Below are 57671 nucleotides of genomic sequence, written 5' to 3'. Positions count from 1 at the left end.
CCCGAAGCCGTCGCCGCGATCTCCGAGGTGCTAAGAGAAATTGAGCGCGAACGATCCGACGCGTGACCTCCTGCTAACCAACCCGCGGCAAGCTGCACGACTCGCCTTCGAGCTGGTGAATAAGAGCGCCCATCCCACGATGCGGTCCTTGACCGAGGACGTAGCCGCAATGACGGGGAAGCGGATCGACTTCCGGGAGTTGCCCGAGCTCGGCGGGTGGGCCGCAGCGCTCTGGTTGGAACTCGACGACCGCCAGGTGATCTTGGAATCCACGCCCGCATCGGAGTATCACAAGCGATGGGTGCGGACACACGAATATGGACACATCGTGTTCTCCCATCTCGGGTGGGTCGTTCCCCCAACACATTCTTCGCACGACCCTCGCCTAAAAACACCGGAACTCGTCGAAGCAGCACGGACGCATCGCATGAGGCTCTGTCTACCGTTGGAACAGGCCGCTGAAGAGTTCGCGCGTCACGCGAACCGGGCTATCAGAAGCAGCAACGCCGGTGCTCTCGAATCCGGCGTCTCAGAGGTGCTCTTTTGATTTCCGTCGGCGCGCTACCGGTTCTTTTCCTCTGGGGCGTCACGAGCGTTACCGGCATGCGGCTCGTCGTTCCCTTGCGCGCTGTCGGCAGACGCAGTCCGGTCGCATTCTTTGCTTCGCTCTTCGGAGCTCTCGCCCTCACTTTCAACTTCGCGCCGGTCTACCTCACTGTGGACTCTGCCTTTGGCGGCGGCAACGTCGCCGCCTGGCTGCAGCACAGCTGCCTGGTGATCGCAACATTCTTTGTGATGCGGCTGCTTCTGCGTTGTGTGGGACGGCTCACATCACGGGCCAACCGGGTACTAACCGCCAGCGTCGCGGTCGCGCTCACGTCTCAGACAGTGGCGTTCGCACGCATTAGACGCGTGCCCACGACCGTCGATTTGATGTTTGCGTCCCACACGCAACCGGCCGCTTTCGCGTTCTCGATGTCGCACTTCCTGTACTTCGGAGTCGCGTGCATTGTCGCCATATGTACAGGGAGCGTCCTGCTTCGAAACCAACGGAACGTCGCCGCACTCATCTCAGCGATCGCCATGGTAGTCGCTGGGGTATCCGGCGCTTTAAACTCGGGAATCATTCTCCTGCGCGATCTAGCACGTCTCCGCGACGACATGGAGTTCGAATGGCTTGAGCCGATCTTTCGCGGTCTGATTGTAACGGTGGCGGTGTTCTTCTGCATCGCGCTGTCCGTGCCCGCTGCTACGGGCATCATACGTCGACAGCGGATTGTGCGCGTACTGACGACGTTAGAGCGAGTAATCGCGCGATCGGAAATCAAAGGCGGGTCTCCGATGAACTTTGTCCAGGGTCCGCCGTCCGACAAGTTTAGGAACAGTTCAGCCGATTCTTTCGGCATGCTCAGCGAAGCAGTCATCGAGCTGCGCGATCGGCAGATGATCGGCAAAGGGCCGGATCTCACCCCCAAGGAAACGAAGGCACTCACCATGGCCGAACGGCTGCTGAGTGGAAGCTGACCCGCCTGCACCCGTGACCCCATGGCCCAGCACAGTTGGCGCTGTTCCAGACGAGCGATGGCGCTCAAGGCTGCGATGGAACGGGCGCCCCGGTTCGTTGCGGGAAAGGTGACCTCCGGCGCCGAAACAACGCGGGGGGCGTGCTTGGGCTCGCTATCGCTGGTGAGAAGTTCGCAAGTGCAGTTCCGGGTAACCCTTGGGCATCTGTCCCATGTCGTCGGCCAGATCGTCGAGGCAGAGGTGGCGCTGGCCGCCAGCTCCCCGAGGTGGTCGGCAGGGCATGTCTGCTTTCGATCCATGTTCGCCGTCGCGCGAGTGCATCACCGGCGACTTCGGCATGAGCATGCGCAAGGTGTGGTCTCATCAGCTTCGTCCTGGGTTCATCTCGATCGGCGCTCTGTGTTCCGACTGCCTCGGCAAGCCACACCAGATGGAACCTATCCGTGCGCAAACCCGTCCAACAGCTCCAAACGCAGCAATCTCGAAGCGGCACGCTGAACAGCGGCTGCTGAACAGGCTCGTTCACAACGACGACTGGGTGAACGGAATCACGGTGGCTTCCGGCCGATTCTCGATGCGGCCAAGGAGTTCCTCGACCTGTTCAGAGTTACTGCTGGCTCGTCGCGTGAGTTGATACGGGTAGTCAGGATAGTTGGTACTGCCGTTCAGGGGAAGGCGCTACTGGCTCCTGCCCGATGCTGCAGGTAGCTAGCACCGCCGCCGGCTCACTCCCCGAGGATGTTCAATCGACGAGAGCAAGCGTGTCGGGCCCGACGATCTCCGAACTGCCCCGGTTTCGAGGTTCTCGGTGCACCCCCCCTCGTCGATGCCGGAATGTGCCGCTACCCGGCACGCTCACTGGCGAACGCGTGCACGCCTTCGGTCGCGATGGCGAAGCGCACCCGACTGCCCGCGGTGAGAGCCTCTGCCTGATGGGAGAGCATCGTGACGGGGATGCGAAGATCGCCCGCATCGATCTCGGCACGCGCGAACGGACCGAAGAAGTCGATCGAGCCCAGGTTTCCGACGCCTGAGCCATCAATCGAGGTCGCGTCGTCCGCCAGGATGCGCACTCGCTCAGCCATCACGAGCAGATCGACCCGATCACCGTCGCGAAGGTCGTCCTGCGACGTCGTGAGCAGGAGTCCGCCGATCTCGACAGCGGCCGATGGACCAGATCCCCGGACAATGCCGGTTCCGAGCAACTGACCGCCGAGGAACTGCGCGACGAAGCGGTTCTCGGGCGCGCGATACATCGAGTGCGGGTCGTCGTTCTGCTGCACCACGCCATGGTCGAGCATCATGACCTGGTCGCCGAGATCCATGGCCTCTTCCTGGTCGTGCGTGACCATGATCGTGGTCAGCCCGGTCTCGGTGTGGATGCGCTTGAGTTCGCGTTGCATCTCGCCGCGGATCTTCTTATCAAGGGCAGACAGTGGTTCGTCCAGCAGGAGCAGGTCGGGGCTGGTGACAAGGGCGCGGGCGAGGGCGACGCGCTGCTGCTGTCCGCCGGAGAGGTTCGCTGGTGAGCGGCCACCGAAGTCGCCGAGGCCGACCAGGCCGAGCATGTCCTCTGCCTTGTTCTTCGCGACCGCACGTGGAGTACGACGCGTACGGAGCCCGTACATCACGTTCGAAAGCACGCTCAGATGCGGGAAGAGAGCGTAGTTCTGGAATACGAAGCCGATGTTGCGTTTCTCCACGGACAAGCGGGTGACATCGCGCGCGCCGACCCGGATGGATCCCTCGTCGGGAACCTCCAGCCCTGCGATGATGCGCAGCAGGGTTGACTTGCCGGATCCGGACGATCCGAGCATGCAGCAGAAGGCGCCATCGCCGACTGTCAGGTCCAACGGCTCGAGGACTCGAGTGTCATTGAAGCTCTTGGAGACGCGTGAGACTGTGAGCTCCGCCATCAGTTTCCTTTGTTCGTGGGTGTGAAAAGTTTGGCGGCACTGCCCGAGAGCCAATTGAGGATCACGACCAGCAGCACCGTGGTGATCAGGATCATCGTGGCGAGCGCATCCACGTCCGGGGTCACGCCGAGGCGCACCATCGAGTAGATCTGCACGGGGAGGGTGGAGATGCCGATAGGGGCGAGGAAGAGCTGGATAGCGAAGTTGTTGAAGGTGACGACGAACGCCAGCATCGCTCCCGCGATGACGGATGGCGCGATGAGCGGAATCGTGATCGTGAGGAAAGTCCGCAGCGAGCTGGCCCCGAGCGAGTGCGCGGCCTCCGCGTAGTTTGGGTTCAGGTCGCGCAGCCGTCCGCTGACGATGAGTACGACCAAAGGCAGGGAGGTCACGATCGAGGCCAGAACCAACCCGAGCGTGCTCGATCCGAGGCCCAGCCAGCCGAAAACGATGACGAATCCGGCCGTGAGGATCAGGGCGGGCACTGTCATCAGGGCGAGCAGGAGGCTGTTGATCGGGAGATTAACGTAGACCTTTGACCGCGCCATACCCAACGCGAGCAACGTGCCGACGATCACCGCGAAGAGCGTCGCCTGCGTCGCCAGGTTGAGGCTGGTGGCCAAGGCATCCAGCAGTGCGCCGTCGGACGACAGCTTCGCATACCAGTCGAACGTGAAGCGGAACGGCAATGTGCCGTATCGGGACTCGTTGAGGCTCAGCATCACCATGGCGAGCAGCGGCAGCGCGAGGATGAGGAGTATCACATACAGCCAGATCTTCATCAGCCGGGGCAGAACGGCGGTCTTCATCGAAGCACCCTTTCGCTCCTCGTCGTGTGTTCTTCCGTTCGCGCCTGCCCGACCGGCCGGGGCTTTGGAGCACCAGCTCTGGTGACGCCGGACAGAGCGTACTTGCCCCAGGCCAGCAGGACGGTGACTGCCCCGACGATTGCGAGAGAGGCTACGAGCAGCAGCAGCGACATCGCAACGGCGAATTGCTGATGCACTCCTGATGAGAGTTGCGCGGCAATCGCATTGCCCACCATCTGCCCGGTCGGGCCGCCCAGGATGGTCGGCTCAGCGAATGCGCCGACGGTCTGCACGAACGTGAGCGCGAAATTCACACTGATCATCGCGGTCGACAGTGGCCAGATCACACGGGTGAACGTGACGCGCCTGCTCGCGCCGAGGGTGCGGGAGGCTTCAAGCACCGATGCGCTGATCTGCTCCGACGCCGAGTACATCACCAGGATCGCCGTCGGGAGGCTCTCGATGATCAACATCAGGAGGCTGGCGGCAGGCGTGTACATGATCGATGCCTGCGCATCGGCGAGGCCGACCGCTGCCAGTAGGGACATCACCGGTCCACCCGCCTGGATGAGGCTGACGTATCCGTAGATCAGCAGTAGTTGCGAGGTGACGTACGGGACGATAACCAAGCCCAGGATGATCGACTTCGACTTCGGGCTGGTGTAGCGGGCAAGCGCCCAGGCGGCCGGCCAGGCGAGCGCGATGCTGGTCAACGTCACCAAGAAAGCGATCACCAGTGTGCGCGCGAGGAGCGACATGTATACCGGGCTGGAGAACATCTGCCCGAAGTTCGTCAGGGTCACCTGGCCGGTGTCATTCGTGAAACCTATGACGAGGAGCGCGACCAACGGGAGTAAGGCGAAGAAGCCGAGGAGAAGGCCGCCGGGCGTGAGGAGGAAGGCCGTGCCGAGCGCTCCCCTGACCCGCCGAGGCCGGCGGGGCAGGAGAGTGAGTGCTGTGGTCATCACGAGGCGGCCTTCACCTGCGTCCAGGCATCCACCCACGACTGCAGCCGCTCCGCCGGCATCGGGAGCTGCAGGGTGAGCTTGGAGATCGTGGATGGATTGGTCTGCAGACGTTCCTTCGTCGCGGGCGAGAGCGAATCGACGACCGACTGGTTAGCCGGGGCTGGCGATGAATCTGCCGGGGAGTTGGCCCACTTTGAGAGGAACTTCTTGCCGGTCATGTAGTTGAGCCACTGGTACGCGAGGTCCGTGTGCTTGCTCTTCGCCGAGATCGCCCAGTTGTCGATCCATCCGACCGCGCCTTCCTTTGTGACCTCGTACTTGAGGTTCTGCGCGCCGGAGTCCGGGGTCAAAACCAGGCTGCCGATCCCGGAATCGGATCCGATACCAGCGACGACGGAGCCGCTGCTAATCGCTTTCGCCAGGTCGTCGCCGGACGTGTAGATCAGCTTCGCGTTGTTCTTCAACGCCTGGAGCGCCGGGGTGACCTTCGTCATGTCAGGGTTCTGCGGGTCCTCACCGAGGTAGAGTGCTGCGATCGGGATCAGCAGGGTCGGGTCATCGAACAGGGCGATCTGGCCCTTGTACTTCGGGTCCCACAGCACACTGAGCGAATCGGGATTCGGCGTCACCTTCGTGCTGTCATAGAACAGCCCCGAGCTGCCCCAGGTCCAAGGGACACCGTAGAGCTTGCCGTCCTTGCGGATCTCCTTGCGGCCGGAGAAGTCCGAGTAGATGTCGTTGAGGTTGGTCAGCTTGGTGGAGTCCAGTGGCAGGAAGGTCCCCTTATCAATGCCCTGGCCGATGTACTGGATGTTCGGCAGTGCGACGTCGATGGCACCGTTTGCCTTGTCGACCAACTGGAGCATGTTCTGCTCGGAGTCGATGTACTGGAACTTGACAGTGGCGCCGGTCTCCTTCTCGAAGTCGGAAACGACCCACGGCAGGTCGGCGCCGTAGCCCTTCCATGTCGCCACGGTGAGTGTCTTGTCGCCGGCGTTGCTTGACGCCGGCGCGAGCGAGCAGGACGTCAGGGCAACAGCGACGACGACGGCTGCGCCTGCTGCGCTGATCACCCGTCGGGCCGTGGAGCTGCTCCGTTGCCGTGTTGTGGTGCGCGAGATGTGCACGTTTTCTCCTTTGAACTGCGTCTAATTGGTGTTACGTCGGAGTTGGATCCCGCACTCATCGATGAGTGAACAGGTCGACCGGCACGCTCCTGGCCTTTCGGGTGACCGAGTGAGCGGGCGAATTCGATACCGGTAACGATTCCAGAATGAATACTGGGAGAGTATCTGCTGCTCGATGCCGTAGTCAATCCGAAGTTCTTCCAAGATTTCGAGGCCGGATTGGAAGATAGACAGGACGCTGTTGATCCTGATGTTGTGACGGCTATCGGCTCGGTTCACTCCCTCGTCGTCAACGCGAGGCCGTGGCCGAACGCGTACAACGGTTCGGCGGTGTCGAAGGGGACGTCTTCGCGGGATGCCTTGATCGCATCCATGGAACGTGGCAGATCGAACGGAAGGGTACCCGTGAACGGCGTGTGCCCGAGCAGGGCCTCGAGGATCACGCGGTCGCTTGCGCCGTACTCGCCGACCAGCGCGACCGCGTGCGGTTCGAGATCCGCCAGGACGGCAGGCCGCTCCAGGTAGACGACGACGATGGTCGGCGCGAGATCGGAGAGTTCGCGGAGGTGGTTCACAACATCCGCGGTGAAGTCGAGACGACCGTGGTGGAAGAAGTCGCCGAGCGCGCCATCGGGGTCCGGTTCATAGGGAGCGGAGAGTCGGATGACGTTTACGTCTGCGTGCTCGGGGTGCATGACGTGGGTGAGCGGAGCGTGGACATCGTCCCAATCGATGTTCTCCGTGTAGAACCGCGTCGCGGGAGCGAGGGGGAGTGCATTCTCGTTCTTGAGGAGCGTAAGCGCTGCAGCCTGCGCGTGCTCGCCAAGTCTGTGGTTCTCCGGGTCCGCGCCGACGACGCGTGCCTTCTCGATGTCGACATAGCGATGCTCGAAGAGACCGAGCCGGAACTTCTCGAGGAGGAGGCGGCGCGCGGAAGTGTCCAGTCGCTGCTCGGACAGGTGCCCGGACGAGACGAGGTCGACGACACGTTCGGGGCAGTCGTCGCCGCCGAATTGGTCGACACCGACGTCGACGGCAACCTTGAGGCGCTCAGTCGGTGTGAGTTCTTCGAGACCGTACCCGTTAGGCCCGAAGGTGAGGTCCTCAACGACGGCGGGCTCCAACAGATACCAGTCGGTGCAGACGATGCCGTCGAAGCCGTACTTCTCGCGCAGGAGTCCCTTGATGACCGGCGCGTTGAAGGCGAAGCCGCGTTCTTGCCAGTCGGTGCCGATCGGCATTCCATAGTAGGGCATGACCTGGGTCACCCCTGCCGCGAATGCGGCCTCGAACGGACGCAGATGGAGCTCTTGCTGGTGGCCTGGGTAGACCTGTTCCCGGAATCGCTTGTCGTGGGCGTCCATGCCGCGAAGCTGAGGACCGCCGCCCGGGAAGTGCTTCACGATGGCGGTGACGCTCTCCGCGGTGAGTTCGGGACCGCCGCGAAGCCCCTTGATGAATGCGGCGACCATATCCGAGGCGACCTGCGGGTCCTCGCCGAAGGTTCCGAAGCCGCGTGACCAACGCGGTTCGGAGAAGATGTCGGCCATGGGGCCGAGGTACACGCGTATTCCCATCGCGAGCATCTCGCGGCGGATCACGTCCGCGTACTGTCGCACGAGCTCGATGTCGCGGGTTGCGGCCAGACCGGTGTGCTCCGGCCAGCGAGAGACCGCGTCGGCAGTCTTCCCGGTGAACGGTGAACTGTGAAACCCGCTGCGCGGGTCAGTAGAGAAGCTGATCGGTATACCGAGGCGGGTGTTTGCGGCGATCTCTTGCAGCCGGTTGAGCCATTGCGCGATCTCGGCGGTGTCGTCGCCATCCATCACATGGATGTGGGAGATGTTCTTGGCGGTGATCTTCTTCTCGGCATCGGCTAGGGCAGTTTCCGCACTGACGATGCGTCCGGGGATGTTGATTGCGGGCTGGAACATCAGACCCGCCTTCTCCTCGAGGGTCATGCGCGAGAGAAGGTCCTCCGTTCTCTCTTCGGGGCTGAGAGCGGGGTTCAGGTACGCAAGCTGGGTCATCTGGGCTCCTTCTGGATGGTGGGCACAACAGCAAGATGAGTCATCACTCAGATCGGATCCCGAACAGGGGAACCGCTGCGACGGCCATAACGGCGGTACCGGATACGAGCCAGCCGACGCCGGGCGCGATCGAGTGGCTGGTCGCTTTCCCCTCCGGGCCGATCTGAGAGATTCGGAGCGCCAGGGTGACGGGCTCGGGCAGACTAATCGCCATCCAGACGTCAAACATTGCCAGCACGTAGACGGCGAAGAAGGCGGGGCCGACTCGTGCAGGTCTGACGTGTTCGGTGGTCGGCGCGTGCTCGAACACTGAATATATCCTCTTCGCTGAGCCTGATCGGAAGCGTTACCGGAAACGATTGCGGGTACGCTTCCGGTAAGCTAGACGGATTGTTACTCCGAGTCAAGTTGAACGGCGAGAATGAGGAACGATGACGTATAGGGTGACGCTCAGGGACGTGTCTGAGGCCGCCGGGGTAGGAATCGCAACGGTTTCGCGTGCGCTCGCCGATCACCCTGACGTCAGCGACGAAACCCGAGACAAGGTACGCACGATCGCGCAACGACTCGGCTATCGGCCGTCGATCGCCGCCCGAGCCCTGCGTCGCGGCGGCTTTCGGGCCATCAGCCTCATCGTCCCCGATAACGGGTGGGGTTGGTGGGAGCCTGTGGTGCACAGCGCCTTCGCTTCCGCATCCGCCGCCGGCTACCAGATGCTCGTCCATCCGATTGCAGGTACAACCGGCGGCGTCGCTGCGGTGGTCGAGAGCCTGGAGAACGTGCATACCGAAGGAGTGATCGTCATCAGTGTTCCCGACCAGCGCGCGGTGCGTGTCGCATGCGATCGCATCGGGATCCCCGGCGTGGCCATCGATGACGCCAGCCCCGATATCCATTTCCCGTCGATCTCGCCCACGAATCGAGGAGGAGCGTTCGAAGCCGTCGAACACCTCATCGGCCTGGGTCGCTCTCGAATCGTCTTCATCCGGCCATCAGAATCAGAGTTCACAGCCGAACAGGGAGGCGGGCTCTATATCGGCGAACGCGAACAGGGTTACAGAGACGCACTCGGCGCCAGCGGCATCCCGGTCGATGAGCGGTTCATTGTGGAAGTCGAGAACGTGGACGATGCGCTGCTCGGATGCGTCGAACTGGGCGAGCTGCTCGATTCGGATCATGCGCCCGACGGGATCTTTTGCGCATTCGACGGTCTCGCCGCTCCCGTTCTCCGTGAGCTGACGGCTCACGGCCTAAGTACTCCGGGCGACGTCGCTGTCGTCGGCTTCGACGACGAACGGGCCGCGATTCTCCTGAACCCGCAATTGACGACTGTCCGTCAGCCGTATGGTGCGATGGGGCAGGCGGCCGTCGATCTGCTACTTCAAGCCATCGGGGGGGAGCCCGTGGAGGTTGCACGTCACGAGTTCGCAACAGAACTTATCGTCCGGTCCTCCACCGCGGGCTGATCGGGCGGCTCACATCAAGAGGCGACCGGTCCACGCCGCGCGAGCCGCTAACGGCTCGGTTGCGCGCTAGGCGCGGCCAACCCGTGCGATTGCCTCGACCTCGAGTCGCATCCCCGGCGTGCCGAAACGCGACACCTCGACCATGACACTCGCGGGACGCGCATCGCCGAGGAACTCCCGTCGCGCGGGCGCGAGAGCGGCGACATCGTCGATGTCGGCGAGGTAGACCGTCAGACGGATGATCTCCCGGGGGGAAGAGCCGCTCGCCGCTAGAAGGCGCACGAGCCGGCCGAAGACGTACCGGGCCTGCTCGGCGACGTCCGTCGAAACGAGGTTCCAGTCGGCATCCAGTGGCATCTGCCCAGTGGTGAAGACCAGGCCGTTCGACACGACGGCGTCGGAGTACAGCTGCAGGTCCGTGGGGGCGTCGATGTTGATGTTCTCGATGTTCATGATTTCTCCGATAGGGCGATCGAGCGACTCGAGGTGCACGCGTCGGTGGGGGACACGGGAAGTCTAAGAACGATCGCAGGGCCGGCCGACGGAATACTTCTGAATCTCCGAGGATGCATCTGGGAGGAATACGAATCGCGCACGAATGCGCGGACCTAGGCTGAGCGGCAGACAGACGCAGAGGAGCGAACTGATGCTGCAGGTATCACCTTCCGACGATGAGCGACGGTACTGGCAATCGTCGGTGAGTCGGGTCGAGGCGGACACGGTGCGGGTCCGCGGCTACGACCTCACCGAGCTCATCGGAGGCCTGACCTTCACTGAGGCGACGTATCTGCTCGTCAGGGGAGAGCTTGGCACGCCGCAGCAGATCGTGGTGCTCGACGCGGTGCTGAACGGCGTGCTGGACTACGCGCTGCAGAAGTCAGGCACCGTCGCAGCCCGGTACATCGCGTCGGCCAATCCGAACATGGCGGCCAGCCTTGCCGGCGCCATCCTCGCGATCGGGAAGAACACGCTCGCCCCGGAGGATACCGCCCAGTTCGCGCTCGACGCCCACCGGCGGCTCGTCGACGCGGGCATCGACCTCGAGGATCGCGAGCGGGTGGATGCTCTCGCCGACGAGATCGTCGCCGAGTGCCGGGCGGCGCGGGTCCGCATCCCTGGCCTGGGACACCCCGTCTTCACGTACGAGGATCCGCGCGCAGTGAAGTTGAAGGCCATCGCCCAGCACAACGGTGTCTGGGGGCCCGTCGGAGACTTCTACGAACGCATTCACGCCGCCTTCACCCGGCTCCCCGGCAAGCAGACCATCCCGCTCAACGATGTCGGCATGATCGCCCTCATCCTCGTGGAACTCGGGTTCACGCCCGACGAGACTACGGGCGTGATCGCCATGTCGACGCTCCCCGGGGTCGTCGCACATGTGTCCGAGGAGCTGCGGTCCGGTCGGCCGATCCGGGTGATCGACCCGTCGCAGGTCGACTACGAGATCGACGAGCGCGACTTTTCCGTGGATCGGAAGCACGCGGGGTGGTGAGCCGTGAACGGCAGGCAGCTGCACGATCCGGCCGCAGCACGCGGATAGGAGTGGCTCGGGGCTGAACTCACCCACCCGTTCGGCGAGGAGTGGGACGATCGCCAAACATTCGCTCGAGACCGCTGAAACCCGCCACCCCCTCTGATCGGGGGTGGCGGGTCTTCAGCGTCGTGATGCTCAGACCGTTTCCGGCGTCGCGTGCCGGTAGAAGGCGACCTGCTCGGCCGGAAGCGGAGCATTCCCGAGGATGGCATCGGCGGCCTTCTCCGCCATCATCATCAGCGGCGCGTACAGGTTGGCGTTGGGGATCGAGGGCATGACAGATGCATCGACGACACGGAGGCCCTCGACGCCATGCACCCGGAACGTGCGGGGGTCGACGACGGAGAGCTCATCGCTGCCCATCTTGCAGGTGCCGCACGGGTGGTACGTCGTCTCGGCGTCCTGGGCGACCCAGTCCAGAATCTCCTCGTCGGTCTGCACCGCAGGACCGGGTGAGAGCTCCCCTCCATTGAAGCGGTCGAAGGCCGGCTGATTCATGAGCTCGCGCGTCGCTCGGACTCCGTCGATCCACTCCTGGCGGTCGTGTTCCGTCGATAGGTAGTTGAACGTCGCGACCGGCTGCTCGAACGGGTCGTTGCTGCGGAGCTTGATGTGCCCCTTCGACTGCGGCTGCTGCGGGCCCAGGTTGATCTGGTATGCGTGGGGCGTGGGGGCGGGGGTGCCGTCGTTGCGCACTCCGAGGGTGAGCATCGTGAGCATGAGGTTCGGCATCGGAGCGTCCGGCGTGGAGCGCACGAAGCCCCCGCCCTCGAAGTGATTCGATGCGCCGGGCCCGGTCTTGCCGAGCATCCACTTCAGACCGGTCATCGGGTAGCTGCGCTTGCGGACGATGCTCTGGTTGGAGACGGGGAGCTTGCACTCGTACATGATGAACGCCTCGAGGTGGTCCTGGAGGTTCTCCCCGACGCCCGGAAGGTCGGCCACGACATCGATCCCGTGCGCCTTCAGTTCGGCGGCGTTCCCGATCCCGGAGAGCATCAGCAGCTGTGGCGAGTTGTACGCACCGCCGCTCAAGATGATCTCACTGCCACGCACGACGGTCCGGCGGCGGCGACGACCGATGGCGTATTCCACACCGACGGCACGCGTTCCCTCGAAGACCACTTTGGTGACCCGGGCACCCGTGACGACGTCGAGGTTCTTGCGCTTCCTCACGGGGGCGTAGTGGGTGCGGGCGGCGTTGTAGCGCTCGCCGTTCTCGATGTTGGAGTCGAAGGAGGCGAAACCCTCCTGCCGGTAGCCGTTGACGTTGTCGACGAGCTGGTAGCCGGCCTCGCGGGCGGCCTCGAAGAGCGCGTCGAACAGTGGGTTCCGCTTGCCCGCGTGGTGGTGCTGGTGCACCGGGATCGGGCCCGACGTACCCCGGTACTGTCCGGTCGGGTCGGAGCCTGTGAACGTCTCGATGCGCTTGAGATACGGCAGCACGTGGGCGAAGTCCCACCCCTGGTCACCGGTATCCTTCGCCCAGCGCTCGTAGACGAGGGGGTTGCCGCGTTGGTAGAACATGCCGTTGATCGAGCTGCTGCCGCCCATGACCTTGCCGTGATAGTGGTCGATGCGACGGCCGTGCAGTCCTGGTTCTGGCTCGGACTTGGTCCGCCAGTCGTACAACGGGTGTCCCATGAGGAAGAGGAAGGCGGCGGGCACACGGATGGGCACGTCGAACCAGGAGTAACGGTGGCCCGCCTCGAGGACCAGCACTTTCGTGTCGGGGTCTGCGCTCAGCCGGTTGGCGAGCACGCAGCCGGCCGATCCTCCGCCGACGATGATGTAGTCGTAGGTCTCGAGGTCCACTGCAACTCCCGGTTTGTTCTGTCGTTCCTGCCGACCGGCGCTGTCGCACAGCGCGGCTCCTGTGCAGTCCACTCTCCGGCACGGGCTCGCGGCGCGTGATTGGGAAGGCGCCCCGTTTTCTCGGCCCGGTTCGGAAATTCTCCAAGGGCGGATGCAGAGACGGGAAGGGCAGGATTTCACTATGACTCAGAACAGCAAGGATTTCCTGACCTTCGCGGAGCCGTACCTCGCCGACGAGAACGACGCCGACGCGTCGAAGGTGTTCGACCCCGCGACCGGAGAAGTGATCGCACGCTTTCCCGTCGCGAGTGAGTCCGACGTCGACGCGGCTGCGCAGCGAGCCGCCGAGGCGTTCAAGAGTTGGGGCCGCACCTCTCCCGCCGAGCGGTCTGCGGTGTTGCTGAAGATCGCGGATGCAGTAGAGGCCGAGGCCGAGGACTTCGCGCGCATCGAGAGCCTCAATGTCGGCCTGCCGATCGGTGACGTACGCGATTTCGTCGTGCCGAGCGTGGTGGACGTCATCCGCTTCGTGGCCGGAGCCGCTCGCATCTCGATCGTGCCCGGCGTCGACGAGTACGACAACCAGAGCACCTCCTGGGTCCGGCGTGAGCCTCTCGGCGTCGTGGGGCTGATCACACCATGGAACTACCCGCTGCTGATGGGGGCGTGGAAGCTCGCCCCGGCGCTCGCCGCAGGGAACACGATGCTGATCAAGCCGGCGACGGTCACCCCGCTCAGCACGATCAAGCTGGTCGAGGTCGCCAACCGGTTCCTTCCCGAGGGGGTCGTCAATCTGATCCTCGGCAGCGGCGCCGCAGGAACGGCGATGGCGAAGAATCCCGAGATCAGGAAGATCGCGTTCACAGGGGCGACGGAGACCGGCAAGTTCGTCGCGTCCGTCGCCGCCGGCACGGTGAAGAAACTGGGTCTCGAGCTCGGCGGCAAGGCGCCCGTCCTGGTGTTCGCGGACAGCCCGCTTCGTGAGACCGCCAGGGACCTGGTGGCATTCGGGTACTCGGGTGCTGGCCAGGACTGCACGGCGGCGTGCCGCATCATCGTCGAGGAGTCCGTGTACGACGAGTTCGTCGAGGCGTATCTCCAGGAAGTCGGGAAACTCGTGATCGGCGATCCGTCGGACCCGGCCACGACCCTGGGCCCGGTGATCTCCGAGAAGCAGCTGGCCTCGGTGCTCGGATTCGTCGAACGCGCCCGAGTAGCCGGCAACACCATCCGGACCGGTGGGCGCCGCGCCGACCGCCCGGGTTTCTTCATCGAGCCCACGGTCATCACCGATGTCGCGCAGGCGGACGAGGTCGTGCAGAGCGAGGTGTTCGGTCCGGTGGTGACGATTCAGTCCGCGAGCGGCGACGACGAGATGCTGCACCTTGCCAACGACGTCAACTTCGGCTTGTCGGCCAGCGTCTGGACGACGAACCTCGCACGCACGCTGCGCTTCAGCCGGGAGCTGCGGTTCGGCACGGTGTGGGTGAATCAGCACACGCCGTGCGTGTCCGAAATGCCCTTCGGCGGCTATGGAGAGTCGGGATACGGCCGCGAGCTGTCGCTGCACGGGTTGGACGAGTACTCCCAGCTGAAGCACGTGATGGTCAAGCCGGCGCTCGACGCGTAGCAGGAGGACGACCGCGACATGGAGAGACTGGTGGAGACGATGACAGTTCCGTCGACGATGGCCGCGGTGCAGCTGGTCGGGCACGGCGGGCTCGATCAGCTGGTGTACCGGACCGACGTGCCGACCCCTGAACCGCGGGCCGGAGAGGTGCTCATCAAGGTGGGGGCGTGTGCGCTCAACAACACCGAAATCAACACACGGACCGGGTGGTACGACCGGGTGGTGCAGGAGTCCGTCTCCGAGCAGCTGGGGCAGGCGGGTCGCGACGACGATGCCGGCGCGACGTGGAACAACACGGCCATGTCATTCCCACGCGTCCAGGGGGCGTCGGTGGCGGGAACGATCGTGGCGGTCGGCGAGGGGGTGGATCACGACGTGATCGGATCACGAGTCGTGGTCGATCCGTCCGTCCGGGATCCCGAACTGCCTCGCCACGCGCAGATCGCCGAGTATCTGGGCGGAGACCGCGATGGAGGCTTCGCCGAGTATGTGCGGGTTCCCGCGGTCAACGCTCACCCGGTGAGCACTGCACTCACCGACGCCGAGTTGGCGACTTTCCCGTGCTCCTACGACACCGCCGAGGAGATGCTCGCACGCACGCGTCTGGGCAAGGGTGAGACCGTCGTCGTCACCGGTGCGGCCGGGGGAGTGGGCACCGCGACGATCCAGCTCGCGCAGGCACGAGGTGCTCGCGTCATCGCGATCGCCAGCGCGTCCAAGGAGGCCCGGTTGCGAGAGCTCGGCGTGGACGGCTTCGTGTCACGGAGCGAACCGGATCTCGCCGCCGCGGTGGCCGCGGTCATCGGTGAGCGCGGCGCCGACGTCGTCATCGACGTCGTCGGCGGTGACATGTTCGAGAGCCTGCTCCTCATGCTCCGGCGCGGGGGGCGCTACGCGTCGGCGGGAGCCATCGGCGGTCCGATCAGCCGCATCGACCTTCGGGAGCTGATTTACAAGGACCTCGAGCTGCACGGCATCACGAACCCGACGCCCGAGACCTTCGCGCGTCTTATCGGCCTCGTCAACGAGGGCAAGGTGAAGCCGCTCCTCGAAGCGACCTATCGACTCTCGAATCTCCGTGATGCGCAGGCGAGCATGCTCAAGCGGACGCACATCGGCAAGATCGTCGTCGTGCCGGACGCCCTGTCGGGTGAAGTCCAGTTCGGCTGATGGATGCGGGCGGCAGAAGCGGCATCCGCGGCCCAGGCTACGGGCGGGCGATTCCTTTGAAGATCTCGAGCACGCTGTTGGCGTGGGTGGTGGCGTCGTCGAGCATGTTGCCGATGCTCTTCGTGGTGGGGATGGTGGTCACCGGTTCCCACAGTTGGTCGGTGTTGCCCGATGCGAGGGTGAGGAGGGCGTCGCGGACGAAGGTGTCACGGGCGATCTGCTCTTGACTGGCGCCTGGTCGTTTCTGTCCGACGATGCCGTACATTTCCGTGCCGTGAACAGCCTCCGTTCCCTTGACGGCACCGACGGAGAGGAGGTGCGCATTGCCTCCGGACGCGGCGTGTGCGAGTGCGCCGCGGACTTGGGGCAGCGTGAAGGAGAAGTCGGTGAGCAGGGCGCCGCGGACCTGGACCGGCGTGCGTCCGTCGACGTCGTACGCGGCGATGATCTTCTGGGCGCGGCTGCGTGGGATGTGATTCCGGCTGGCGAATTCCTCGATTAGATCGTCGATGCTGCCGGGATCGAACTCCTCGGTCCTGTGCTCGACCCAGTAGTCAGTCTCGTTCGTGGTACTGCTGAACAGGATGTCGATGTCGCGGTGGCGTCCGGACTCGAGGGCTCGCAGGGGATGGTCGGTGAGGATGCCGCCCGGCTGGCTCGAATCGTCGACGAGGGCGATGGTGTCGTTGTCGACGCCGTGCGCGGCGCCGGGGTCCGACGATTGGGTCTTGCTCATTGTTTCGGCGAGGAGGTTCGCGTCGATGTTCAGGAGTTGCTCCGGGTCGTCCTGGATGCCGAGCGCGGTGAGGACTGCTACGGCGCGTTCTTCGGCGCTCCGGCTCGGTACCTGGCGTGAGGGCATGCCGGAGAAGGCGGCGATGTGGTGACAAAGCCCATCAGCTGAGGGGGCTGCGAGCAGGGCGAGAGCGTTGAAGGCGCCTGCGCTGTGCCCGGTAACGGTGACGTTGTTCGGGTCTCCGCCGAATCGGGCGATGTTCTCACGAACCCATTGCAGGCCGGTGATGACGTCCTGCAGGCAGAGGTTCGTGGCCTCTGCCAGTGCGCCGCCATACTGGGAGAGGGACAGCGCTCCGAACGCACCGAGCCGATAGTTGAGGGACACCCCGACGGCTTGTCCGGTGGCCGCGAGGCCAGACGCGTTGGAGGTGGCTTGAGTGTTCGCGCCGAGCATCCACCCGCCGCCGAAGATGTAGACGACCACGGGCAACGCCTCGTCGTCAGCGTCCTCCGGCGCCCAGATGTTGAGGTTCAGGCAGTCCTCGCTCACCCCGCTGTCGGCTTCCAGCCAGGTGGTGTCCCCGGCTTGGAGGGGTGCGGGTCCTTTCTGTTCGTAAGACAGATCGGGGTTGAAAGGCAATAGAGTGGGCCGGCGGAACCGTTGGGCGGTGGCAAACGGGACTCCCAACCAGGAGCGAACCGTGCGCTCTGCGGTGAGGGCGTGAGCGCTGCTGGTGTCGGTCATCGATAAGTCCCATCTCAGTGTCAGGTGGACTTTGGGGGGAAGGATCTACTGCGGGGTTTGAGCCGTGGTGTAGTTACACCTGAAGGGGTGCGCTGATGCCGAGTGGTCGTGGCACTGGTCCAGGTGGCTACCGCGACAGAGTCAGGCGTGAGTCACCAGATAGTGGTCGTCTCCGTATCAGGAGGCGGTCCGCAGTTCCACGGTGTGTGCGAAGGCCCAGTTGGAGTGGACGATGACCCAGTTGCCGCCGATGAGGCGGTATCCGTGGGTGGCGTTCCAGGAGCGCCGCTGTACCTCGTTGCCGTCGTCGTCGAGGACGAAGGTGTTGAGGTTGTATGCGAGCACTGCGAAGTCTTCGTGGTCGCCGACGTAGACCGTGGGGTTGGGATACTCGCTGCGAACGATGTGCGGGTTCGAGTAGATGGATTCGATCCAGGCGACGACGTTTTCGCGCCCGACGATGATGGTTTTCAGGATCGGGTCGAAGTAGCTGACGTCTTCGGCGAAGCCGTCGAAGTAGCCGCGGGGGTCTCCGACGCTGAACCGCTCGTTGTAGGACTTTTCGAGGGCGATGAGGTCCTGAGCGATTTTGTTGCTGTTCGTGGTCATGCGGGGCTCGTCCGTTCTTGGTGGAGTTGTTGCTGGGGCGATGGTGTTAGTCGAGGGTGACGACGTGCTTGCCGGGGGTGTGTCCGCTCTCGAGCGCCCGCTGGGCAACGGCGACGCTGGCGAGCCCGTGGTAGGTGCCAGCGATGGCGGGACTGATGCGGCCGGCGGCGATCGCCTCGAGCTGGGCGGCGAACGCGTCGGCGGGAAGGTCGGACGCTTGCCCGGCGTAACGGGTGAGCCGCACACCGTTGGGGATGAGGGCGAAGGGCGAGAAGTTCTCCAGGGTCCACACACCCGAAAGGGCACCCGTAAAGCAGCCGACTCCACCTCCGCGGAGGGTGCGGAGCGTGTCGGGGAGAACGTCGAGGCCCACGAGCTCAAGGGCCGCGTCCAGTCCTTCGGGGCGGGTCTTCCGCACCTGGTCGGCAAGGGATCCGTCGTCGACGAGAACGAGATCGGCTCCGTGCTGACGGAGGAGGTCGGCGCGGGCGGCACTTCTGGTGGTCGCGATGACGTGCGCGCCGAGCTCGTGGGCCAGGGCGATCGCGGACAGCCCGACGGTGGAGGTTCCGCCTCGGATCAGAACGCTCTGCCCGGGCTCGAGTCGAAGTCCGGTGCGCAGAGACCCGTATGCGGTCTGGAACATCTCGGGGAGAGCGCCAAGAACGCCCCATGGGAGGTCGGAGGTGAACGGGATGACGTTCTCGTCGCGCACGAGGGTGTATTCGGCGTAGCTGCCGTCGATAGCGCGACCCATCCCGCCCATCATCGTGGCGACCTGCTGTCCTACCTTCAACGGACTGCTATCGGCGACTGCATCGACGATGCCGACGCCTTCGATGCCGAGGATGCGCGGGTAGGAGAAGTCCGCGGACGATTCGCCTTTTCTGCTGGTCACTTCGGACTCGTTCACCCCGAACGCCATGACCCGGATGCGGACCCATCCCGGGCGCACCTCGGGGATCGGAACCTCGCTGACGGTGAGGCCGTCAAAATCGACGGGACCGGTGAGTCGGATGGCGCGCATGGTTTCATGCATGATTGTGCTCCTTTTCATAAAACGGGTGGCCCGGTGCGGGAATGTGCACGAGGGCCTCGAAGGCTTGGCGCACGGTGTGTTCGTCCAGGTCCGTGTTGGGGTGCGCGAGGCGGTGGCTCCACCAGCCCCAGAGCATTGCGTTGACGGTCAGTGCGGTGCTGTTCGGGAGCACCCGGTGCAGCATGCCGAGGGAATCGTCTTCAACCGCTTGGAGGACGGCGGCGATTTTCGGGTTTCGCGCGCCGTAGTGGCGTATGTCCTCGTAGAGGCGGATCTCATCGATGGTGGGGCTGGTTGCGCCGAGCGCCGCGTCCACGAGGACGTCAACGACGTCGGCTCGGGTTTGGGCCCGGCGGAGCGGGTCCGCGTAGCGGGGTTCGAGATCACCACGGGTCGTGTCGAGCGCGCTCACGATGAGCCCCTCGAGGGTCGGGAAATAGTAGGTCATCGAACCCAACGGAACCCCGGCATGCGTGGCGACACCACGATAGGACGCCGCGCCGATCCCTTCAGCCATGATCACCTCCAGTGTCGCTTGGAGAATGCGGGCACGACGTCCGGGATCGTTTGGTTTCCCTCGGCGCATGTTCTTCTCCAATGTCGGACCTAGTGCGTACACTGGTACCTATTATAGTACGCACCGCTGTACATACCGTGGCTAAATCTAAAATCAGGAGAAGAGACATCGCATGAACGGCGAAAAACTGCAGGAGCTGGCACGAGCGCGAGTTCAGGAGTTGCCTGGCGCGGATCTGGAATACCCGTTCGGGGCTGGCTGGGATGTGTACAAGGTTCGGGACAAGGTATTCATGCTGCTCACCGACGTCACCGGCGAACCGATCGTCATCTTGAAGACGGACCCGGAAGAAAGCAAAGCGCTGCAGGAGCAACACGCGGACATTACCCCGGGGTATCACATGAACAAGAAGCACTGGATCACCTTGCACCCCTCCGGCGACTTGCAGAAGCAGATGATCGATGACCTGGTCACGGAGTCGTTCCTGCTCGTCGTCGAGAATCTGCCGCACGCGAAGCGGCCGGTCGACCCTGCCACGTTTGGTCGGGATCACCGGTGACACTCTCGGGGGTGCGGCTGCAGCAGATCGCCCGGGATACCGCGGCGTCGCTGCCCGATGTCAGTCGGGGGCATCCGTTCACTCCGCATTTGGATGTCTGGAAGGTCGGCGAGAAGGTGTTCCTCATCGTCACCGATGACGACCCGGACTTGCAGATCATTACCGTCAAGGCGGACCCGCATTACGCTGATGCGCTCCGACGTGACCACCACTCGATCACGGCCGGGCACTACCTCGACAAGCAGCACTGGATCTCCGTCGGTCCGGGCGATGGCGTGACTAGAAGACTCATCGAGGACCTGGTGCAGGGTTCCTACGACCTATCTGCCGCCCACCGCACGGGGACTGAATCGTGAATGAGCCGCCGTCCCTGTTCGGGTTGGACGATGCGTCTCGGCCTTTGGCGGACCGGTTGCGTCCCCGCTCGCTGGCTGAGGTTGTCGGGCAGAGTCACGTGCTTGCCAAGGACGGTCCGATCGGCCGGATGGTTGCTGCGCAACGGCTCGTGTCGATGGTGTTGTGGGGGCCTCCCGGGTGCGGGAAGACGACCATCGCCAGGCTCCTTGCCGAGCAGACTGACCTTGCGTTCGAGCCGCTGTCGGCGACGTTCTCCGGTGTTGCGGACCTCCGCAAGGTGTTCCAGACAGCTCGGCAGCGCCGGGAGATTGGCCAGGGGACGCTGCTGTTCGTCGATGAGATTCACCGGTTCAACCGTGCCCAACAGGACTCGTTCCTGCCGTATGTCGAAGATGGCACCGTTGTCCTCGTTGGAGCGACGACTGAGAACCCCAGCTTCGAGCTCAACGGCGCGCTGCTGTCCCGCTGCCAGGTCTTCGTTCTGAAACGCCTCGACGACGCCGCGCTCGATACGCTCATCGGCCGGGCGGAGAATCTGCTCGGAGGAGCACTGCCACTCGATGACGATGCTCGCCATGCCCTGATCGCCATGGCTGACGGCGATGGACGCTACCTGCTGAACATGATCGAACAAGTGCATGCTCTCCCCAGGCCCGTCGACCCGGCCGGGCTGGCTGCGGCCGTGCAGAAGCGGGCACCGCTCTACGACAAGTCGCAAGAGGGGCACTATAACCTCATCTCCGCACTCCACAAAGCGATGCGCGGTTCCGACCCGGACGCAGCACTCTACTGGCTGGCACGGATGCTGGACGGTGGCGAGGACCCGCTGTTCATTGCTCGCCGGATCACAAGATTCGCGAACGAAGACATCGGCCTCGCGGACCCAAACGCCGTCCAGCAAGCCCTCGCCGCATGGGACGTGTACGAGCGACTCGGCTCACCCGAAGGAGAGCTCGCGATCGCCCAAGCTGTGGTCTATCTCGCCACCGCCCCTAAGTCGATTGCGATCTACCGTGGCCTGAGCCGGGCCATGCGTGAAGCGAAAACGACCGGGTCGCTGGTGCCGCCGGCGCACATCCTCAACGCCCCCACCAAGCTCATGAAGCAGCTCGGCTACGGTGACGGCTACCAATATGACCCCGATACCGCCGATGGGTTCTCCGGGCAGAACTACTTCCCTGACGGGGTTGAACGCACCAGCTTCTACGAACCCACCAGCAACGGTTACGAGCGCGCCATCAGCGAACGATTGCGGCACTGGCAACAGCTCCGAGACCGGCCCACCCCCAATGACCGAACGTGAGGACCATCTGATGACCGACACTGCAACCGACGCCTACAGTTCTTTCACCGTCACCGACTTGGAATCGACGCGCACGTTCTACGGCGACGTCCTCGGCTTCCACGTCGAAGACCGCGACGGAATGCTCGCCATCCACCTCCCCGGCGGCGCCACCGCCGTCGCATACGCCCATCCCAACCACCAGCCCGCGCAATTCACGATTCTCAACATCATCGTCCCCGACCTTCCCCAAGCGGTGGTCGATCTGACCGAGAGCGGCGTGGTATTTGAGCGTTACGAAGGAACTTCCATCCGAATCGATTCGGACGGGATCTACCGTGCGAACGGTCCTTGGTTCGCGTGGTTCACCGACCCCTCCGACAACACTCTGGCCGTCTGCGAACGCGGCCTCCGCCCAGTACAGACAGTCCCGGCCCCGGTCATGTCTTGAAATGCACAGCGCTTGGGGCATCGGTCGGATCGCAGCTGCGTAGTCGATGCTCCGCCTTCCGCCACGGGGATCGACGTGGGATGGCTATGTCCCGACCTCGAAAGGTTGGTTCAGCGCAATTCTCAACCCGCCGCAATCCGGCATCCTTGCGGTCGGCGCAGCCAGACGGCTCCCACTCGTGGGTGAGGGCGGTGACATTCAGATCGGATCGGTCATGACAGTCACGCTCTCAGCAGATCACCGCGTTCTGGACGGCGCGGTGGCAGCCACGTGGCTCAGCGCGTTCCAGCGTCGCATCGAGAACCCCCTCACAATCCTCATCTGAGAAGCCCTCAAGGAGTCACCATGGCGACTATCCGTAGCATCAGCCCCGTCAGCGGGAGAGAGCTGGCGACGTTCGAGGAGGACTCTGCGGCCGTCGTCGAGCACAAGCTCGCCGCGGCCGTCGTCGCCGTCGGTCTGTTGGAGAGCGCGGGTTGGGATCAGCGGCGTGCATGGATGCACGCTGCATCCGATCTCCTTGAGGGGGAGATTGATGCTGTGGCGCGTATGATCACGGCTGAGATGGGCAAGCCCATCGCTCAGTCGCGTGCTGAGGTGACAAAGTCGGCCTACACGATGCGCTTCTTCGCAGACAACGCGCAGAAGTTCCTCGAGGGCCGCGTCCTGGCAGACCCGTCGACGGTCTCCGCTTCGGCCGCACGAACCGCTTCGATCCGCTCGGTGTAGTTCTGGCGGTCATGCCATGGCACTACCCGATCTGGCAGGTAGTACGCTTCGCTGCTCCCGCTCTCATGGCAGGAAACGCCGGTGTTCTCAAGCACGCATCCAATGTGCCCCAGTCGGCGCTCTACCTGGGTGAACTGTTCATTCGTGCAGGTTTCCCCGAGGGGGCGTTCTCGACTCTTCTCATTGGTTCTGGCCGTGTGGAGGCAGTTATAAGGGACCCGCGCGTGGCGGCTGTGACTCTGACCGGGTCGGAGGGTGCGGGACGATCGATCGGCGCTACCGCCGGTGATGTGCTCAAGAAGGCCGTCCTCGAGCTAGGCGGCTCCGACCCATTCATTGTGATGCCTTCGGCCGAACTCGACGCGGCGGTGGAGACCGCGGTGAAAGCACGCACCTCCAACAACGGTCAGGCCTGCATCAACGCAAAGCGGTTCATCATCCACAAGGACGTGTACGACGAGTTCACGCGAAATTTCGTGGCGCGCATGGATGCCCTGGTCGTCGGAGACCCAGCCGTCGGGGCCACCGACATCGGCCCGCTGGCAACCGAATCTGGACGAAGGGACATCGAGGAGCTCGTCGACCATGCACGGTCGAAGGGTGCATCGATCCTCGCGGGCGGTCAGCGGCTCGGGGCAGGCGAAGGGTGGTTCTATGCGCCCACTGTGGTGGCCGATCTGACGCGTGAGGTGAGACTCTGGGACGAGGAGGCATTCGGTCCCGTCGCATCCCTCTACAAAGTCGACTCCCTCGACTCTGCGCTCCAAGTCGCCAACGAAAGCGACTTCGGTCTGGGGTGCGCCTTCTGGTCGAACGACGCGCGCGAGATCGCCCGCGCCGAGCGCTACATCGAGGCAGGCGCCGTCTTTATCAACGGCATGACCATCTCTTATCCGGAACTGCCGTTCGGCGGAATCAAGCGGTCCGGCTTCGGCCGAGAGCTGTCCATGGAAGGCATCCGAGAGTTCTGCAATCTCAAGACCGTGTGGATCGCGTAGCGGGTGAACCGCCCTGGGTTTTGTTCGTGTTCTCCGGGCGCATCCTCCGGCTCCCAGTAAACGTCGCTCACGTGCACCGACGCGCTCCGAGACGCCGGGCTGACCAGATCGATCGGGAGCATCGGCGAACGCCTACATCATCCACAGTGACTGGCTCGACTCGACGTCAGGGACGGCGGGCCGCGAACCGGGGAGGCTTGTCCACGGTGAGTTCCGGCAGCGGCCGATCCCACTTCTCGACCTCGACGAGTGCGTGCTGCGCGGTCGTGCCCTGAGACAGGCGTGAGGCCGGCAGGTCGGCGCTGAGCACGTTCGGGTTGCCGTGCCGGCAGAACGACGGATCGGCCGGATCCGGGTCGTACCAGGCGCCGGTCGCGAGCTGCACGATTCCCGGTCGAAGCGCATCCGACACGATGAGGCCGGCGAGGCATGATCCCCGATCATTGAAGATCCGGATCACGTCGCCGTCCCGCAGGCCGCGTGCCGCGGCGTCCTGCGGGCTCATCCGTGCTGGCTCGCGGTCGTGGATCTTGCTCGCTTTGCTCGTCGCCCCTACGTCGAGCTGGCTGTGCAACCTCGTCTTGGGCTGATTCGAGATGAGGTGCAGCGGATGGCTTGGGTCGTGGCTGCCGAGCCACTCGCGCGGCTCGAGCCAGACCGGGTGACCGGGGCAGTCGTCGTACCCGAACGAGTCCACGCGCTCGGAGAAGATCTCGATCCGTCCTGACGGTGTGCGGAGAGGGACCGCCTCGGGATCGGTGCGGAACTCTGAGAAGAGCACCTGCCGCTCGTCAATCACGGGGATCTCGATGTACTCGCTGGCCCAGAACGCGTCGAAGGCCGGTACGGCGACACCGCGCCCGGAGAGACGCTGCGCCCATTCGTCGTAGAGGTGCTGGAGCCACTGCTTGACTGTCCGCCCCTCGGAGAACGACTCGAGCATCGGGAGTCGCTGCTCCAGCTCGGCGAAGATGGCGTAGTCGTCCTTCGCCTGACCGGCGGGCTCCGTCAGCGCAGGCATGGGGAAGAACTGCGGATCGTTCCTGCCGGCGCCGTAATCGTCGCGCTCGATGGACATCGTGGCAGGCAGCACGATGTCGGCGTGCCGAGCGGTGCTCGTCCAGAGCATGTCGTGCACGATGACCGTCGACGGCCGCTGGAACGCACGGCGGAACCGGGCGAGGTCCTGGTGGTGGTGGAACGGGTTCCCTCCCACCCAGTACACGAGGTCGATGTCGGGGAGGACGATCTCCTGACCGTTGAACTCGATCGTCTTGCCCGGCTCGAGGAGCATGTCGGCGATTCGTGCGACGGGGATGAAGCGCGATTCGCGGTTCCTGCCCTGCGGCAACGACGGAGGGCTGGATACCCGTTTCGCCAGGCCGACATCGGCCGAGGAGCCGTACCCATGTTGGAAGCCGCCTCCGGGAAGCCCGATCTGGCCGAGCATCGCCGCGAGGGTGACGCCCATCCAGATCGGCTGCTCGCCGTGATCCTGCCGCTGCATCGACCAGCTGAGGTTGATCATCGTGCGCTTTCGCGCCATCCGCCGGGCGAGATCGACGATGACCTCCGCGGAGACGCCGGTGAGAGCCACCGCCCAGGCAGGCGTTTTCGGCACTCCGTCGGACTCGCCGCGGAGATAGGGCAGGAATCGCTCGTAGCCGACGGTGTACTTCTCGATGAACTCCATGTCCACGGCGCCGTCCGCGTCGAGCACGTGGGCCAGGCCGAGCATGAGCGCGGTATCGGATCCGGGGATGGGCGCGATCCACTCCGAGGCCGCGTCCGCGAACGTGTCGTCCCGGATCGGGGTGATGTCCACGAACTGGCATCCGGCGGCCCTGGCACGCTGGACGCTGCCGCGGGTACCGTGTCGGCCGATGCCTCCGGGCCCGACCGCGGAGTTCTTCTCGGAGAGGCCGCCGAACGAGATGAAGAGTTCGGTGTGGTCAGCGATCACAGCCCACGTCGTGCCGTTGATCATCACGTCCGCGGGCGAGGCGCCGATGACGTGCGGCAGGATCGCTCCTGAGGTTCCGTAGCTGTAGTCGCCGACGGCGGACACGTACCCGCCCAGGCAGTTCAGGAAGCGGTGCAGCTGGCTCTGTCCGTGGTGGAATCTCCCGGCGCTGGACCACCCGTATGATCCTCCGTAGACGCCTGAGGAGCCGCGCTCCTCGTAGACACGCCGCAGCTCCGCGGCGACGAGGTCGAGAGCTTCGTCCCACTCGACCTCGACGAACGGCTCGTCGCCGCGCCCCGCTCCGCCCGGGCCTCGCTCCAGCCAGCCCTGCCGCACCGCGGGGCGCAGGATGCGTGCCGGGTGATGCTGGCTGCTGGCCACGTTGTCGATGATCCGGCGCGGGTCGGGATCCCCGCGCCAGGGTCGTGTGCGCAACGAGGTGCCGTCGGAATCGGCTTCGAGTACCCCGAAATGGGTCAGGTGGGAGGATGCCACGTCGTCAACCTCGGTCGTTACACCGCGGTCCAGCCTCCGTCGACAGCCAGCACCTGACCGTTCACATACCCTGCGCCCTCCGACGCAAGGAAGGCCACGACCGCAGCGACCTCACTGATCAGGCCGGACCGCTTCGCCGGGATGAGGAAGTCCAGCAGCTCGGGGCTCGACACTCCGATACCGCGCTGCTGCGACGAGACGAGGTCGCCTAGGATCTCCTCGGACGTGGCGCGGATATTCGTACGGATCACTCCGGGGGCCACCACGTTCGCGGTCACTCCCGCGGGGCCGACATCGACGGCGAGCCGACGCGTCATGCCCTCGAGGCCGGCCTTCGAGGCGGCGTACGAGATACCGTCGGCCGCGCCACGCTGGCCCGCCACCGAACCGACGGTGATGATCCGGCCGGACTTCTGCTCTGTCATACGCTTCGCGGCGACGCGGCAGCCGTAGAAGGCGCCCGTGAGGTTGATGCCGAGCACCTTGGCCCAGAGCTCCGGGGTGGTCTCGATGACATCCGCGTACCCGTCGAAGATGCCGGCGCAGTTGACCCAGGCGTCGAGGCTGCCACCCTCGACGACGACGTCGTTGGCGAGCGCGTCGAGGGCGGCGTAGTCCGACACGTCGACCGAGCGGGTGCGGAGCGCGTCAGGGGCGCCGAGCTCGGCGCGTGTTTCGGCGAGACGCACCTCCGAGAGGTCGGTCGCCCAGACAACGTAACCATCGTGCAGGAGGGCCTCCACGATCCCTCGGCCGATTCCGGAGCCGGCGCCCGTTACCACTGCGTTCTTGTTCGTCATGTGGATCAGCGTAGATCGCACCCTCCGCGGCAGAAATGGTGTGAAGTGACATCAGGACGCGCCTGCATGTGAAATCTTACGAAGCACGCACCACCGATTTTCATTGATCCTGGTGCGGGAGACGGTGCGGCGATGTCCGCGAGCCGTGGAGACGCGAATGGAGCAGGGTAGATGATTCTGGACAAGGCCGATGTAGTCGTTGTCGGCGGCGGCACCGTGGGCATCTCGACGGCATACTTCCTGGCCTCGAAAGGCCTTGACGTCGTCGTCGTGGAGGCCCGAGAAGTGGCGTTCGGTGCGTCGGGTCGAAACATGGGTTTCCTGCACATGCACAACAGGGCGGCGGGCTACCAGCTGGACCTCGCTCGCGCGGGACGTGCGCTGTACGACGATTTCTCCGAGCTCCTCGGACCCAGTTTCGAGTTCCAGGCGAACGGCGCCATGACATACTTCTTCACCGACGATCAGCGTCAGGTGTTCAAGGAGTTCGTCGAGATGAGGCGCGCACAGGGTGTCGCGATGGAACTCCTCGATGAGCAGCAGGCGCACCAGGCTGCACCGATTCTTCCGCCGAACGTTATCGGAGCGACGTTCTCGCCGGAAGACGGGAAGATTCGCACCCCGAAGTTCGTGCGCGCGCTCGCGCAGGAATGCATTCGCCTCGGCGTCCGCATCCGCGAGAACAACCCCGCTCTCGGACTACTGAAGTCGGGCGGTGCCGTCAAAGGCGTGCGAACCCTCTACGGCGATATCCCTGCGGATCGCGTCGTGTGGTGCGGCGGCGTCTGGAGCACGATGCTCGAGGCTGAGGGCGTCCACGTGCCTATCAAGACCGAGCGTCTGGGCGCCATCATGCTGGGCGAGGTCGAGGAGCACCTCGACAAGATCCTCAATGGCCCTCTCGCCGTCAAGCAGTACTCGTTCTACCACGACCTCCCGAGTTACAAGGCGGAGTACTTCACCGCTCCGTACGAGGATCCCACCAATGGCATCGAGAACCTTGAGGTGGTATCGAAGACGGAGAACGGGAACCTGTTCATCGGCTGCCCGATGGACTATCCCGAGCAACTCGACGACCGCATGCCCCTGAGCGGCTTGAAGATGGCGGTGGATGCGCTGCTGGAGACCTTCCCGAACTATCGCTCACTCGGTGTGGAGTCTGCCTGGACGGGTCTCATCCCGGCGACCGCAGATGCGATGCCAATCCTCGACGAGGTCGACGCGCTACCAGGACTCGTGCTCGCGACGGGTCACGTCTTTGGCAACCTCGCCGGGCCGATCACAGGCAAGCTCGTCGCCGAGCTCATCTCGGGCGAGGCGCTCAGCCTGCCCATCGACGAACTCGCCCTCGATCGGCCGGAGCTCACAAATGCCGATGCCGTGATCCGCTGGTAGCACGCTGCCCCGTGATATCTGGGGGTCGCCTGCGGCTGGTCGCGCGGGCGGCCCCCTTCGGTGTCGGGATTGCGGGTTCACGATCATGCGCCAGCTCCGCCTCATCGGCGGGAACGGTTCACCAGGGTGTGGACGAGTAGACCCGCGAACACCAGCCCGCACAACAGCGCTCCGATGGCGAATGTCGCGTTTATTCCCGCGTCTGTCGGGAAGCGATCGGACGCCATGTTCATGGCGAGTACTGCGGCCGTGACCGCTGTGCCGATTGAGCTTCCGATCGTGCGCAAGACCTGGTTGAAACTAACAGAGCTTCCGAGTTCTTCGACAGTCACGCTCCGGGCGATCAGCGCAGGCATTGCGGCGTAACTGGAGCCCATTCCGAGTCCGAAAAGCAACATGCCGGTCAGAATCTCCCAGAGTTCGGTGTGCGCGAACCAGAGAAGCACCCCGGCGGCCGTCATCATGCCGGCGCCGATAGGCAGCAGCGACCTCAAGCTGATCCGGTGTGCCAAACGCCGCACGAGACGATTAGCGCTGAAGCTCCCCACCGAGAGCGGAAGCATCACGAAGCCCGCCCAGAACACCGGCAGTGCAATGCCATATGAAGTGGCGGCCGGCGCTTGGGCGACGAGGCTGGCGATTGACAGACCGATGTATAGCGCTGCGCCGAGCCCCACAGCCGTCAAATTGGCGAGCAGTACCTCACCGCGGCGGAGGACCCGGAGGTTTATGAGCGGGTGTCGGGTCCTCAGCCCGGACAGGACCCAGGCGACCAGTAGCATTGCCGCGCCGATGAACGCCGTGACAGTCCCGAGCGAGTCCCACCCCCAGTTCGAACCTTCGCTGATGCCCAGGAGCAGGGAGCCGAGACCGAGCCCGAGCAGGCCGGCGCCACGAAAGTCGAATGGCGACTTCCGGGCAGAATGATCAGCGTCTGCAGGGATGATCCGCGCGACGACCGCGATCGCCGTGGACACGAACAGTGCGCCGAACCAGAACGCGAATCGGAAGTCGAAGAGCCCTGCGATGATTCCGGTCAAGGGATAGCCGATCCCCAGACCGGTGACCACGGATACCGTCAAGCCGGAGATGGTGGTCTGCGCTCTGGACGGAGGAGCGACATGACGGCGGGCAAGAGCTATCGTGACCGAGATGATTCCATAGGTCAGACCCTGGAGCGCCCGTCCTACCAGGAAGACCTCGAAGGTCGGCGCCGCTGCGGCGACGATTGACCCTAACAGGATGATCGACAGGCACCACAGCAGGAGCCGACGCTTATGCGGGCCGTCTGCAAGTCGGCCCATGACCGGGGTCGCGATCGCGCCGACGAGGAGGTTGACGGTGAGCATCCACTGCGCGGTCCCCACCGTCACTCCCATTTCATGGGCGATGGATGGCACCAACAGCATGCCCAGAGAGCTCACGACCGCCGTGCAGAGCGCTGCGTAGGTGAGTGCGGGTACCAAGAACTTCTGTCCAGGTGGGTTGGTCAAGGGTGTTCTCCGGTCCCGACTCCTCACGGGACGCGGAGGCAGCCGACTAACACCTTCCCGGACTGCTCGGCAGTACCTACTTAGAACTTTTACGAAGCGCGACTTCGGTGTTCGGCAGCGGCACGGCGGCTCCGCGCGATCCGGCGATCATCGTCAAATCCCCGATCTTTCAGAGAGGCCTTGAGAGAAATTCCAAGGCCCGATGCATCCGTCCCGGTCGACTCTTGGTTCCGGACTTCCACCATCGAGGACGTTCTGGCCTTCTCAAGGGCCTCGAATGAAGAAGGGCGCTGCATCATGAGGTATTCGCACGTAGACAACGTCGAGCTCGAGGTCGTCGACATTGACCACTGGGGAATGGCCGAGGTGGAACTCGCCGACGAGCATTTCGTTCCGAGCAAAGACGCCGCCATGTTTGAATTGTCAGAGGATGACACGGGGTCTGAGTACCACCTGACGTCTGACTCCCTGCCGCAGCACGGAGTCCCCGAGGGGAAGTACTTCCACTTCCGTTGGACCAGCCACACCGTCTATCCGGGCGTCACCAGCAGCGTTTATCTCTACCTGCCCCACGGAGCCGAGGAGGCAGAGTCCGTCAACCTGATGGTGTGTCTTGACGGCCTCTCTTACACCGGGGAGCAGGTGCGTGCCACCACGGTCCTGGATAATCTCGTGCACAAAGGTGAGCTCCCGATGACCGTCGGCCTGTTCCACAACCCGGGGGAGACCGGACCGGGCTACCCGATCTATGGCGGGAGCACCAACCGTGCGGTCGAGTACGACACGGTCAACGAGGACTTCGCCCGCTACTTGGTCGACGAGCTGTTCCCTGTCATTCGGACCAAGGTCAAGTTGACCGACGACCCGAAGGGGCGCGTCATCTGCGGTCACAGTTCCGGCGGTGCCGGCGCGTTCACGGCGGCGTTCCACCGCCCCGATCAGTTCGGCAACGTGATTTCGCACTGCGGCAGTTTCATCAGCATCCGGGGGGCGAACAACCTGCCCGGCATGGTTCGGCAGGCCCCGCGTAAACCGATCCGGGTGTGGCATCTGTCTGGAGAGCGCGACGTTGACATCATCTACGGCAACATCCCGATCGCCAATCAGGATCTCGACGCGGCCCTGAAGTATCGGCGCTACGACTCGATGTACGTGTTCGGCACCGGGGGACACAGCCTCAGCCATGCCGGCGCCGCTCTTCCCGAGACGCTCCGATGGATCTTCCGCGATCAGGTCGAAGACAAGTGACTGCGGATATCGACGGGAGGACCGTCAGGAACTCAGAAGTTGATGCGCCGGCGTCGGTGCACGTGGAGCTCGACGTACCCGCGCGGATGCGTGATGGTGTAGTGCTGAGGGCAGACGTCTATCGGCCTTGGGGTGATGGTACCTGGCCGACCTTGTTGGTTCGCACTCCCTACAACAAGAGCAGTGCAGCAGATAATCTGTGGAACGGTTTCTCGCCCATCGAAGTCGCCCGTAAGGGGTTCATGATGGTGATCCAGGACGTTCGTGGCCGGTACGCCTCGGACGGCGATTGGGAACCCCTGCACCACGAGGGTCTCGACGGCGCAGACACGATCGCGTGGGCCGCGGATCTTCCCGGCTCCAACGGCCGCGTCGGCATGGTTGGTGGGAGCTACTGCGGTCATACGCAGTGGCGGGCAGCGATCGAGCAGCCTGCGGCACTTAAAGCGATCACCCCTCTGATGACGTGGTCGGAGCCGCGTCAGGCTCTGGTGGCGCGCGGAGGGGCGACGCAGTTCCAGGTGATCGTATCGTGGTCGCTGGCGGCTGGCTTCGACTGGTTGTCGCGCCTGGGCCTGTCGGATGATGAGCTGGCTCACCGCATCACGGCCTTGATCGAGGATTTCGACATGCTCGAGAAGGACGGCTACTGGGGGCTCCCCGTCACAGACCTGCCGGTGTTGCGTCGCCACCGCTCGCCCGTGTTCGTCGAGCCTGGTGCAGCCAACGAGGCGGAGGCGACGCAGCACATGCGCGTGGCCGGCAAGTACGCCGATGTCGAGGTTCCCAGCCTCAACACGGGGGGCTGGTTCGACACCTGCCTGCAGGGAACCCTCGACGCCTACACGGCGATGCGAGACCTCGGGCGAGAGTCGCGTCTGATTATCGGACCATGGACACACGTTGACTTCGGCGGTCGCGTCGGTGCTCAGGACTTCGGGATCTTGTCCTCGCGCGATGCCGGGGCGCATCCGAACGGGAGCTGGAGCGATGAGGTGCTGGCGTTCTTGCGGCGTCACCTCGCCGAGGAAGATTCTCCGGATCTCTCGTCTCCAGTCAGGATCTTCGTGATGGGGCGCAATGTATGGCGCGACGAGAAAGCCTGGCCGCTGGAACGCGCCCGCATTGAACAGTGGAATCTGCAGGCTGGTGGCGGCTTGAGCGCCGTGACGCCTTCCGCCGACGTCATGCCGAGCGAGGTGACCTACGACCCGGCCGATCCAGTGCCCACAATCGGGGGCCCGATGGGCGTGGGGCCCGGACGAGGCCCGCTCGACCAGACGATCGTCGAGTCCCGTCCGGACGTGCTTGTCTTCACATCAGAAGCGCTTGAGCAAGACCTCGAGGTAACGGGGCCGATACGGGTGAGTCTGTATGTCCAGAGTTCGGCGCCGTCGGCTGACTGGGTAGCGCGCCTGTGCGATGTCGATGCAGACGGCCGATCGCTGAACCTTACCGACGGTGTCTTCCGCATCGTCAGCGGCGCAGAAGAAGCACAGAAGATCGAGATCGATCTCTGGGCGACGAGCAATGTCTTCCTCGCTGGGCACAGAGTCAGAGTCCAGATCACGAACAGCTGCTTCCCGCGGTGGGATCGCAACCTGAACACCGGCGATCAGCGTACAGCTGATTTCCTCACCGCACGGCAGACGCTCTTCCACGACGCTTCGCGCCCGTCATACATCGAGTTGCCTGTGGTCCCCGAATCCACAGAGACTCCGGTGTGATCGTCGATTCCTAGGACACGGAGAACCTATGTGGCCGAGGCGCTTGACCTCGAGACACCGATCTTTGCGTTTTCACATTGCGGAAACGTCGTCGCCGCCGTCACGAAGGCCGGCGGGCTCGGCGTCCTCGGTGCGGCATGGATGACGCCTGAGGAACTCGGGATGTCCATCGAGTCGCTTGAGGGGGAAGCCGACGGAAAGCCGTTCGGCGTCGACCTAGTGTTCCCCGGCACGGGAGGAGACGAGAAGGAGGCCGACGAGTATCTGGCGAGCATTCCGCCTTCCTACATGGAAATCTTCTCGGGCATGCCCGACAGGGCGGGCCTGACCGACGTCTTCGACGAGGACCGGGATGTGTTCATGATGGACAACGCCCGGAAGATGGCGATGACGAACGAGAAGAGTGCACGTCGGCTCCGGATCCCGCTCGCACATCCAACAGTTCACCTCATCGTCGGCGCTCTCGGTGTGACCTGCGCCGTGGGTCAGGTTATCGGGGACAGGCGGCGCAGCACCACAGTCAGAAGCGAGATGGCTCGACTGATTGACCAGTACATCGAGGCGCTCGAGGCGCGCACGTCGATGGGCTGAGGGATGCGGAGCCGCACGACAAACGCGAGCACATACCACGAATGGTTGCGCAATGCTATAGGTATTGAGCAGGAGCGGACGCGAGGTTGCCAGCGGAATTCCGATACTCGTGTCAGAACGATCCTCCTAGCATCGGCAGCATCCGAACGCGATACGAATGGAGAAACGCATGACTGCGAACCCGGCGATCGAAGAACAGAGCGGCAGCAGGGCGGAACAGCGGCCGGATCAGTTCGTGGCCTTTCAATCTGCAGACTCAGTCGTGGTGGAGTTCGATGTTCCTGCGGTCATGCGCGACGGCGTCGTGCTGAGAGCGGACATCTACCGTCCAGCGGGTGAGGGCTCATGGCCGACCCTGCTTGTCCGCACGCCCTACGACAAGGGCTCCATCGTCGAGAACGCATGGAACGGCATATCGCCTACCGAAGCGGCTCAGCGGGGCTTCATCGTGGTCATCCAGGATGTTCGCGGTCGCCATGCGTCAGACGGTGTGTGGGAGCCTGGCCGGTACGAAGGCCGCGACGGTGCGGACACCATCGCCTGGGCCGCGGAGCTACCCTCGTCCAACGGTCGCGTCGGCATGATCGGCGGCAGCTATTGCGGCAACACCCAGTTGATGGCAGCTATTGAGCAGCCGCCGGCGCTCAAGGCGATCACACCGCTGATGACCTGGTCCGAGCCGCGCAACGACCTGGTGGCACGTGGCGGGGCCGTCGAGTTGGCCGTCATCACCGGGTGGTCGCTGATCGAGGGCCTCGATTGGTTGACACGCCTTGGCCTGGGGGAGGACGAACTGGAGGAGCGCTCCAGTGCACTGCTTTCCGACATCGAGCGCTTGGTGGATGACGGCTATTGGGGCCTGCCGGTCAACGAGCTGCCAGTGCTACGTCGACACGGCACGCCCGTGTTCGTTGAGATCGGCGAGGCCAACGATTTCGAAGCCACCCATCACCAGCGCGTCCAAGGCCAACACGGTCGCATTCAGGTTCCCAGCTTCTTCACCACCGGCTGGTTCGACAGTCTCATGCAAGGAACCCTCGACAATTACATGGCGATGCGGGCGCTCGGACGTCAGACCCGACTGATCATCGCCCCGTGGTCGCACAGCGAATTCATGAACATGGTCGGCGATCGGGACTTCGGGATCAGTTCCATGCGCGATGCGCACTCCTATCCGAGCGGTGCGTGGAGCGACGAGATTCTGGCCTTCCTGCGCGATCATCTCGTCGATGACGCGCCCGCGAAAAGCGCGCCGCCTGTGCAATTGTTCGTCATGGGGCGCAACGAATGGCGCGACGAGGACGCTTGGCCTTTGGAACGTGCCCATAACGAGCAGTGGAATCTTCACGCCGACGGTGGCCTCAGTATGACGGCACCTGCTGTCGATGCAGCGCCCAGCGAGATCTACTACGATCCTGCCGATCCCGTTCCCACATTTGGCGGAGTCCTCAACCTCAGCCCGATCAAGCGCGGGCCTGTTGATCAGGCGCCCATCGAGGGGCGCCTGGATGTGCTTGTCTTCACGTCAGATGTGCTCACGGAGGACCTTGAGGTCACTGGGCCCGTCCGAGTGCGGCTGCATGTCCAGAGTTCGGCGCCGTCGACCGACTGGGTTGCGCGTCTGTGCGACGTCGAGCCTGATGGTCGCTCACTGAACCTCACCGACGGGATCTTCCGCATCGAGAGCGGCGCAGACGAACTGCAGGAGATCGAGATCGACCTGTGGTCGACGAGCAATGTATTCCTCGCCGGCCATCGTTTGCGGGTGCAGATCACGAACAGTTGCTTCCCTCGTTGGGACCGCAATCTGAACACGGGTGACCAGCGCGATGCCCGATTTGTCACGGCGCGTCAACGGCTCTATCACGACACCGCCCGCCCGTCCTATATCGAACTGCCCGTGGTTGCTTCCTGAGCCGTGACGCGACCAACGGACGGAGTTCGCACAGGAGGCAACTCGTTTCTCCCTTGTCGGTTCGGCGAGATTGCTTTCCCGCGATGCACGAGGTTCCCCGTGAGCGTCTGAGGCCAACCTAGGGAGACTGATCCACAATGAAAAACAGTCACTATACGCATAGCAGCGACAAGTTTCGGATCGTAGAGACAGGAAACGGCAAGGTGCGCGGGAGGGTCGCGGACGGGCTGGCTGTGTTCAAGGGGATCCACTACGGGGCTTCGACGGCGGGACCGAATCGCTTCGCCCCGCCTCAGCAGGTCTCGCCTTGGGTGGGGGTACGAGATGCGCTCGAGTTGGGTCCTCAGTGTCCACAGAACAACCGGGACTTGCCCGGCTGGGTGGACTCCAGCGAGGAGAACGAGGATTGTCTGGTTCTCAATATCTGGGCACCCGACTATGCTACGTCGACGTCGAAGCGGCCGGTTATGGTATGGCTGCATGGCGGCGGATACTTCTCCGGTTCGGCCGGTGCGCCGCTATACGATGGCGGACGCATGGCGGGTCGTGGGGACGTCATCGTGGTCGGTGTCAACCACAGGCTGAACGCATTCGGATATACCTACCTTGGCGAGACGACGGATGAGCGATTCGTCGGCTCGGGAAACGCTGGCCAACTCGATCTCGTCGCGGCGTTGCGATGGGTGAAAGACAATATTTCGTCTTTCGGAGGGGACCCGGGCAACGTCACGATCTTCGGGCAATCCGGAGGGGGCGGCAAGGTCATGACCTTAATGGCCATGGAAGAGGCGTCCGGCCTGTTCCATAAGGCCATCGTGATGAGCGGCGCACCGCTACGGTTCACCGCCGCCGCGGACGCTGCAGCCCTCACAGCTGGCATGTATCGGGAACTGGGCATCCGCGAGGGCGATTTGCGGGGCTTGCAGGCCGCCCCGGCGAAGACGATTCTGCGCTACATGAAGAAGGTGACGGACCCGGCGTTGACGCCGAACGGGTTGACGAACTACTTGAGATACCGTCCGGTCATCGACGGAAGAATCCTGACGGGCGACCCTTGGGCCGAGCGCGCGCCCGAGACGGCTCGCCACATCCCAACGATGGTCGGTACCAATCTGCACGAGACCGTGGGCTATTTCGGTTCGATCCTGAACCAGGACCTGCAATCCAACACCGATCTCGATCTTGCGCGAAGACTGGCACCCTACACCATTGTCAACAATGTGAAAGTCGAGGAGCTCGTCCCCCTGATCGACAAATACCGGGTGGCTATGCCGTCGCTATCGCAGAACGAGCTGCTGGTCCGAATCTCGACGGATATCGGCTTTTGGAACAGTTCGTTGCGCTTGTCGTCCGCCATGGCACAGCAGACAGGAGCTCCAGTCTTCGCCTATGAATGCCATTGGAAAACGCCATGCTTCGGCGGCATGTGGTCGCCGCACGGCATCGAGCTCCCGTTCGTCTTCGGCCGACAGCGCTACGGCACAGCTTGGGACGGTGAGGACTCCGACGACGCGCGGGCTGCCGCTGACCGGAGTGGAGACCGCTTCAACGTCGGCGAGGACATGTTCGCTGCCTGGATGAATTTTGTTACGACGGGCGACCCATCAACAGATACCTCCGAGTGGCCGTGCTACGACATGACCTCTCGATCGACCATGATCTTCGACACGCGCACCCGCGTAGTCAACGACCTTCGCGGGGACCTCCGTCCACACGTCAATGCGCTCACGGTGTGGTGACGGCACCCGGCACATTCGTCTTGTGGCCAAGTCGACCGGCTGGTCGCAGTCCGCTTGTGGGATACACCAACCGGGAGCTCGCAGTTATGAGAATCAACAATCAGCGACCGGCTCCTCTGCGGATAAGTTCCTCTCAATCGTCGGTGTTCTATCTAATGCGGCACCTCGCGGCGAGCATCGCGACAACTGTTCCCTACTCAGATGGGCAATTCGAAAATGAACGCAATGAGTCCTGTTTCGGTCGACATACCACCCCAGAGCGCACCACACCTCAAGGGCAACATGGGGTTCCTGGGGTTGTTCTTCAGCGTGCTCGCCTACAACGCACCGATGGTCGTCGTGATCGGCATCATCCCAATCATGGTCAGCAGTGGCGCAGGCCTGGGTACTCCGATGTCGTTCATCGCCGCAGGCCTCATTCTGGGTAGCTTTGCCGTCGGATTCACGCGGATGTCGAAGATCCAGCCGAAGCCAGGCGGTTTCTACTCCATGATCACCGCGGGCCTTGGCCGAAAGGTCGGACTCGGATCCGGCCTCGTGGCACTCTTGGGCTACTTCTGCGTCTATGCCGGAACGTTCCCGTTCGCCGGCCTGGTCTTCGGCGAGCTGGTCCACAGCACGTTTCATGGCCCTGATCTCCCTTGGTATGTCTGGGGAGCCATGTTCTGGATCGCCTGCACAATCCTGGGCTACCTGAAGATCGAGCTTTCGGCGAAAGTGCTGACGGTGTTCCTGTTCCTCGAGATCGCCGTCATAGTCGTTTACGACTTCATGGTCTTCATCAACGGTGGCTTCGAGCATGCCGGCATCTCCATGGCTCCGATGCTTCCAACGTTCTGGCTTGACGGTGCACCTGCTCTCGGTTTGCTCTTCGCGCTCGGCATGTACGGCGGCTTCGAAGTGACAGTCCTCTTCCGGGAGGAGGTTCGCAACCCCGACCGCGTCATTCCGCGAGTAACCTACGCCGTGATCGCCGTGGCAATGGTCACCTACAGCGTGTCGTCGCTGGTTTTCATCAATTCGCTCGGTGTCGACCATGTTGCGGCAGCGGCCACTGCTGACCCGACCGGATCGATGACGAAGAGCCTTGAGGCTTTCGGTGGGAAGGTGCTCTCCGACGTTGCGACGGTGCTGGTCAACACGAGCACCTTCGCTGTCCTCCTTGCGGCCCACAACATCACCGCACGATACGGCTTCAACCTCAGTGCCGACGGCATTCTGCCGAAGAGGCTCAGCGGTGTGCACGCCCGCCACGGCTCGCCTCACATCTCGTCAATCGCGACAAGCGGGGCAGGTCTGCTCCTGAACGTGATCATTGTTCTCGCAGGGGTTTCGGCGATCGGCTTCTATACGGCAATGCTCGGGATCACGAGCTTTGTGATCCTCGGCGTGATCTTCGCGTGTGCGATCGCCGTCCCGATCTATCTGCACCGTCACGGTCGAAACCACTCCGTGTGGAGCCGGATCGTATTCCCCGTCGTGGCGATCGCCGGTCTGGGCGCCGGGTTGAGTCTTGCGGCAGCCAATTTTCCGCTCCTCGTGGGCGGGGACGCCCTTGCTGCAATTCTGATGGCCGTGATCATCGGCGTGTTCGCACTCGGCATTGTTCTCGCGGCGGTCTACAAGCGTACGAGGCCCGAGACCTACGCTCGCATCGGACGCCAGTAACAAGCAACGTCGGCTGACTCCATCCGGAGTCAGCCGACGCTCGCCTCGTTGCTCACGCGACGGACGATGCTGTGGATGGGGTGATCGAGACCGCCCCCCCTCAACGGTATTGGGATCTTGGATCGGCACCCCCAGGACTGTCTCCGCCAGGCGCCGCGGCGGCGCTGACTGGCGGGCAGTCACCCGGTGGTGGCGGTGTGTTCGCACATGTTGGTCTGGTCGGTCTCGATCCAGATGGCGTTGTGAACGATGTGGTCCATGATCGCGTCGGTGTGGACTCCTCCGCCGAGCCTCTGGTGCCAGTCTTTCTTTGCATACTGGGTCTGGCACACGGTCGGCGAGTCGTGGTAGCGCCGTTCGAGGAGTTCGAGGAGCATGCTACGGACGTCATCGCTGAGCGGTTCGAGGAGCCATTCATCGGTCACGAGGAGCGTGAGCGCCGCGTATTCGCGGAGCCTTCTCCTTCCCGCCGGGCAGGTCGCGCGCGGGATGCCCGGTCTCTTCGAGGTTGGGCATGCGGGGGTAGTGCGCGCGGTAGCCGTGCTGGCAGGCTTGTTTGGTGAGCGCGCGGCCGAGGTAGGACTTTCCCCGACCCGGTGAACCCTTGGAACACCACGTTCACCTGGGCGTGCATCAAGCAAGCTCTGGACTTCGAGCTGATCCGCAACCCGCGGCCCCCGGCGGGCATTTGCGAGCTCGAGCCGCGGTCCCGACTGAATCAACTGGTCTAGATTTTTCGCACGATGTCCTCACCAAGCGTGCCGACGCCTGTCGAGGCGTCATGCATGCTTGGAGTCGGTGACCTCAGTCCGACTCCCAGGCGTCGGCCAATTCGGAAAGAGTTGGGAACCACACGCCGGGGCGCGCGGATACGTACTCGATGAAGGACTCGAGCATCAGAAGATTGTGGGCGCGCCCGATCGTCTGCGGGTGGATCGTGATGGTCATGGCACCGCCCGGACTGCGCTCGTAACCGTAGTCGAACGTGTGCTTCCAGCGATTGAGCACGGCGTCGTTGCTCTGCATCAGCCCGCTGCCCTTGAACGACTCGAGTTCGGGGAAATCGTCGAGCGCCCAGTACACCGGGAGCTCCACGATGGACGACGGCGGAGAGAAGCGGTTCGCAGACTCGAGATTGATCTCGGTGACTGTCCGCGGGTGATACGGCTCGAAGTCCCGGCCCATCAGCGAGGAGTCCCAGGAGAACCCGAGCTCCTCCAGCAGCGCGATCGTGTTGACGGTGATGTCGAGAGCGGGGGAGCGGTAGCCCCGAGGCACCCTCCCGATCAGCTTCTGATGCAGTTCCAACTGGAGCTCGAGCAGCCTCCGCTCCTCGGGCTCCTCGAGCTTGGGCACGTACTCGTGGTAAACGCCGTGTGCCGCGACTTCGTGGCCTGCTTCGACAACCGCCGCGACCGCATCGGGAAAGGTCTGCATGGTGTGGGTAGGGATGCACCACGTCGTCCTGATGCCGGCGTTGCGGAACGTGTCCAGTAGGCGCGGAGCCCCGACTAACGCGCCGAACTCGCCGCGGGAGAGGTTCGTCTGGGACGCGGACCGGAAGGTGCCGATCCACACGCTCTGCGCGTCGAAATCCGGACTCAGGATAACGGCGAAGCGCTTGCCGTCGGGCATTGTGACTGGCATGGCGTCTTGGTCGCTCCTCAGGCCAGGGCGGCTGATGCGTTCTTGAACAGGAGCACAGCCCATTCGCCATGCTGGCAGATGTCACCGTGCTGGTTGACGATCTCCACGCGGGTGCGCGCGATGCCACGGTCGGGCTTCGAGGCCGATGCCCGAAGCTCGATGAGCTCCTCGCGGATGTGGATCGTGTCACCGATGAAGATGGGCGCAGGCATCCGCCAGTCATCGATTCCCAGGAACGCGATCGCCGAGCCCATCTTCCAACCCAGGCGCATCTCGAGGCCGAAGGCGAGCGACAGGGCTCCGGGACCGTGGAAGACCCGCTGGCCGAACTGGGACGACTTGGCGTACTCGGCGTCCACGTGCAACGGATGCATGTCGCCCGACCACGTCGCGAAGGTCACGACGTCGGACTCCGTGATCGTCCGGGCCTCAGATCGCCAAAGGGTGCCGAGCTCAAGATCGTCGAAGAACTTCACAGCGGAATTGACAGCAGCAAGCGACGGCATACACGTGTTCCTTAACGCTCCGGCCTGATTTCGGCGTGGATGATTGTCCTGACGCTACGGAGCCGGATCGAGTCACCCCACTGTGAACAAGCTCAATCGCCGGCGAACGAGTTGTGAAAGTTCCAGGGCCCAACGGCAGGGTCGAGCACGAGCATGGAGCCGACGACCCGATGAGAGGAACACCCGTGAAAACGACCCTGACCGAGCGGTTTGGCATCGAGCACCCCATCTTCTCCGCGGGCATGGCACGCGTGGCACAGGCGGAGCTGACCGCCGCGGTGAGCAATGCCGGAGGAATGGGCTGCCTGGGTGGCGTGAGCTTCATGCCGGAGGCGTTGATCGCCGAGATCGAGAAGATCGATTCTCTTACTGACAAGCCCTACGCGATCAACCTCCTGCTTCCGGTCTCACTCACTACGGAGGACGAGGAGGCCTGGAAGCCTGTCCGTGAGCTCTGGGGTCGACTCTCCGAGGACGAACGCGGCAAGATGGCCGGCGTCGAGGCGCTGCTGACCAAGGGGGCGGTGGCGGATCAGGTCGAGATCGTACTGGACACGGCGCCCGCGGCCGTCTCACTGACCTTCGCGGCACCGGACTGGTTCATGAAGGAGTGCAAGAAGCGCGGCATCGCGACCATCGCGCTCGCCGGTTCCCTTGGCAAGGCGAAGGAGTATGCGGATGCCGGGGTGGACTTCATCGTCGCCCAGGGCACCGAGGCGGGCGGGCACACCGGCTATGTGACCACGATGACCCTGGTGCCCGCCGTGGTCGACGCCGTGGATGTTCCCGTCATCGCCGCCGGCGGCATCGCCGACGGCCGAGGTCTCGCATCCGCTCTCTCGCTCGGCGCGTGCGGTGCCTGGGTCGGCACGCGATTCATCGCCACCCCGGAGGCGTATGGGCACGACGCGTTCAAGCAGCGCGTGATCGACGGCAGGTTCCAAGACACGGACATTACCTTCTCCTACAGCGGAAAGCGCATGCGGGCCTTCTCGAACGAGTGGACCGAGCAGTGGGCGTCCGGAGGGTCGGATGCGTCTTTCCCGGCGCAGTACGCCGTCGCCGGCACCCGCGTGGAGACCGGCTATCAGGATGGGGACATCGCAGAAGGGATGATGCCGGTCGGTCTGACTCTGGGGCTCGTGCACGAGATGCTGCCGGCCGGTGAGGTCGTGCGCAGGATGTCCGCAGAGGCAGCGCAGATCATCAGGGGCCTGCATGACCGAGTCCTCTAGCGTTCGAGCGCAGACGAGCGAGAAGGGCAGGGCATGATGGACGGCACGATGACAGCGCCGAACTGCTACGACCGCATCCGGCGGGTCGCACAGGCACACCCCGAGAACGTGGCGATCGCAGATGGGAGCGGGGAGGTCACGTACCGGAGCCTCATCGAGATCGCGGATGCGCGTGCTGACCGCCTGGCGCACGCGGGGGTCGCCCCCGGAGACAGGATCGCCCTCGTCGCGGAGAGCTCGGCGCTCTACGTGGCGACGGCGCTCGCGATCTGGAAGCTCCAGGCCGTGCTGGTCACGGTCTATCCGTCGTCGAGCGACGACGACATCCTGAAGGCACTGACGATCAGCGATCCGGCCCTGGTGGTCGTGTCCAGTCCGGCCCACGCCCGCCTCATCGCGGCCGCCGGTGCAGACCTTCCGGTGGTCGGCATCGATGAATTGGAGGTCACCCGGCTCCGTGAAGACGTGCGTCCGAATCCCGAGGGGCTCAGGGAACCGCTCTCGTTGATCTGTTTCTCGTCGGGTACGACAAGTGATCCGAAGGCTGTGATGTTGTCGGCAACGACGGTCGACAACACGGCCGAGACGTACGCCGAGGTCTGGCACCTTTCTGAGGCCGAGCGGGCCCTGATCGGCCTGCCGATGGCGTGGCTGTACGGGTTGGCAAGCACCACGCTCGCCGTGCTGTATCGCGGCGGCACCGTCATCATCGCTCAACGCGGCCGACCGGAGATCCTCGTGGAGCTCGCGCGCAGACACGGAGTGACCTTCGTCGCCGGCGTGACCGTGACGTTCGCCAAGCTCGTCCGCCACGAGCGGCGGGCCGAGGTGGCTGAGGCGTTCTCGCACCTGCGGTTGACCATCTCCGGTGGCGAACCGCCGAACGCGGCCGTGTTCGCCGCGTGGCAGGAACTGACCGGGAGCGCGGTGCTCGACGCCTACTGCGCGTCCGAGTGCATCCCGCTGGTGACGTATGACCCGCACGACAATCCGGAGCCGGTGCCGGGATCGGCCGGGCGCGTGGTTCCGCGACAGAGGCTGCGGGTGGTGGATCCGGAGGGCAATGACGTCCAGCCTGGTCAGGTGGGCGAGGCGCTCGCAAGCGGACCGGGGCTCATGCTCGGGTACTGGAACAATCCGGAACTCACCGCCGAGGTGATCACGCCGGACGGGTGGTATCGGATGAAGGACCTCGTTCGCGTCGACGAGGACGGGTACGTCTACGTCGTCGGACGACTCTCCGACGTCATCATCCGCGGGGGGACCAACATCTCCCCCGCAGAGATCGAAGCCGTTCTGAACAGCCATCCGATGGTCGCGCAGGCCGCTGTCGTCGGCCTTCCGGACGACATTTACGGACAGCGTGTTGTGGCGGCCGTGACGCCGGGAGCGGAAGACCTCGACATCGACGTGCTGAGCGGGTACGCGGCCAGCAGGCTGTCTGCGTACAAACTGCCCAGTGAGATCGTCGTGGTCGCGGAACTGCCGGTGAACTCGACGACGTCGAAGATCAACAGGAAGATGCTCGCGGAGCAGCTCAGCGGATCATAGTGCGCTGAGATCATCCCGTCGGTGAAAGAGCGGGAGGGACGCCGAAGGCTGGTGTCCCTCCCGCGCTCATCCCTCCCCGCTGACCACCACACCGGAGGCGCTCGGCGCGACGCTGGCGCGCCGGTCCAGGCCCGGCGAGGCGATCGCGTCGCCGGTCGCGATGTGGTCGGAGGAATTCCTCGCCGAGAACGGTCGCAGCTCGTGCCCGAGTTCGAGCGCCGTGATCGCGAGGAAGACGGAGGCGATCGCGGACGGCGACCGGAGCGACACACCCAGTCCTTCCTCGGCCTTCGCGATGCGGTAGCGCAGTGAGTTGTGATGGATGCCGAGCGCCTCCGCAGCGGCGTTCATGTTCTGATCGAACGCGAAGTACGCCTGCAGGCCCGACAGCAGGGTGTCCCGCTCCAACAACGGAGCGAAGAACGATCGAGCCCATTCCAGCATCCTCTCGAGACCGATCTCGGAGAACAACCGGAACGCGTAGTCGAAGTTCATCGCTGCGGCGAATGCCCGCGGAGACAGCGACACGGCATCGATCCGCAGCGCGAGTATGCCGTCCTGGTAGGAGGACGCGATATCAGCCGCGTACCGCACGGCGCGGCCGACGCCGACGCGGGCGTCTCCCAGCCCGCCTCCGGCAGCGGTGAGCACACGCCTGAGCTCGCCGACATTGGTCTGCACCAGAGCCACGAGGTGCTGATCCTGCTCGGTGACGAGACTGCGGATGCCTGTCGCATCAAGCGCCTGTTTGAGTTCGGGCACGAGCTGCTTCACGCGCCGGCGGAGCGTCGGGAGATGCGACGTCCGGGGCTGGAGGGTCGCCACGTGCAGATCCTCGGTGAAGGAGATGCCGCTGCCCAGCAGCTTCCCCTGCAGATCCGCGTCGTGCCGCAGAGGACGGAAGGCGAGGGCTTCGGCGAGCAGGGCCGAGTCGACGGCGTACTGGTGTTCCTGCGTGGCGCTGCGCAGCATCAGGATCGTATCGAACAGCGGAGCCGCGAGCTGGAGCGCGGCGACCTGCGTGTTCTCGAACCTGTGCGGCGCCGGAACCAGGCCGATCAGCCAGCCGGCGGCGGAGGCGCCGGGCGCGGAGCCGAGCCTCACTCGGATCGCCGCCCCTCGCCATTTCTCCGTGTCGATGCGCACCACGGGTGCGGCGTTGTTATCGAGCACCTGACCGACCTGCGACATCGGGAGGGGGCCGGAACTCGAGTGGATCCGTCCGGCGTCATCAACGAGGGCGACCGTTCCGCCCAGCTGGCGGCTCACCCGCCGGAACAGATCCTGTACGGGGTCGACGTGGGCGAGGGCGAGATTGAACCTGCTCTGGATCGCCGCCAGCTTCCGGGCCGTCGCGATCTCCGCCGGGTCGAGCCAGCGGGAGAAGGCGGCGATGAACCGCGCGGCGGAGAAGTCCGTGGGAGCCGAGATCACCGGCGGAGCGCTCGGCATGTTGCCGTTGAACGGAACCGCGTCGACCCCGGCGATCAGCACCGTCGGGAAAGCGTCGGACCAGCTGGCAGCAGCCAGGCGCAGGTCGGCGATATCCCGGGCACCCGCAAGCACGAGCGTGCTCACTGTGACGTTCTCTTCCGCGATCTCACGGAAGAGAACGATGTTCGAGATGGGCCTGCTCTGCGGCCAGATGCCCAGGGGGCGAAGGTGGAATTCCCCGGCGAAGGCGTCGAGCAGGTCCGTCACGGTCACTGCATCGTCTGCGGGCGACATGGCATTCTCCTCCTCCGATCCAGAATACGATCACCATACTCTTGGTAAAACTACGGTTCCATTGGAAGATTTACTGAGCGGGTAGGGGTTGCTTCGGAGATCTCAAGGGCTGAGCATGGGTGCTCAGTCGCGGTTGAATGAAGCCGGAACTGCGCCCGCGTCTATCAGGAGGAGGATCCATGAGCGAAGATGCTCTCGCGACGGCGGACATCGTCGTCGTCGGCGCCGGGATGGTCGGACTCTGCACGGCCTGGGAGCTCTCCAAGCGCGGCTTCGAAGTCGTCGTGGTCGAGCAGCGGTTCGTGGGCTTCGGGGCGACCAGCCGGAACCCCGGAGCGCTCTGGGTGCAGACCAAGCGGAGCGGCGCGGAACTGGACCTCGCGCGGGCGGGTGTGGCGAAGTACCACGAATACCGGAACGAACTCGGCGACGTGTTCGGATTCACCCAGCGCGGCGGCATCGTCTTCGCCGAAGATGCCGACAGTGCCAAGGGGCTTGAGGAGTACTGCCGGGAGCGGACAGCGGCCGGTCTCGATGTGTCGCTGCTGACGGGCAAGGCGCTCAGTCAGGCCTCGCGGATCATGCCGGAGGGTGCCGTCGCCGGCGCGCTCTGCGACGAGGACTCCCAGATCGATCCGCATCAGTTCCTGACGGCACTGACGGCGGCATGTCAGCGAAGGGGAATCCAGGTCTTCGAGCACACACCGGTGCTCTCGACGATCAGGTCGGGGGAGCAGGTCCTCGGGGTGCAGACGCTTCGGGGTCGAGTGGATGCGGGCGGCGTCATATGGGCGACGGGAGCGTGGGCCACGAATCTCAAGCTCGAGGGGATCGTGCTCCCGATGCAGACGCTCCGCTACGGTCAGGTGATGACGCAGAGGGTCCCCGGCGAGAACGGTCCGATCCTCAGGGGGCTCCGGGGCACCTTCGGAGCCGGTGCCCTCGAGCCGTGGGCGAGCAAGACGAAGTCGGCGCCCCTGCGGGGCGATATGCTCGGATACGACGACACGCTGGTCCAGAACCGCGGCGGCTCGGTCTATGTCGGCCACAGCGTCGACGGACTGAACTCGCTCAACCCGCACATCACGCTCGACGCCTCCCGGGCAATGCTGGACATCGCCGGAGAGCGGTTCGCCCAATTCGGAGGGCTGGGAATCACAGGCCTCTGGGCGGGCCTCACCTGCCTGACGCCGGACAGCCTGCCCATCGTCGACAAGACCGACGGTGTGTATGTGAACGCCGGCCATGCCTGGGGCGCCCTCACCGCGCCCATCTGCGGGCAGCTGACCGCCGACCTCGTCAGCGGCACTCGGTCCGAGCTGCTGAACGCCGTTTCGCTCGCACGTCCGAGCCTCGGCGCCCACGCCGGCTGATTCGTGACGTGAACGACGGATGAGAACGCGATTCGGCATTCTTCCAGTCCCGATGGAGCGGGCGGCGCGTTAGCTTCGAGACACTCGCTCAGGATGAGGCCGCATCCGGCACGGATCCCTGCGGAGGTCAGCCGAAGAGCACTCGAGATCCACCGGGAGAACAGCAATGTCGACAATGCGCGTCGCGACGGTTCAGTTCGAGCTTCGGGCGGAGCGGTCGCCGCAGCGGTTGATCGAGCACATGGAGACTCTGGTCGCGAAGGCGGCCGCCGGCGGTGCCGGGGTCGTGGTGTTCCCCGAGCTCGCAGACACGGGGCTGCTGGGTGCGATCGACGGCGAGCCGGTCGCTGCGGACTCGCTCAAGGAGCACTACTGGGACACGCTGCCGGCCCACACCGAGGCCATCGTCTCGGCTCAGCAGGCGATGGCGCAGCAGTACGCACTGGATGTCCTCGGCGGAAGCCTGCTCCGCATCGACGACGAGGGCCTGCTCAAGAACACGGCCTATCTCTCGACCTGTGACGGTCGGCAGTACACGCAGGACAAGATTCACCTCACACCGCAGGAACACGATCTCGGCATGCGCGGCGGTGACAGCGTGACGCTGATCGAGGTCGGCGGGCGCAAGGCCGGGATGCTGATCTGCGCGGACATCCAGTTCCCGGAGCTGTCCCGGTACCTGGTGAATCGAGGAGCGGAGATCATCTTCTGCCCGTCGCTCACCTGGAACTCCCGCGGCGAGCATCGCGTGCGCACCGGGTGCCGTGCGCGGGCGATCGAAAACCAGCTCTTCGTCGTGATGTCCCCGCTGGTCGGCTCGTCGGGGTCGCCCCACGACGCCCCCATGCACGCCGTGGGCGAGGCGGTGATCGCGACCCCCGTCGACAAGACCTTCGGCCTCAACGACGGGCTGCTCGCGATCTCCGGCAACCGGCGGGAGGAGACGGTGCTTTTCGGTGACCTGGACTTCGACCTGCTCGCGGCGTCGCGGGCGAAGCCCGAGGCGCCGGGCCTCGCGCTCCAGCGCCCCGACGTCTACGCCAAGCTCCTTGCAGAGCAGGCGCCGTGAGCACATACGTGCACCGGGTGCGAGTGCCGGAGATCGACAACCAGGGCTTCCTGTTCAACAGCCGCTACCTCGAGATCGCGGATGCTGCGCTGACGGAGTTCCTGCGAGCCGGCGGCTTCTCGCTCACCGGGCTGCTCGCGCAGGGCTTCGATCCGTCCGTGGTGGAGACCACCGTCCGGTACCGCTCCCCGATCCGCCTGGATGAGCAGGTCGCGGTTCGGACGCAATGCACGCGGGTCGGCACCAGCAGCTTCGACATGTCCTTCGAGATGGTCCGCGACGACGCGATCGTGGCGCAGATCTCCACGGTCTACGTCAACGTCGATGTGCAGGCCGAACGTTCCCGACCGATCCCGGCGTTCCTCGCCGAGTTCCTGGTCCACCAGGCCGAGGAGCACCTCCTCGACGCCTCCGCGAAATAGGAGCTGCAAACGCATGCCCGTGATCGAGGAGCGGTCGCTCCGTGCCGCGCAGCTCGTGAGTCGTCTGACGGCGGCCGGCATCGAATCGGATGCCTCGGAGCATCGCCGGCAGGAGTACTCCTACGACGCATCGAACTATCGGGTGCGTCCGGAGCTGGTGGCATTTCCGCGCACGGTCGATGAGATGCGCGAGATCCTTCGGGCGGCGACGGAAGCGGAGATCCCCGTCACCGTGCGCGGCGGAGGCACGTCGATGGCGGGCAACGCCGTCGGCGAGGGAATCGTGATCGACTTGTCGCGGCGCATGACGACGATCGGCAACATCGACCACGACACCCTTTCCGTCTGGGCAGATGCCGGCGTGGTCCTGGGGGAGCTCCGCACGCACGTCGAGCGACTCTCCGACGGTGCGCTCACCTTCGCCCCGGATCCGTCGTCAATGAGCAGGGCCACCGTCGGCGGATCGATCGGCAACGACGCCTGCGGAAACCACTCCGTCGAGTACGGCCGCATGTCGCACCACGTCCTCGAGGTGGAACTGCTCACCATCGACGGGGCCCACCTCGTCGCCGCCGAGGGGGGGCTGCGGTCCGCGGACCCCCGGGACCGCCATTCCGTCTCCCGTGCAGCGGAGATCAACGAGGCCCTCCAGACGCTCGCGGATGAGCATCGCGCGGCGCTGCGCCTCGAACTCCAGACGATTCCCCGGCAGGTCTCGGGCTATCAACTGGGTCAGCTCCTCTCTGAGAATCGCTTCCATCTCGCGCGCGTGCTCGCCGGGACGGAGGGCACGTGCGCGGTGTTCCTGCGCGCGCGGGTCGGTCTTGTCCCTAAGCCCGGCCCGACCGCCCTGCTGTGCCTCGGGTACGACGACACGGTCGATTCGGCACGGGATGTGATGACGATGCTCGCGATGAGCCCGAGCGCGATCGAAGGACTCAACAGCTCGATCGTCGACATCATGCGTCATCGTCGCGGCGAAGAGAGCGTGAGTTCGCTGCCGGCGGGCGACGCCTACGTGATGGTCGAATTCTCCGCCGACACGATCGCGGCCGCAGCCGCGAAGTGCGAGCTGCTCGTGGAGCATCTCGGCGAGCATGGCCGCGTGCGTGATCACGTGATCGCCACGGATCCCGATGAGCGTGCGAGGCTCTGGCGGGTGCGCGAAGACGGCGCCGGTCTGTCCTCGAAGCGGTTCGACGGCGTGCAGACGTGGCCGGGATGGGAAGACTCGGCGGTTGCTCCCGAGCGGCTGGCGGACTATCTCTCCGAGCTGCTACCGGTGATCGAGGAGCACGGATATACCGCGTCGATGTACGGGCACTTCGGGGCCGGCTGCGTGCACATGCGACTGGACTTCGAACTGCGCACCGAGGCCGGTCGAGCGAACTTCGCCGCGTTCACGCGGCGCGCGGCCGAGATCGTGGTCCGACATGGAGGCTCGCTCTCTGGGGAGCACGGCGATGGGCGCGCGCGGAGCGCGCTGCTCTCGGTCATGTACTCGCCGCAGATCATCGCACTGTTCGCGGCGTTCAAAGGCGTCTGGGATCCGCAGAACCTGCTCAATCCGGGGATCATCGTCGATCCCGCACCGTACACGTCCAATCTCGCCCTCGACGGGCTTAGGGAGCCGGACACGAGCCGTCTGCTGCCTGTGCACAGCCTCGGCAATGCGCACGCGTGCATCGGCGTTGGGCGATGCCGAGCGACGTCCGGCGGGTTCATGTGCCCCAGTTACCGGGCGACCAAAGACGAGAAGGACTCGACACGCGGTCGCGCCCGCGTACTCCAGGAACTCGCCCGCGGCGAGGGCGGCGGGACAGATGGCTGGTCGCGCCCCGAAGTGAGAGAAGCACTGGACCTCTGCCTCTCGTGCAAGGCGTGCTCGACCGACTGCCCCACGGGGGTCGACATGGCCGAGGCGAAGTCGGAGCTTCTCGACGAGCATTACCGTGGGCGGCTTCGTCCGTTCACCCACTACTCGATCGGATGGCTACCGCGCTGGCTCCCGCTCATCACCCGTGTCAGCGGCCTCGCGAACGTGGGCGCACGGATCGGAATTCTGCGATCGGTGGCGGAACGGTTCGGGATCAGCGCTCGTCGACGGCTTCCGGCGTTCGCGCCGCACCGTGAACTCCGGAGGCGTGTGGCGGAGGCGGAATTCAGCCCCGCAGCCGACGTTCTCCTCTTCGCGGACAGCTTCACGCGGGCATTCCGCCCGCGGGTGATCCCCGCCGCGGCGCGCGTGCTCCGCGAAGGCGGCACCGAGGTCGGATGCACGCCGGACGCTTGCTGCGGACTGACCTGGATCTCGACCGGTCAGCGCGACGGCGCGACACGGCGGCTCGCGAACCTGGTGGAGAAGCTCGACGACGGCACCGACCGTCCGATCGTGGTGCTGGAACCGAGCTGCGCGGCCGCGATCCGGGACGAAGCGCCGAAGCTCGTCGGCGGCGAGGCCGCCGACAGAGTCGCTCGTCGCGTGCGGTCGTTCGCGGTGGCCGTGGACGAGGCGATGCAGCGGGGCTGGGTCCCTTCGGCTCCCGCGCCTGCGCGCGCCGTGGTTCAGACGCACTGCCACGAGCATGCGGTGTTCGGCTCGCAGGCGCAGCGCAGGGTGCTCAGCAGCTGGGGGGTCCCGGACGTCGTGGAGTCCTCGTCGTGCTGCGGTGTGGCGGGCAACTTCGGGTTCGAGAGCGAGCACTTCGATCTCTCCATGCAGGTCGCCGAGCACTCGATCATTCCTGCGCTCAACAGGGGAGGCCCAGAGGCACGCGTGCTGACGGACGGGTTCAGCTGCACCATGCAGGTCTCGCAGATCGATCCGCTCCGCGAGACCGAGCACCTGGCCATCGCTCTCGATCCGAAGAACGCAGTCGCGGAAGCCGGAGACCAGATCCGCGATAGCGGCAGGCGGTGACTCCGGGGATCCCGCTGCTGGGCTGGCTGGCTGTGGAGCGATCTGGGTGACAACTGAACCTAAAGGCCTCTTGCCGTACAGCTCCTGGCGGTGAGTCCGGGCTGGAGCAGTCCTGGCGGTTGTCTCCCAGCGGCTCAGAGCGCGCCCACCGTGCGTCCCAGGGCTGGAGAACACATCGGGCTTTCGACGACGAAAGTCACCGATGGCTGAAGCGGCACGTGCTTCGGGAGTCACCTTCGACCGCCGGTCCTCTGAGCTTCCGCAGGCATTCTGAGCCACCACGCCTCTTGCACGAGAGGTCCACGGTCCCGTTCGGTGTGGGACCTGCGGCTCCTGCACGCTCACCTGCTTGTCAGGAGGGTGGGTGGCGTGACGGTTTCGATGCGGGTGATGAGCGCGGAGAAAGGCGTCGACTATCTCCTGCGCACCGTCGTGTCTGGCGATGGTGACCGTTCTCTCGGAACGCCGCTGACCCGTTACTACACGGAAGCCGGCACCCCGCCGGGCACCTGGCTCGGCAGTGGGTTGGCGCAGCTCGGGCACGGCGAGATCAACGCGGGCGACGAGGTGTCGGAGCCGCAGCTTCGTCTACTTATCGGCGCCGGTCGCGACCCGGTGACCGGCGACCAGCTCGGGGTCGCTTTCCAACGTTTCCGCACGGTCGACGAGCGGATCGCGGATCGCGTCGCCGCGCTCGATCCAGGCCTCGGTCCGGCGAGCCGCGTCGAGGCCGTCGAAGCGATCATCGTCGAGGAGCGGCGGCGCGGGCACCGGTCCGCGGTCGCCGGGTACGACTACACGTTCTCGTTGCCGAAGTCCGCGTCGGTGCTGTGGGGGGTTGCGGACGCGGGCCTGCAATCGCTGATCGTGGATGCGCATCATCGGGCGGTTGCTGAGGTCCTCGATTTCATGGAGCGTGAGGTTGCCGCAACCCGGGTCGGTGCAACGTTGCACGATGGGGCGGTTGCGCAGGTGGACACGTTCGGGTTCGCGGCAACCGCATACGACCACTACGACTCCCGCGCGAACGACCCGCACTTGCACACGCACGTTGTCGTGTCGAACAAGGTGAAGACTGTGCTCGACGGGAAGTGGCGTTCGCTTGACGGCCGGCCGATGCACGCGGCGACCGTCGCGCTCTCCGAACTCCACGAGGCTGTCGTGGCCGATCACTTCACACGTCTCCTCGGAGTCGAATGGGAAGCGCGAGATCGGGGTCGGAACCGCAACCGAGCCTGGGCGATAAAGACAGTTCCCGAAGTACTCATGACCGAGTTCTCTTCCCGCGCCCAGCACATCGACGAGGAGACCGACCGCCTCATCGACAGTTATCTCGAGGCCCACGGGCGACGGCCGTCGCCGGCGACGATCATGAAGCTCCGCGCCCAGGCAACCCTCACTACCCGGCCGCCGAAGAAGGTCCGTTCGCTCGCCGACCTGACCGGAGAGTGGCGGCAACGTGCCGCCAGCGTTCTCGGCCGGGACGTGGGGGAGTGGGTGCGGTCGATCACCCCGGATGCCAGGCAACGGCTTCTGCGCGCGGACGACATCCCACTGGATCTCATCCGTGGGATCGGTGCAGCGGTGATGGAGACAGTCGGTGAGAAGCGCACGACGTGGCACCGGTGGAACCTCGTGGCCGAAGCGTCCCGGCAACTCATGGGATACCGGTTCGCGTCCATGCAGGATCGCGAAGCTGTGACCGGGCTGGTCGTCGATGCCGCCGAACAGGCATCCCTCCGTCTCACCCCACCGGAGCTTGCGTCGGTCCCGGTCTTGTTCCAACGGTCGGACGGGTCGAGTGCGTTTCGGCCGAAGCACTCGACGCTCTTCTCCTCGGAAGCACTGCTCGAGGCCGAATCCCGACTCCTTGACCGCACACACGTAACCAGCGGGCCAACCGTCCCGCTAGAGATCGTCGAACGGATCGCGACTCGCCCCGATCGTCAAGGGCGGATGCTGGCTCCGGATCAGGTGCAGGCCCTCGCGGCGATCGCCGCGGCCGGCCGTCAGGTCGACGTGCTCGTCGGCCCGGCTGGCGCGGGGAAGACATCGGCGATGTTCGCGCTTCGCCGCGCGTGGGAGGCCGAGCACGGCCGGGGCTCGGTCCTGGGCCTGGCACCGTCCGCGGTCGCCGCGCAAGTCCTCGCCGATGACCTCGGCATCGCTACGGAGAACACCGCGAAATGGTGGACCGACCACCTCTCCACCGGGGCGACGTTCCGGCCTGGCCAACTTGTGATCGTGGACGAGGCGAGCCTCGCGGGCACGCTCGCGCTCGACCGCATCACGCAGGTGGCCGCCGACGTCGGGGCGAAGGTGCTCCTGGTCGGTGACTACTCACAGCTCCAGGCGGTCGAGGCCTCGGGCGCATTCGGGCTTCTCGTTCGTGACCGTGACGATGCACCGCAGCTGGTCGATGTGCACCGGTTCACGAACGCCTGGGAGAGGACCGCGTCTCTGCAGCTCCGTCTCGGCGACACCGACGTCATCGACGCCTACCTCGAACACGAGCGAGTCACCAGTGGCACCACCGAGGCGATGATCACAGCGGCGTATGACGGATGGCGTGCGGACACGATGGCCGGGCGGGCTTCGATCCTCGTGACCGGCTCCACCGAATCGGTCGCTGCCCTCAACCTCCGGGCCCAAACCGACCTGATCCTCGCCGGCACCGTCACACCGGAAGAGGGGGAGGTCCGACTCCGCGAAGGTGCCAGCGCAGCCGCCGGCGACACGGTCATCACCCGGCGTAATGACCGGCGCCTCGGCACGGGGCGTCGCTGGGTGCGCAACGGCGACCGGTGGCAGATCACGAAGATCCAGGCTGACGGATCCGCGATCCTCCGCCCGCTCGATCACCGGGTCGGTCGTGTCGTTCTCCCGGCGGCGTACGTCGCGGAACACCTCGACCTGGGGTACGCGATCACCGCCTATCGGGCGCAAGGCATCACGGTCGATACCTCGCACGTGCTCGTGGATACGTCCATGACCCGGGAGAACCTGTACGTCTCGATGACCCGTGGCCGTGACCAGAACCACGCGTATGTCGCCACCGACAGACCAGACGAGGCACACGACCATCCACCCGAGACAGCAGACCCGACCGCGGCAGCACGAGCAGTGCTGTTCGGCGTCATCCAACACTCCGGAGCCGAACTGTCCGCCCACGAGACGATCACCGCGGAGCAGGAACGGTGGGGAAGCATCGCGCAGCTCGCCGCCGAATACGAGACCATCGCCACCGAAGCCCAACGCGACAGATGGATCACCCTCATCCAGACATCCGGACTCACCGAGGAGCAGATCCAGCAGGTCATCGACTCGGACGTGCTCGGCGCGCTCATGGCCGAGTTCCGCCGCGCCGAGGCCAACAACTACGACGTCGAGAGTTTGCTTCCACGCCTGATCCGGGCGCGGAGCATCGAGGATTCGGCCGACATCGCGTCCGTCCTGCACCATCGCCTGGAACGCGCGGCAGCACAGCCCGCGGATACCGGCCGCCAGCCCGCGCCGGCGCGACTCATCGCCGGTCTCATCCCAGCCGCCGTCGGCGTCACCGATCCTGGCATGCGACGTGCCCTCACCGACAGACACCACCTCATCGTCAAGAGAGCCGCGGCGCTCGCGGACGATGCGATCGCCAACGGCACATCCTGGATAGAAGAGTTGGGGGAGTGCCCGGCGAACGCCACGCAAAGACGTGCTTGGATGCGATATGTCCGCGTGGTCGCCGCATATCGCGACCGCTACGGGGTTACCGCTGCCGAGGCGCTCGGGCCGACCACGGACAATACGGCGCGGAGAATCGACCAGGCTCGAGCTCGCCAGGCGATCCGGCGCGCACGCGATCTCGCCGACACGACCACATCGCTGCAACAGCAAGGAGTCGAGCCTGCCGGGATGCCAGCGGGCCGATCGCTGTAGGGTTTCCCATCCACTCGTCCCGGCGTACATTGGAATGAGACGGCAGATCGTCGCATACTCTGTAGCCCGTTCGGGCAGGCCTCCGGGCAACTCTCCAAGTGCCGTCCAAGTAGCAATGCGCTTGAGAGAGGAACGACACCCCATGATCCGCCTAATCCTCGGCGCGGTCGCCCGCGCCTTCTACGTCATGCAGCACTTCATCCCGAGTCTTCGACTACTCGCACGCCTCCGACGCCGCGACAGGCTGAAGTGGGGCATTCCCGCGATGCTCATCGCGGTGCCGTACCTGTTCGTCGCAAGCACCTGCGTGGAGATTGTCGCGGACGGTGGTCCGGGTTGGCTCAACCTTGTTGTGCTCTGGTGCCTCCTGGTCGCGGCAGCGTTCATCGTGAACGGACCGGTCAGCCTTCTCCGCCTTGCCACGGTGCGCATCGACGAAGCCACCGTCGAACGCGCCACCCAGCGGCATGGTGGTCATCGTCGAATTCGTACGTGACCGTGCTCGGGACGTCCGAACTGGATCGGTGTTCAGGTAGTAAGAGCTGGCAGGGGGTCCGTCCAACCCTTAGTTACGGAATGAATGGCCGCAAGTCGACGAGCGATGCTCCTCCGGTCCCGTACCTGCTCGCCGCCTACTGGTGCGTGACGACCATCGAAGCCGGCGGCCCCGGATGGCCAACCTGGTAGTGCTGCTGTGCGGGTGGAACTCGATCAAGCTGGCCTTCAACGGCCCGATCACTGTCGTCCTTCTCCCAGGAGACCGTCGCCCGCCGCCGTGCAGACGCAGTCGCAATCTGAGATGCTGGGAATCAACGCTTCGCAGTTCTGATTCGCAGCGCGTACACGTCGTGGGGCTCCCGCGTCACGGGTCGCACAACTGTAGATGCGATTCCCGCGCACCGCCTGTCATCATGACGGCATGGACCTTGACGTGGTGCGCGCGCTGCCGATGGCTGACCAGATAACGTACCTGCGCGGACGGATTCTTGCAGCGGCTTTGAGCATGGAGGCTGTCACGCGATACCTCCACGTGAGGCTGAGCGGCGGTTCAGACCTGGAAGATGCCCTTCACACACCCCAACAGTTCCAAGTGCTCATCGCCGAATGCGCTGAGCACGCTGCGCGGTGCGCCCGATTCAGCGATCGGACCCGGTCGCTCGCGATGGATGCGATCCACGAGGCAGCCGGGCACTACGAACGACGAAATCGTTTTGTACACGACGCACTCCGACTCAGTCTCGTATCAGAGCAACGCTGGGAGCGATCCAAGCTATGGCGCCCCAAGCGCGAGATCGGCGAGCCTCTGCCAGACCCCGAGCCGGTGTCCGCCGACGAGATGGTCGGCTTGGTCTTCGACCTCATACGAACGACGTGGAGGCTCCGTGGTGCGCTCTGGTGCTTGATCGGTTCGTCGCAGGAGGCCTCGCCGTATCTCACCCATCCGTTCGAACCCCAGTGGGACGGCTCGTTCCTTCCAGTGCGCGGCGCTTCGAGCGAACCAACGCACTCGGCGGGACAGTGACCGGGCGGCCCTTCCTTCTCAGGGAGCGGCACGTCTTCCGGATGTCGCAGTACGCGTGTTAGCGCCAGTCGGCGTTCCTTCTTGACAGGCGAGAGGAGTCCGGGCTGCGGCGACATGCGCGTCGTCACCTCGATCATCCATCTCTACGCAGATGATTGGGCATGGAGCATCGACAGGAAACACCCGTCGTCGTCTACCTGGACATGAACGTGTGGGTGTCGATGGCGCGAGGCAACTCTCAGGGCGACCAGAGGTGGATCGCGGCACGCTCTGCCCTCGAGGCGGCCGTCTCGCGCGGTCAAGCGGTGGTTCCTCTCGCTGTCGCGCACTATCTGGAGCTCTGGCATCGACGCGATCAGCGGTCACGGGAGCAGGTCGGCGCCCTGATAAGAGACCTGACAGGGTACGCAACGATTCCGTCGCCCTATCTTGTCCGCCGTCGGGAGGTGCGAGCGCTGGTGACGCAGCTTGCGGGTGCGCCGGGCTCGTTCCCTTCGACGACCGACCTGCTTGGTCATGGCGCTGGTCACGCGTTCGGCTCTCCACATGGTCGGTTTCGTTTCGTGGAGTCGCTCGCGTCGGCCGACAACGTAGTGAGCGAGGGGTCGACAGTCGCGCCACCTGACAACTGGGAGGCGTTGGAGCGAAGCGGACCCGCCTGGGAGTGGCTCCAGCTCGTGGGCACACAGGCCATCCTCGCAAGCGAAGGAGTAGAGCGAAC

At 64.7% G+C, this 57671-nt stretch carries 47 protein-coding genes and 2 pseudogenes (2 of these 49 cut by a window edge); 30 read left to right on the top strand and 19 right to left on the bottom strand.

Going from position 1 to position 57671, the window contains the following annotated elements; all coding sequences use genetic code 11:
- Both AB4078_RS10135 and AB4078_RS10130 read left to right on the top strand, forming a co-directional pair.
- Nucleotides 1-66, top strand: the final stretch of a protein-coding gene (locus AB4078_RS10135; RefSeq protein ID WP_441977030.1) for a hypothetical protein. 345 nt of this gene lie to the left of the window's left edge; only the last 66 of its 411 coding nucleotides appear in the window; its start codon lies off the left edge, out of view; the stop codon is at nt 64-66.
- A gap of 537 nt (nt 67-603) precedes the next feature.
- The gene (locus AB4078_RS10130) at nt 604-1524 is read left to right on the top strand and encodes a hypothetical protein (protein ID WP_441977029.1); all 921 of its coding nucleotides are present in this window, start codon (nt 604-606) and stop codon (nt 1522-1524) included.
- Between the two features lie 842 nt (nt 1525-2366).
- Here AB4078_RS10130 and AB4078_RS10125 read toward each other — a convergent pair.
- From AB4078_RS10125 to AB4078_RS10100, 6 genes and pseudogenes are all read right to left on the bottom strand, one after another.
- Nucleotides 2367-3335 (bottom strand): annotated as a pseudogene (locus AB4078_RS10125) (ABC transporter ATP-binding protein); the annotation flags it as partial.
- Nucleotides 3336-3439: 104 nt separating this feature from the next.
- Nucleotides 3440-4162 (bottom strand): ABC transporter permease, encoded by a 723-nt coding sequence (locus AB4078_RS10120; RefSeq protein WP_441977080.1) that lies wholly within the window; start codon nt 4160-4162, stop codon nt 3440-3442.
- A gap of 83 nt (nt 4163-4245) precedes the next feature.
- Complete coding sequence (locus AB4078_RS10115) at nt 4246-5007, bottom strand: ABC transporter permease (RefSeq protein WP_441977079.1); 762 nt, start codon at nt 5005-5007, stop codon at nt 4246-4248.
- A 206-nt stretch (nt 5008-5213) separates the two neighbouring features.
- Nucleotides 5214-6344: an ABC transporter substrate-binding protein gene (locus AB4078_RS10110; protein ID WP_441977028.1), complete on the bottom strand. Its 1131-nt coding sequence runs from the start codon at nt 6342-6344 to the stop codon at nt 5214-5216.
- A gap of 275 nt (nt 6345-6619) precedes the next feature.
- The gene (locus AB4078_RS10105) at nt 6620-8374 is read right to left on the bottom strand and encodes a glycoside hydrolase family 3 N-terminal domain-containing protein (protein WP_441977027.1); all 1755 of its coding nucleotides are present in this window, start codon (nt 8372-8374) and stop codon (nt 6620-6622) included.
- Between the two features lie 43 nt (nt 8375-8417).
- Nucleotides 8418-8684 (bottom strand): hypothetical protein, encoded by a 267-nt coding sequence (locus AB4078_RS10100; protein ID WP_441977026.1) that lies wholly within the window; start codon nt 8682-8684, stop codon nt 8418-8420.
- A gap of 148 nt (nt 8685-8832) precedes the next feature.
- Here AB4078_RS10100 and AB4078_RS10095 point away from each other — a divergent pair, with 148 nt between their 5' ends.
- Nucleotides 8833-9840, top strand: coding sequence for a LacI family DNA-binding transcriptional regulator (locus tag AB4078_RS10095; protein WP_441977025.1), 1008 nt, complete (start codon nt 8833-8835; stop codon nt 9838-9840).
- A gap of 66 nt (nt 9841-9906) precedes the next feature.
- Here AB4078_RS10095 and AB4078_RS10090 read toward each other — a convergent pair whose 3' ends face one another.
- Nucleotides 9907-10293, bottom strand: a complete 387-nt coding sequence (locus tag AB4078_RS10090; protein ID WP_441977024.1) for a RidA family protein — start codon at nt 10291-10293, stop codon at nt 9907-9909.
- A 193-nt stretch (nt 10294-10486) separates the two neighbouring features.
- Here AB4078_RS10090 and AB4078_RS10085 point away from each other — a divergent pair, with 193 nt between their 5' ends.
- Nucleotides 10487-11332 (top strand): citryl-CoA lyase, encoded by an 846-nt coding sequence (locus AB4078_RS10085; protein WP_441977023.1) that lies wholly within the window; start codon nt 10487-10489, stop codon nt 11330-11332.
- A 177-nt stretch (nt 11333-11509) separates the two neighbouring features.
- Here the strand turns inward: AB4078_RS10085 and AB4078_RS10080 are convergent, their stop codons facing one another.
- Nucleotides 11510-13189, bottom strand: a complete 1680-nt coding sequence (locus tag AB4078_RS10080; RefSeq protein WP_441977022.1) for a choline dehydrogenase — start codon at nt 13187-13189, stop codon at nt 11510-11512.
- A 181-nt stretch (nt 13190-13370) separates the two neighbouring features.
- Between AB4078_RS10080 and AB4078_RS10075 the strand changes: the two genes are divergently transcribed.
- Nucleotides 13371-14819 (top strand): aldehyde dehydrogenase family protein, encoded by a 1449-nt coding sequence (locus AB4078_RS10075; protein ID WP_441977021.1) that lies wholly within the window; start codon nt 13371-13373, stop codon nt 14817-14819.
- A 39-nt stretch (nt 14820-14858) separates the two neighbouring features.
- Complete coding sequence (locus AB4078_RS10070) at nt 14859-15989, top strand: alcohol dehydrogenase family protein (protein WP_441977020.1); 1131 nt, start codon at nt 14859-14861, stop codon at nt 15987-15989.
- A gap of 37 nt (nt 15990-16026) precedes the next feature.
- Here the strand turns inward: AB4078_RS10070 and AB4078_RS10065 are convergent, their stop codons facing one another.
- The 4 genes from AB4078_RS10065 to AB4078_RS10050 all read right to left on the bottom strand — a co-directional run bounded on the left by AB4078_RS10065 (nt 16027) and on the right by AB4078_RS10050 (nt 19706).
- Nucleotides 16027-17472 carry a carboxylesterase family protein gene (locus AB4078_RS10065; protein WP_441977019.1) on the bottom strand — a complete coding sequence of 482 codons (1446 nt, stop codon included), beginning with the start codon at nt 17470-17472 and terminating at the stop codon, nt 16027-16029.
- Nucleotides 17473-17649: 177 nt separating this feature from the next.
- Nucleotides 17650-18081 (bottom strand): YybH family protein, encoded by a 432-nt coding sequence (locus tag AB4078_RS10060; protein WP_441977018.1) that lies wholly within the window; start codon nt 18079-18081, stop codon nt 17650-17652.
- A 46-nt stretch (nt 18082-18127) separates the two neighbouring features.
- Nucleotides 18128-19120, bottom strand: a complete 993-nt coding sequence (locus tag AB4078_RS10055) for a zinc-binding dehydrogenase (protein ID WP_441977017.1) — start codon at nt 19118-19120, stop codon at nt 18128-18130.
- Nucleotides 19113-19706: a TetR/AcrR family transcriptional regulator gene (locus AB4078_RS10050; RefSeq protein ID WP_441977078.1), complete on the bottom strand. Its 594-nt coding sequence runs from the start codon at nt 19704-19706 to the stop codon at nt 19113-19115. Before AB4078_RS10050 ends, AB4078_RS10055 begins: the two co-directional genes overlap by 8 nt.
- 103 nt (nt 19707-19809) lie before the next feature.
- Here AB4078_RS10050 and AB4078_RS10045 point away from each other — a divergent pair, with 103 nt between their 5' ends.
- From AB4078_RS10045 to AB4078_RS10015, 7 genes are read left to right on the top strand one after another with little or no spacing between them, the layout of a single operon-like run.
- A complete protein-coding gene (locus AB4078_RS10045) occupies nt 19810-20196 on the top strand; it encodes an MmcQ/YjbR family DNA-binding protein (RefSeq protein WP_441977016.1) in 387 nt (128 codons plus the stop codon).
- A gap of 11 nt (nt 20197-20207) precedes the next feature.
- Nucleotides 20208-20552 (top strand): MmcQ/YjbR family DNA-binding protein, encoded by a 345-nt coding sequence (locus tag AB4078_RS10040; protein ID WP_441977015.1) that lies wholly within the window; start codon nt 20208-20210, stop codon nt 20550-20552.
- Nucleotides 20549-21856: a replication-associated recombination protein A gene (locus AB4078_RS10035; protein ID WP_441977014.1), complete on the top strand. Its 1308-nt coding sequence runs from the start codon at nt 20549-20551 to the stop codon at nt 21854-21856. The genes AB4078_RS10040 and AB4078_RS10035 overlap by 4 nt, the downstream gene beginning before the upstream one ends.
- Before the next feature lie 10 nt (nt 21857-21866).
- Nucleotides 21867-22286 carry a VOC family protein gene (locus AB4078_RS10030; protein ID WP_441977013.1) on the top strand — a complete coding sequence of 140 codons (420 nt, stop codon included), beginning with the start codon at nt 21867-21869 and terminating at the stop codon, nt 22284-22286.
- A gap of 46 nt (nt 22287-22332) precedes the next feature.
- A complete protein-coding gene (locus AB4078_RS10025) occupies nt 22333-22611 on the top strand; it encodes a 2-oxo acid dehydrogenase subunit E2 (protein WP_441977012.1) in 279 nt (92 codons plus the stop codon).
- A 20-nt stretch (nt 22612-22631) separates the two neighbouring features.
- Nucleotides 22632-23015, top strand: a complete 384-nt coding sequence (locus AB4078_RS10020) for an aldehyde dehydrogenase family protein (protein ID WP_441977011.1) — start codon at nt 22632-22634, stop codon at nt 23013-23015.
- Between the two features lie 11 nt (nt 23016-23026).
- The gene (locus AB4078_RS10015) at nt 23027-24013 is read left to right on the top strand and encodes an aldehyde dehydrogenase family protein (RefSeq protein WP_441977010.1); all 987 of its coding nucleotides are present in this window, start codon (nt 23027-23029) and stop codon (nt 24011-24013) included.
- 166 nt (nt 24014-24179) lie between these two features.
- On the opposite strand, the gene AB4078_RS10010 is transcribed toward AB4078_RS10015, so the two are convergent.
- Together AB4078_RS10010 and AB4078_RS10005 are read right to left on the bottom strand one after the other, a co-directional pair.
- Nucleotides 24180-26474: a molybdopterin guanine dinucleotide-containing S/N-oxide reductase gene (locus AB4078_RS10010; RefSeq protein ID WP_441977009.1), complete on the bottom strand. Its 2295-nt coding sequence runs from the start codon at nt 26472-26474 to the stop codon at nt 24180-24182.
- A gap of 17 nt (nt 26475-26491) precedes the next feature.
- On the bottom strand, nt 26492-27274 hold the full coding sequence (locus AB4078_RS10005; RefSeq protein WP_441977008.1) for an SDR family NAD(P)-dependent oxidoreductase: 783 nt from the start codon (nt 27272-27274) through the stop codon (nt 26492-26494).
- Nucleotides 27275-27445: 171 nt separating this feature from the next.
- Between AB4078_RS10005 and AB4078_RS10000 the strand changes: the two genes are divergently transcribed.
- Complete coding sequence (locus AB4078_RS10000) at nt 27446-28669, top strand: NAD(P)/FAD-dependent oxidoreductase (protein WP_441977007.1); 1224 nt, start codon at nt 27446-27448, stop codon at nt 28667-28669.
- Between the two features lie 101 nt (nt 28670-28770).
- On the opposite strand, the gene AB4078_RS09995 is transcribed toward AB4078_RS10000, so the two are convergent.
- Nucleotides 28771-30189 carry an MFS transporter gene (locus tag AB4078_RS09995; RefSeq protein WP_441977006.1) on the bottom strand — a complete coding sequence of 473 codons (1419 nt, stop codon included), beginning with the start codon at nt 30187-30189 and terminating at the stop codon, nt 28771-28773.
- 270 nt (nt 30190-30459) lie between these two features.
- Between AB4078_RS09995 and AB4078_RS09990 the strand changes: the two genes are divergently transcribed.
- The 6 genes from AB4078_RS09990 (at nt 30460) to AB4078_RS09965 (ending at nt 39050) form a co-directional block, all read left to right on the top strand.
- Nucleotides 30460-31410 (top strand): alpha/beta hydrolase, encoded by a 951-nt coding sequence (locus AB4078_RS09990; RefSeq protein WP_441977005.1) that lies wholly within the window; start codon nt 30460-30462, stop codon nt 31408-31410.
- Complete coding sequence (locus AB4078_RS09985) at nt 31407-33137, top strand: CocE/NonD family hydrolase (protein ID WP_441977004.1); 1731 nt, start codon at nt 31407-31409, stop codon at nt 33135-33137. The genes AB4078_RS09990 and AB4078_RS09985 overlap by 4 nt, the downstream gene beginning before the upstream one ends.
- Nucleotides 33138-33167: 30 nt before the next feature.
- A complete protein-coding gene (locus tag AB4078_RS09980; protein ID WP_441977003.1) occupies nt 33168-33728 on the top strand; it encodes a nitronate monooxygenase in 561 nt (186 codons plus the stop codon).
- A gap of 169 nt (nt 33729-33897) precedes the next feature.
- Complete coding sequence (locus tag AB4078_RS09975) at nt 33898-35643, top strand: CocE/NonD family hydrolase (protein WP_441977002.1); 1746 nt, start codon at nt 33898-33900, stop codon at nt 35641-35643.
- Between the two features lie 137 nt (nt 35644-35780).
- A complete protein-coding gene (locus AB4078_RS09970; protein ID WP_441977001.1) occupies nt 35781-37382 on the top strand; it encodes a carboxylesterase/lipase family protein in 1602 nt (533 codons plus the stop codon).
- A 201-nt stretch (nt 37383-37583) separates the two neighbouring features.
- A complete protein-coding gene (locus AB4078_RS09965; protein WP_441977000.1) occupies nt 37584-39050 on the top strand; it encodes an APC family permease in 1467 nt (488 codons plus the stop codon).
- A 179-nt stretch (nt 39051-39229) separates the two neighbouring features.
- Here AB4078_RS09965 and AB4078_RS09960 read toward each other — a convergent pair.
- The 3 genes and pseudogenes from AB4078_RS09960 to AB4078_RS09950 form a co-directional block, all read right to left on the bottom strand.
- Nucleotides 39230-39675: pseudogene (locus AB4078_RS09960) on the bottom strand (ATP-binding protein); the annotation flags it as partial.
- A gap of 179 nt (nt 39676-39854) precedes the next feature.
- Nucleotides 39855-40760 carry a polysaccharide deacetylase family protein gene (locus AB4078_RS09955; RefSeq protein ID WP_441976999.1) on the bottom strand — a complete coding sequence of 302 codons (906 nt, stop codon included), beginning with the start codon at nt 40758-40760 and terminating at the stop codon, nt 39855-39857.
- Nucleotides 40715-41203, bottom strand: coding sequence for a MaoC/PaaZ C-terminal domain-containing protein (locus AB4078_RS09950; RefSeq protein ID WP_441976998.1), 489 nt, complete (start codon nt 41201-41203; stop codon nt 40715-40717). The genes AB4078_RS09955 and AB4078_RS09950 overlap by 46 nt, the downstream gene beginning before the upstream one ends.
- Nucleotides 41204-41388: 185 nt before the next feature.
- On the opposite strand from AB4078_RS09950, the gene AB4078_RS09945 reads away from it, so the two are divergent.
- Nucleotides 41389-42438: an NAD(P)H-dependent flavin oxidoreductase gene (locus tag AB4078_RS09945; protein ID WP_441976997.1), complete on the top strand. Its 1050-nt coding sequence runs from the start codon at nt 41389-41391 to the stop codon at nt 42436-42438.
- 33 nt (nt 42439-42471) lie between these two features.
- A complete protein-coding gene (locus tag AB4078_RS09940; RefSeq protein WP_441976996.1) occupies nt 42472-43989 on the top strand; it encodes a class I adenylate-forming enzyme family protein in 1518 nt (505 codons plus the stop codon).
- Nucleotides 43990-44055: 66 nt separating this feature from the next.
- Here the strand turns inward: AB4078_RS09940 and AB4078_RS09935 are convergent, their stop codons facing one another.
- Nucleotides 44056-45717 carry a PucR family transcriptional regulator gene (locus AB4078_RS09935; protein WP_441976995.1) on the bottom strand — a complete coding sequence of 554 codons (1662 nt, stop codon included), beginning with the start codon at nt 45715-45717 and terminating at the stop codon, nt 44056-44058.
- A gap of 179 nt (nt 45718-45896) precedes the next feature.
- On the opposite strand from AB4078_RS09935, the gene AB4078_RS09930 reads away from it, so the two are divergent.
- The 8 genes from AB4078_RS09930 to AB4078_RS09895 form a co-directional block, all read left to right on the top strand.
- Nucleotides 45897-47090, top strand: a complete 1194-nt coding sequence (locus AB4078_RS09930; RefSeq protein ID WP_441976994.1) for an NAD(P)/FAD-dependent oxidoreductase — start codon at nt 45897-45899, stop codon at nt 47088-47090.
- Nucleotides 47091-47256: 166 nt separating this feature from the next.
- Complete coding sequence (locus AB4078_RS09925; RefSeq protein WP_441976993.1) at nt 47257-48159, top strand: nitrilase-related carbon-nitrogen hydrolase; 903 nt, start codon at nt 47257-47259, stop codon at nt 48157-48159.
- Complete coding sequence (locus tag AB4078_RS09920; protein ID WP_441976992.1) at nt 48156-48581, top strand: acyl-CoA thioesterase; 426 nt, start codon at nt 48156-48158, stop codon at nt 48579-48581. The genes AB4078_RS09925 and AB4078_RS09920 overlap by 4 nt, the downstream gene beginning before the upstream one ends.
- A gap of 13 nt (nt 48582-48594) precedes the next feature.
- Nucleotides 48595-51501, top strand: coding sequence for an FAD-binding and (Fe-S)-binding domain-containing protein (locus AB4078_RS09915; RefSeq protein WP_441976991.1), 2907 nt, complete (start codon nt 48595-48597; stop codon nt 51499-51501).
- A 381-nt stretch (nt 51502-51882) separates the two neighbouring features.
- Nucleotides 51883-55428: a MobF family relaxase gene (gene mobF / locus AB4078_RS09910; RefSeq protein WP_441977077.1), complete on the top strand. Its 3546-nt coding sequence runs from the start codon at nt 51883-51885 to the stop codon at nt 55426-55428.
- Between the two features lie 142 nt (nt 55429-55570).
- Complete coding sequence (locus AB4078_RS09905; RefSeq protein ID WP_441976990.1) at nt 55571-55924, top strand: sulfate permease; 354 nt, start codon at nt 55571-55573, stop codon at nt 55922-55924.
- 423 nt (nt 55925-56347) lie between these two features.
- On the top strand, nt 56348-56950 hold the full coding sequence (locus tag AB4078_RS09900; RefSeq protein ID WP_441976989.1) for a hypothetical protein: 603 nt from the start codon (nt 56348-56350) through the stop codon (nt 56948-56950).
- 161 nt (nt 56951-57111) lie between these two features.
- Nucleotides 57112-57671 carry the 5' portion of a hypothetical protein gene (locus AB4078_RS09895; protein ID WP_441976988.1) on the top strand. It continues 487 nt past the right edge of the window, so only the first 560 of its 1047 coding nucleotides appear in the window; its start codon is at nt 57112-57114; the stop codon falls past the right edge of the window.

Origin of the sequence: Microbacterium sp. 2MCAF23 (assembly GCF_052115565.1) — a bacterium.
Lineage (GTDB): Bacteria > Actinomycetota > Actinomycetes > Actinomycetales > Microbacteriaceae > Microbacterium.
Note: the sequence above shows the minus strand (reverse complement) of the source record. Positions and strands in the feature narration are given on the sequence as shown.

Bases quoted from the DNA above. Each gene is read 5' to 3' on its own strand.
- AB4078_RS10085 (WP_441977023.1), top strand. From the start codon at position 10,487: ATGCTGCAGGTATCACCTTCCGACGATGAGCGACGGTACTGGCAATCG.
- AB4078_RS09940 (WP_441976996.1), top strand. From the start codon at position 42,472: ATGATGGACGGCACGATGACAGCGCCGAACTGCTACGACCGCATCCGG.
- AB4078_RS09950 (WP_441976998.1), bottom strand. From the start codon at position 41,203: ATGCCGTCGCTTGCTGCTGTCAATTCCGCTGTGAAGTTCTTCGACGAT.
- AB4078_RS10045 (WP_441977016.1), top strand. From the start codon at position 19,810: ATGAACGGCGAAAAACTGCAGGAGCTGGCACGAGCGCGAGTTCAGGAG.
- AB4078_RS09900 (WP_441976989.1), top strand. From the start codon at position 56,348: ATGGACCTTGACGTGGTGCGCGCGCTGCCGATGGCTGACCAGATAACG.
- AB4078_RS09925 (WP_441976993.1), top strand. From the start codon at position 47,257: ATGTCGACAATGCGCGTCGCGACGGTTCAGTTCGAGCTTCGGGCGGAG.
- AB4078_RS10115 (WP_441977079.1), bottom strand. From the start codon at position 5,007: ATGTCGCTCCTCGCGCGCACACTGGTGATCGCTTTCTTGGTGACGTTG.
- AB4078_RS10020 (WP_441977011.1), top strand. From the start codon at position 22,632: ATGGCGACTATCCGTAGCATCAGCCCCGTCAGCGGGAGAGAGCTGGCG.
- AB4078_RS10130 (WP_441977029.1), top strand. From the start codon at position 604: ATGCGGCTCGTCGTTCCCTTGCGCGCTGTCGGCAGACGCAGTCCGGTC.
- AB4078_RS10070 (WP_441977020.1), top strand. From the start codon at position 14,859: ATGACAGTTCCGTCGACGATGGCCGCGGTGCAGCTGGTCGGGCACGGC.
- AB4078_RS09975 (WP_441977002.1), top strand. From the start codon at position 33,898: ATGACTGCGAACCCGGCGATCGAAGAACAGAGCGGCAGCAGGGCGGAA.
- AB4078_RS10090 (WP_441977024.1), bottom strand. From the start codon at position 10,293: ATGAACATCGAGAACATCAACATCGACGCCCCCACGGACCTGCAGCTG.
- AB4078_RS10060 (WP_441977018.1), bottom strand. From the start codon at position 18,081: ATGACCACGAACAGCAACAAAATCGCTCAGGACCTCATCGCCCTCGAA.
- AB4078_RS10000 (WP_441977007.1), top strand. From the start codon at position 27,446: ATGATTCTGGACAAGGCCGATGTAGTCGTTGTCGGCGGCGGCACCGTG.
- AB4078_RS09990 (WP_441977005.1), top strand. From the start codon at position 30,460: ATGAGGTATTCGCACGTAGACAACGTCGAGCTCGAGGTCGTCGACATT.
- AB4078_RS09915 (WP_441976991.1), top strand. From the start codon at position 48,595: ATGCCCGTGATCGAGGAGCGGTCGCTCCGTGCCGCGCAGCTCGTGAGT.
- AB4078_RS09970 (WP_441977001.1), top strand. From the start codon at position 35,781: ATGAAAAACAGTCACTATACGCATAGCAGCGACAAGTTTCGGATCGTA.
- AB4078_RS09955 (WP_441976999.1), bottom strand. From the start codon at position 40,760: ATGGGCTGTGCTCCTGTTCAAGAACGCATCAGCCGCCCTGGCCTGAGG.
- AB4078_RS10075 (WP_441977021.1), top strand. From the start codon at position 13,371: ATGACTCAGAACAGCAAGGATTTCCTGACCTTCGCGGAGCCGTACCTC.
- AB4078_RS09935 (WP_441976995.1), bottom strand. From the start codon at position 45,717: ATGTCGCCCGCAGACGATGCAGTGACCGTGACGGACCTGCTCGACGCC.
- AB4078_RS10015 (WP_441977010.1), top strand. From the start codon at position 23,027: ATGCCATGGCACTACCCGATCTGGCAGGTAGTACGCTTCGCTGCTCCC.
- AB4078_RS10105 (WP_441977027.1), bottom strand. From the start codon at position 8,374: ATGACCCAGCTTGCGTACCTGAACCCCGCTCTCAGCCCCGAAGAGAGA.
- AB4078_RS10025 (WP_441977012.1), top strand. From the start codon at position 22,333: ATGCTCCGCCTTCCGCCACGGGGATCGACGTGGGATGGCTATGTCCCG.
- AB4078_RS10065 (WP_441977019.1), bottom strand. From the start codon at position 17,472: ATGACCGACACCAGCAGCGCTCACGCCCTCACCGCAGAGCGCACGGTT.
- AB4078_RS09965 (WP_441977000.1), top strand. From the start codon at position 37,584: ATGGGCAATTCGAAAATGAACGCAATGAGTCCTGTTTCGGTCGACATA.
- AB4078_RS10120 (WP_441977080.1), bottom strand. From the start codon at position 4,162: ATGCTGAGCCTCAACGAGTCCCGATACGGCACATTGCCGTTCCGCTTC.
- AB4078_RS09930 (WP_441976994.1), top strand. From the start codon at position 45,897: ATGAGCGAAGATGCTCTCGCGACGGCGGACATCGTCGTCGTCGGCGCC.
- AB4078_RS10050 (WP_441977078.1), bottom strand. From the start codon at position 19,706: ATGCGCCGAGGGAAACCAAACGATCCCGGACGTCGTGCCCGCATTCTC.
- AB4078_RS09905 (WP_441976990.1), top strand. From the start codon at position 55,571: ATGATCCGCCTAATCCTCGGCGCGGTCGCCCGCGCCTTCTACGTCATG.
- AB4078_RS10030 (WP_441977013.1), top strand. From the start codon at position 21,867: ATGACCGACACTGCAACCGACGCCTACAGTTCTTTCACCGTCACCGAC.
- mobF (WP_441977077.1), top strand. From the start codon at position 51,883: ATGCGGGTGATGAGCGCGGAGAAAGGCGTCGACTATCTCCTGCGCACC.
- AB4078_RS10005 (WP_441977008.1), bottom strand. From the start codon at position 27,274: ATGACGAACAAGAACGCAGTGGTAACGGGCGCCGGCTCCGGAATCGGC.
- AB4078_RS10055 (WP_441977017.1), bottom strand. From the start codon at position 19,120: ATGCATGAAACCATGCGCGCCATCCGACTCACCGGTCCCGTCGATTTT.